Here is a 55983-nt window from a genome sequence, read left to right on the forward strand (position 1 = left end):
GTCCCTTTTGTAGGCAGTTCACAGACCCTAGCGGGGTGCGCAGCAGGTCAGGGTGTGGCAATACACACACCCGAGCCCCGGTCTCCTGTCCGGTTCCTCCTTGGCTGGAGGTGGTGCCGTAAGCGAGGATCATCTTTTATGGACCTGCTGAACACGCTGGTGGACAAGGGGCTGCGGCGCGAACTGCCGACCCGCGAAGAAGCGCTCGCCGTGCTGGCGACCTCCGACGACGACCTGCTCGACGTGGTGGCCGCCGCCGGGAAGGTACGCGGCCAGTGGTTCGGGCGACGCGTCAAACTCAACTACCTGGTCAACCTGAAGTCGGGGCTCTGCCCCGAGGACTGCTCCTACTGTTCGCAGCGGCTGGGCTCCAAGGCCGGGATCCTCAAGTACACCTGGCTGAAGCCGGACGAGGCGTCCAAGGCGGCCGCCGCCGGGGTGGCGGGCGGGGCCAAGCGGGTCTGTCTGGTGGCGAGCGGGCGCGGGCCGACGGACCGGGACGTCGACCGGGTCACCAAGACCATCGAGGCGATCAAGGAACAGAACGAGGGCGTGGAGGTCTGCGCCTGCCTCGGTCTGCTCTCCGACGGACAGGCCGACCGGCTGCGCGAGGCGGGCGCCGACGCGTACAACCACAACCTCAACACGTCCGAGGAGACGTACGGGGCGATCACGACCACCCATACGTACGCGGACCGGGTGGAGACCGTGCAGCAGGCCCAGGCGGCCGGGCTCTCGGCGTGCTCCGGGCTGATCGCCGGGATGGGCGAGAGCGACAAGGACCTGGTCGACGTCGTCTTCGCCCTGCGCGACCTGGACCCGGACTCGGTGCCGGTGAACTTCCTGATCCCCTTCGAGGGCACTCCGCTGGCCAAGGAGTGGAACCTCACCCCCCAGCGCTGCCTGCGCATCCTCGCCATGGTCCGCTTCGTCTGCCCCGACGTGGAGGTCCGGCTCGCGGGCGGGCGCGAGGTGCATCTGCGCTCGATGCAGCCGCTGGCACTGCACCTGGTGAACTCGATCTTCCTGGGCGACTACCTGACCAGCGAGGGCCAGGCGGGCCAGGCCGACCTGGATATGATCGCCGACGCCGGTTTCGAGGTGGAGGGCGCGGGCACGACGACGCTGCCCCGCCACCGGGCCGACGCGCTGGTCGGGGGCGGTTGCGGTTCGCAGGCGTCCGCACCGGAGAAGGCGGCGGGCTGTGGCTCGCACGGCTCGTCCGAGGCCCCGGGCTGCGGATCGCACGGGGGCGGCGGTGGCTGCGGACCCTGCGGTGGCCATGGCGCGCCGGAGCCCGTAGCCGTGGATGCCCGTACGGGTGCCGGCGCCGGCGCCGAGTCCCCTGCCGGGGAGAGCGTTCCGGCCGGGCGTACGGACACGGCCGGTGCCGCGCGTACGGATCTGGTGGCGGTCCGCCGCCGGGGTGCGGGGACGGATCTCGCGCCCAATGCCTGAGCCGTACGTCCCCGAACTCCCCCTGGCCGCCGCCCCGAAGCCGTACTCCCCCGACGAACTGCGGGCGCTGGACCGCGCGCACGTCTGGCACCCCTACGGTCCGATGCCGGGCCGACAGGAGCCGCTGATCGTGGAGTCGGCCTCCGGTGTACGGCTCCGGCTCGCCGAACCCGTCGAGGGGCAGCGGGAGTTGGTGGACGGCATGTCGTCCTGGTGGTCGGCGGTGCACGGCTACAACCATCCGGTCCTCAACGAGGCCGCGCGCGGCCAGCTGGACCGGATGAGCCATGTGATGTTCGGCGGGCTCACCCATGAGCCCGCCGTCCGGCTGGCGACCCGGCTGGTGGAGATCACTCCGGAGCCGCTGCGACACGTCTTCCTGGCCGACTCGGGGTCCGTATCGGTCGAGGTCGCGGTCAAGATGTGCCTGCAGTACTGGCGTTCGGCCGGGCGCCCGGAGAAGCGGCGGCTGCTGACCTGGCGCGGCGGCTACCACGGCGACACCTGGCAGCCGATGTCGGTGTGCGACCCGGACGGCGGGATGCACGAGCTGTGGTCGGGGGCGCTGCCCCGGCAGGTCTTCGCCGACGCGCCCCCGGACGGCTTCGATGCCGAGCCGGACCCCGCCTACGTGGCGCATCTGCGGGAGCTGATCGCCGCGCACGCCGACGAGTTGGCGGCCGTGATCGTGGAGCCGGTGGTGCAGGGGGCGGGCGGGATGCGGTTCCACTCCCCCGCCTATCTGCGGGTGCTGCGCGAGGCGTGCGACGAGCTGGACGTGCTGCTGGTGTTCGACGAGATCGCGACCGGTTTCGGGCGTACGGGGAAGCTGTTCGCCGCCGCTCACGCCGGGATCTCGCCGGACGTCATGTGTCTCGGCAAGGCGCTGACCGGCGGGTATCTCACGATGGCGGCGACCCTGTGCACCTCGCGGGTGGCCGAGGGGATCTCGCGCGGCGAGGTGCCGGTGCTGGCGCACGGCCCGACGTTCATGGGCAACCCGCTGGCCGCCTCGGTCGCCTCGGCCTCGGTGGACCTGCTGCTCGGGCAGGACTGGGAGGGCGAGGTGGCCCGGATCGGCGCGGGCCTGCGCTCCGGGCTGGCGGAGGCGTCGGATCTCCCGGGGGTCGTGGACGTACGCGTCCTGGGGGCGATCGGGGTCGTCCAGCTCGACCACGAGGTGGACATGGCGGCGGCGACCCGGGCGGCGGTGCGCGAGGGCGTGTGGCTGCGGCCGTTCCGCGATCTGGTGTACACGATGCCGCCGTACGTCACCGGGGACGACGACGTACGACGGATCTGCCGGGCCGTGTGCGCGGCGGCGCGGGAGGGCTGACATGGCTGTTGTTCTCGTGGTGCCGGGTCGGGGAGAGGTGACATGACCATTCTGGTGGTGTCCGGTACGGGCACGGAGATCGGCAAGACGGTGGTGACCGCCGCCGTGGCGGCCGCCGCGCGGGGCCGCCGGGTCGCGGTGCTCAAGCCCGCGCAGACCGGGCTCGCGCCCGGGGAGCCGGGTGACGCGGCGGAGGTGGCGCGGCTGGCGGGTGACCATGTGACCGCGGTCGAACTGGCCCGGTTCCCCGAGCCGTTGGCCCCGGCCACGGCGGCCCGGCGGGCGGGGCTCGCCCCGGTGCGGCCGTACGAGGTGGCCGAGGCGGCCCAGAAGCTGGCCACCGAGCACGATCTGGTGCTGGTGGAGGGGGCGGGCGGGCTGCTCGTCCGGTTCGACGACGAGGGCGCCACGCTCGCGGACGCCGCCCGGCTGCTGTCCGCACCGGTCCTGGTGGTGGCCCCGGCGGGTCTGGGCACGCTCAACGCCACCGCGCTCACGGCCGAGGCACTGCGGGCGCGCGGGCTGGAGTGCCGGGGCGTCGTGGTGGGCAGCATGCCGGACCGGCCGGACCTGGCCGCCCGGTGCAACATCGAGGATCTGCCGGTGGCGGCGGGCGCCCCGCTCCTGGGGGCTGTACCGGCCGGTGCGGGGGCCCTGCCGGGCGCCGACTTCGCCGCGCGGGCGGCCGGTTGGCTGGCCCCGGAGCTCGGCGGCACCTGGACCGTGCCGTCCGTATGACATCCGTACGGCATCCGTACAGCACAGGGTCCCGGTCGGCCCTGTGACGAACGGACATGCCTGTACCGGTCCGTACGGGGAAGAATCGGAGAGGAGAGCCGTACGCCCGCTCCTCTCCGGAGGTCCGTCATGCAGCTGCGCAGCAGGAAGCTTCCGCGCGACGCCGTGCACCACCCGGTCTTCGCCCGCGTCTACGCCCGGCTGAGCGTGACGGCCGACCTCAGGGGCGGCATCGCCGCGTACCGGCAGGAGCTGCTGGCGGGGCTCTCCGGCCGGGTCATCGAGATCGGTGCGGGCAACGGGCTGAACTTCGCCCACTACCCGGGGGCGGTCTCGGAGGTCGTGGCGCTGGAGCCGGAGCGCTCGCTGCGGCAGCTCGCCGTCCGTTCCGGGCTGCGCGCCGAGGTGCCGGTGGATGTGGTGCCGGGGGCGGCGGAGGCCCTGCCGGTCAAGAGCGAGGCGTTCGACGCGGCGGTGGCCTCACTGGTCCTGTGCACGGTACGGGATCTGCCGAAGGCGCTCGCCGAGATCAGGCGCGTCCTGCGGCCGGGCGGCGAACTGCGCTTCTTCGAACACGGACTGGCCCCGGGCCGGGCTCTGGCGGCGGCCCAGCGCACAGCGGACCGGACGGTGTGGCCCCTCCTCTTCGGCGGCTGTCACACGGCACGGAACCCGCTGGCCGCGATCGAGGCGGCGGGCTTCGAGCTGGGGACGTACCGCAGGCTGCGCATCCCGGAGAGAGGCGTGCAGTTCCCGACCTCACCCTGCGTCCTGGGCGTGGCCCGTAAGCCGTTCGCCCCGGACCGACCGGACTGAACGCGCAAGCCGTTCACCCCGGACCGAGCGTGCTCGTGCCTCACACGCTCCACTGGCGGAGCTCGTCCGCGATGGCCCGCACGTCCGCCTTGCCCTGCTTGACCAGGAGGGCCAGATCGCGCACCTGCTCGGGCGAGGTGATGACCTTCAGCCCGGAGGCGACCAGATAGCCGTACGCGACGGCCGAGGCGAACATCGCGTTGGAGCGTTCGAGGGCGGGCACATGGAGCAGGAGCTGGAGCAGGGCGGCGGCCCGTGTGTGCGGGTCGCTGTAGACGGCGCTGCCGAAGATCTCCGCCTCGTGGCGGGCGACCGCCGCGACGAGCGCGCCCCAGTCCACGACCTGCGGGTCACCGGGGGTCTTGTGCTCGGCGACCATGAGCAGCCAGGAGAGGTCGATCCGCAGGTTCAACGGGTGCCTTCGCGCCGGGGACCTTCGCGCTCCGGGCCGAACTCCTCGGCGAAGACCGACTCGTACTGCTTCATGAAGTCGGCGGCGGCCTCGACGAAGGTGTGTCCCACCTCGCCCGCGTCCTGCTTGACGAGCTCCTCTATATAGCGGTTCACGCTCATCCCCCTCTGGAGCGCGCGCTGCCGCGCGGCCTCGGCGGTGGCCTCGTCCACTCGAACGTTCAGCTGAGTCTTGGGCACCCTTACAAGCTAGCGCGGTCGCGCTAGCACCGGCAAGAGGAGGAGGACGGTACCCCGGAAAGCGGTCGACTCCCGGAGCGGGCGGGTGGTGGGATGGCCGCCATGAACGATCTTTCGATACGGTCCGCGACGGCGGCCGATCTGGACGAGGTGCTCGCGTTCTGGAAGGTGGCCGCCGAGGGCACCAGCATCAGCGACGACGGCGACGGGGTCGCACGCCTGGTGGAACGTGACCCGGATGCCTTGATCCTCGCGGAGCGGGACGGGGCGCTGGTGGGCACCGTGATCGCGGGGTTCGACGGCTGGCGCTGCCATCTCTACCGGCTGGCCGTCCATCCGGAGCAGCGCCGCCGGGGCGTGGGCGGCGCCCTGCTCGCGGCGGCGGAGGACCGCTTCACCGCTCTGGGCGGGCGGCGCGCCGACGCGATGGTGCTGGACCGCAACGACCTGGCCCAGCACGCGTGGCGGGCGGCGGGTTACGGGCCGGAACCGCGGTGGAGCCGCTGGGTGAAGCACCTCGGGGCCTGAGGCGGTACGCGGTCCGATGCGGTACGCGGTACGCGGTCCGATGCGGTACGCGGTACGCGGTCCGACGCGGTACGCGGTCCGACGCGGTACGCGGGTGACGGCTGGGCAGACGCTCTACGGTGAGCCTCTTTCCGTCTCCCCTTTCCGTCCCCCCTCCCCTCCCCCTCTTCCGTCCCCCGCCCGCCGCTGCCGGAAGGGGTGAGCGTCCGTCCCTGGACGAGCCTCCCCGTGGCCGACGGCGCGCGATCCCTCCGGCCCTGCCCGATCATGGGGCGGAGGTGAACCGATGACCGAAGTGCTTCTGCTGTTCGTCGCCCTGCTGCTCTGTGTCGCCTGCGGTGCCTTCGTCGCGGCGGAGTTCTCGCTGACCACGGTGGAGCGCGGGGAGCTGGAGCGGGCCGTCGAGCGGGGTGACCGGGGTGCCGCGAGCGCCCTGAAGGCCGTACGCAGCCTGACCTTCCAGCTCTCGGGCGCCCAGCTCGGCATCACCGTCACCAATCTGGTGATCGGCATGCTCGCCGAGCCGTCGATCGCCAAGCTCATCCGCGGCCCGGTCGAGGCGGCGGGGCTGCCGCCCGCCGCCGCGTCGACGCTGGCCCTCGTCATCGGTACGGCCCTGTCCACGGTGGTGCTGATGGTGGTCGGCGAGCTGGTGCCGAAGAACTGGGCGATCTCCTCACCGCTGGCCGTGGCCAGGACGGTCGCCACCCCGCAGCGGGTGTTCACCGCCGTGTTCCGCCCCTTCATCAGCCACCTCAACAACACGGCGAACCGGATCCTGCGCCGCGTCGGCCTGGAGCCGACCGAGGAGCTGGCCTCCGCGCGCAGCCCGCAGGAGCTGGTCGCACTGGCCCGGCACTCCGCGAAGGCGGGGGCGCTGGAGGCGGACACCGCCGAACTCTTCGTACGCACCCTGAATCTGGCGGAGCTGACCGCGGAGAACGTGATGACCCCTCGGGTCCAGGTGACGGCGCTGGAGGTACGGGCGACGGCCGAGGACGTGGCCAACGCGACCCGGGCCACCGGTCTCTCCCGCTTCCCCGTCTACCGGGGCAGCCTGGACACCGTGGTCGGCGTGGCCCACATCAAGGACGTACTGGCGGTCCCGGCCGACGAGCGCCCCCGTACCCGCGTCTCGGAGATGCTGCGCGAGCCGCTGCTCGTACCGGAGACGCTGACCGTGGACCGGCTGCTGGACCAGTTGTCCGGCAAGCTCGCGATGGCCGTGGTGATCGACGAGTACGGCGGTACGGCGGGTGTCGTGACCTTGGAGGACATCGTGGAGGAGGTCGTCGGCGAGGTCCGCGACGAGCACGATCCGCATGAGACGCCCGACCTCGCGGCCGCCGGTGAGGACGCCGACGGCCGCACCCTGTGGTCGGCCGACGGCGCGGCCCGCACCGACCAGCTGCGCAGGATCGGGCTGCGGGTGCCCGAGGGGCCGTACGAGACGCTCGCGGGGCTGATCGCCGCCGAGCTCGGCCGGATCCCGGCGGTGGGCGACACCGTCGAGCTGGCGGGCTGGCGGATCGATGTGGTGGACGCCACCGGACGCCGGGCCGCGCGGGCGCTGCTGCACGCGCCGCCGCCCGGTGCCGGGGAGCGGGCGGAGGAGGGCCGGTGATCATCCTTCAGCTCTTCATCGGTCTGCTGACCCTGGTGGTCAACGCCTTCTTCGTGGGTGCCGAGTTCGCCCTGATCTCCGTCCGCCGGAGCCAGATCGAGCCGGAGGCGGAGGCCGGGAACCGGCGGGCCCGCAGTGTCATCTGGGGGCTGGAGCACGTCTCCGCGCTGCTGGCCGCCGCCCAGCTCGGGATCACGCTCTGCACCCTGGTGCTGGGCATCGTGGCGGAACCCGCCATCGCCCATCTGCTGGAGCCGGTCTTCGACGCGGTGGGGGTGCCGCACCCGCTGGTGCATCCGATCTCGTTCGTGATCGCGCTGGGCGTGGCGACCTATCTGCACATGCTGCTGGGCGAGATGGTGCCGAAGAACATCGCGCTCGCCGAACCGGCCCGCAGCGCGCTGCTCCTCGGTCCGCCGCTGGTCGCGGTGGCCCGTGCGCTGCGTCCGGTGATCTTCACGGTCAACGCCTTCGCCAATGCCCTGCTCAGGCTTCTGCGGGTGGAGACGAAGGACGAGGTCGCCGCGACCTTCTCGGACGACGAACTGGCGCGGCTGGTCAAGGACGCGGGCGACGCCGGGCTGGTCGACGACCGCTCGGCGGAGCGGCTGCACCACGCCCTGGAGCTGGGCCGCCGTCCGGTACGGGATGTGGTCCTGCCGGTGGAACGGGTGCTGTACACCCGGGTCGGCACCACCCCCGAGGAGCTGGAGCGGCTCTCGCACGAGTCCGGTTTCTCCCGGTTCCCGGTGATGGACGGCGAGGGGCGCATCCTGGGCTACCTCCATGTGAAGGACGCCCTGGACGCCACGCCCCGGGACGCGCCCTTCCCGGTGACGGCGCTGCGCCCGATCGCCCGGGTGCGGGCGGCGACGCCGCTCGACGACGTACTCACCGCGCTGCGGCGCAGCCGGACCCACCTCGCGGCGGTCCTGGACGAGGACGACCGGCTGGTCGGCATGGTCACGATGGAGGACGTCCTGCGCGAACTGGTCGGCCGGGCGCAGTCGCGCTGAGCGTGCACTGCCCCAGGGGCTCCCATACCGGCTGGACGGTACGGGAGCCCGTCACGGTAGAATCGGCGGGTCATGGAATTGAATGCCTCATACACCAGCCTGGTCGCGGTCGGCGACTCGTTCACCGAGGGCATGTCGGATCTGCTGCCCGACGGCACCTACCGGGGCTGGGCCGATGTCCTGGCCTCCCGGCTCGCGGACCGGTCCCCCGGGTTCCGCTACGCCAACCTCGCTGTACGCGGAAAGCTCGTCGGCCAGATCGTCGACGAGCAGGTGGACGCGGCGGCCGCGATGCAGGCCGATGTGGTGACCCTGGTCGGCGGGCTGAACGACACACTCCGCCCGAAGTGCGACATGGGCATGGTCAGGGGGCGGCTCGAAGAGGCCGTGGAGCGTCTCGCCCCGTCCTGCAAGAAGCTGGTACTGATGCGCAGCCCCGGGCGCAACGGCCCGGTGTTCGACCGGTTTCGTCCTCGGATGGAGGCGCTGTTCGCCCTGATCGACGATCTGGCCGAACGGCACGGCGCCTCGGTGGTCGACCTGTACTCCGCGCCCTCGCTCAGCGACCCACGCATGTGGGACGCCGACCGGCTGCACCTCGCCGCCGAGGGGCACCGGCGGGTGGCGGAGGCGGTCTGGCAGACGCTGGGCCTTCCGCCCGAGCTCGACTGGCAGGCACCGGTCCCCGCCTCCCGGCCGCCGCGCTGGGCGGACCGGCGCGTCGACGACATCCGCTTCGCCCGCCGCCACCTGGGGCCCTGGATCGGCCGCCGGCTGACCGGCCGGTCGTCCGGCGACGGCCGGGTGGGCGCCCAGTTCGACGCGGAGACGGCCTCGGCCTTCTGGATCACCCCCACGGACACGGCGGCCCCCGGCCCGGTGACGGGGTGGCGCCGGGTCTCTCCCTAGGCCCCTGCCGCCACCGTTCGTAGCAAGCCACAAACCGGCCCGCGGCGCTGGCCTGCAGAAACCGACAGTAGAATCTGTCCACGTGACTGCTGTGTCTGCGAAGCCTCGCATCCCCAATGTCCTGGCCGGCCGCTACGCCTCCACGGAGCTGGCCGTCCTCTGGTCCCCCGAGCAGAAGGTGAAGCTGGAGCGTCAGCTGTGGCTGGCGGTGCTGCGCGCTCAGAAGGACCTCGGGATCGAGGTGCCCGACGAAGCGCTGGCCGATTACGAGCGCGTGCTCGACCAGGTCGACCTGGCGTCGATCGCCGAGCGCGAGAAGATCACCCGGCATGACGTCAAGGCCCGGATCGAGGAGTTCAACGCTCTCGCGGGCCATGAGCAGGTCCACAAGGGCATGACCTCCCGGGATCTGACGGAGAACGTCGAGCAGCTGCAGATCCGCCTCTCGCTGGAGCTGATGCGCGACCGCAGCGTGGCCGTGCTGGCCCGGCTCGGCAAGCTCGCGGCGGAGTACCGCGAGCTCGTGATCGCCGGGCGCTCGCACAATGTCGCCGCGCAGGCGACGACGCTCGGCAAGCGCTTCGCGACGGCGGCCGACGAGCTGCTGGTGGCCTACGGACGGCTGGAGGACCTCCTCTCCCGTTATCCGCTGCGCGGGATCAAGGGCCCGGTCGGTACGGCGCAGGACATGCTGGACCTGCTGGGCGGCGACGCGGACAAGCTCGCCGACCTGGAGCGGCGCATCGCCGGACACCTCGGGTTCGCCGAGGCGTTCACCTCGGTCGGCCAGGTCTACCCCCGCTCCCTCGACTACGACGTGGTGACCGCTCTGGTGCAGCTCGCCGCGGCGCCCTCGTCGGTGGCGAAGACCATCCGGCTGATGGCCGGGCACGAGCTGGTCACCGAGGGCTTCAAGCCGGGCCAGGTCGGCTCGTCCGCGATGCCGCACAAGATGAACACGCGCTCCTGCGAGCGGGTCAACGGCCTGATGGTGATCCTGCGGGGCTACGCCTCGATGACGGGCGAGCTGGCGGGCGACCAGTGGAACGAGGGCGATGTGTCCTGTTCCGTGGTCCGCCGGGTGGCGCTGCCGGACGCGTTCTTCGCGTTCGACGGTCTGCTGGAGACCTTCCTGACGGTGCTGGACGAGTTCGGCGCCTTCCCCGCCGTCGTGGCGCGCGAGCTGGACCGCTACCTCCCCTTCCTGGCGACCACCAAGGTCCTCATGGGTGCCGTACGGGCCGGGGTCGGCCGCGAGGTGGCCCACGAGGCGATCAAGGAGAACGCGGTCGCCTCCGCGCTGGCGATGCGCGAGCAGGGTGCCGAGCGCAACGAGCTGCTCGACAAGCTGGCCGCCGACGAGCGCATCCCGCTGGACCGGGCGCAGCTGGACGCGCTGATGGCCGACAAGCTGTCGTTCACGGGCGCGGCGGGCGACCAGGTGGCGGCGCTGGTCTCCCGGATCGAGGAGATCACCAAGCAGCACCCCCAGGCCGCGGCCTACGCCCCCGGCTCGATCCTCTGACCGGCGGCCCTTTCACCGCATGACGCCCGAGGAGCTGAACGCCGCCCGCGACCGCATCGTCCCCGATGTGGCCGCGGGCGGTCTGCGGGTGCTCTTCTGTGGCATCAACCCGAGCCTGATGACGGCGGCCACGGGCCACCACTTCGCCCACCCCGGCAACCGCTTCTGGCCGGTCCTCCACCGCTCGGGCTTCACGCCCCGGCGGCTGCTGCCCTCGGAACAGGCCGAGTTGCTGCCCCTCGGCCTCGGCATCACCAATGTGGTGGCCCGGGCCACGGCTCGGGCGGACGAGCTCGGCGCGGAGGAGTTCCGGGAGGGCGGGGCGGCCCTCACCGCGAGGGTCGAGCGGCTCGCGCCGGCGTGGCTCGCGGTCGTCGGTATCACCGCGTACCGCACGGCCTTCGGCGAGCCCCGCGCCCGGATCGGCCGGCAGGAACGCACGATCGGCGGTGCCCGAGTGTGGGCCCTGCCCAACCCCAGCGGCCTCAACGCCCATTGGACGGTCGACACGATGGCCGAGGAGTACGCCCGCCTCCGGGAGGCCGTCCAGGCGTCGGGCCCTTCCGGCTGACCCGCCCGGCCCACCCGGTCCGATTGATCCCGCTGACCGCCCGCCGACAGCCTGACTGCCAGGCAGCCGGGACCGTACGCAGGCGGTCGCCGCGGTTTCCGCTTCCGGTTGCGCGGCTCCGGGCCGGCGCAGGTTGCGGCTCGGTACCGGCTTGCGGTGCTGCTCGCAGGCGCCCGTGAGCAGCGAGTACGATCCGGCAGACATGTGCACGAGCTGGGAGGACACACCGTGAGCCGGCTGACCGGGGGAGATCCGTCGCTGCTGCGGCGGATCAATTCAGCGGTGGTACTGCACGCCCTGCGAGGGGCCGGCTCGCCGACGCTGACGGACCTGACCCGGATCACGGGTCTCTCCCGGCCGACGGTGGAGGGCGTGGTCGAGGGGCTGTTCGAGGCCGGTCTCGTGGTCGAGGCCCTGCCCGACGAGACCGAGGCCCGGCGCCAGGGGCGGCCTGCCCGCCGGTTCCGCTTCCGGGCCGAGGCGGGGCATCTGCTGGGCGTCGAGATCGGCCCGCACCGGGTTTCGGCACTGCTGTCGGGGCTCGACGGCCGGGTGACCGGGGCGGGTTCCCGTACGGTGTCGGAGACGGCGGGGGCGGACGACCGGCTGGACCAGGTGAGGGCCGTGATCGCGGACCTGCTGCGCCGCACGGGAGTGGCCCGGAGCAGTCTGCGCGCCGTCGGTGTCGGCAGCCCCGGCATCGTGGAGGCCGACGGGACCGTACGGCTGGGCACGGCGCTGCCGGAGTGGACGGGCCTCGCGCTCGGGGAGCGGCTGCGGCGGTCGTTCCGCTGCCCGGTCCTCGTGGAGAACGACGCCAACGCCGCGGCGGTCGCCGAGCACTGGAAGGGCGCGGCCACCGAGTCCGACGACATCGTCTTCGTACTGGCCGGGCTCTCCCCGGGGGCCGGTTCGCTGATCGGCGGACGTCTGCACCGGGGGTTCGGCGGTGCGGCCGGGGAGATCGGCGCTCTGCATCTGCTGGGCCGGGACGTGACACCGGAGCACCTGCTCTCGACGACGGGCACCCCGCTGGAGCCGCTGGACGAGCAGGCGGTGGCCGCGGTCTTCGCCAAAGCGCGGCAGGGAGACACGGAGGCGCAGGCGGCCGTGGAACGGTTCCTCCAGCGGCTCGTGCACGATGTGGCGGCCCTGGTGCTGGCCCTCGACCCGGAGCTGGTCGTCGTCGGTGGCTGGGCCGCAGGCCTGGACGGTGTACTGGGGCCCCTGCGCGAGGAGCTGGCCCGCTACTGTCTGCGCCCGCCCCGGGTGACGTTGTCGCTGCTGGGTGAGGCGGCGGTCGCGACGGGAGCCCTGCGGCTGGCACTGGACCACGTCGAGGAGCAGTTGTTCGCCGTCGACGGAGCGGTGACGGCCCGCCGCTGACCGGGCGGCGGGAGAGCCATGTGGCGTACGAAGGGCGCCCCGGCCGGTCGGCCGGGGCGCCCTCACGTCGTACATCCCGTTGAGGACCGGAGCCCGTAGGCCCCTCACCTCGTGCGGGCTCGCGGGGCAGGCGTCAGGACGCCTTCCGCTCCTGCTCCTGGTCGTGGCTGATCTCCAGTGCGCCGGAGTCGCCGAAGGTGAGCCGGCAGGTGTCCGCCCGGTAGGTGGCGACGGACACGGCCGCCGTGCCGCCCGAGGCGAAGTACCGGGTGGTGACGACGAGGACGGGTGCGCCGGGGAGCCTGTCGAGCTCCTTGGCGTCGTCCGCGCGCGCCGATCCGAGCTCCACGGTGCGGTCCTGGCCCTCCAGGCCCAGGCGGTGCAGTTCGCGCATGACGCTGCGGGCACGCACCGGTCCGGACGGTGCGTCGATCGCGGAGAGGTCGGGCACCGAGGCGGCGGGGACGTAGAGGAGTTCGGCGGCCACGGCCTGGCCGTGGGTGTCCCGGATCCGGCGCACCACGTGCACGGGCTCCGCACCGGTCCTGAGCATCGCCGCCACGGCGGCCGGGGCCGCCTCGCTGACGCAGTCGACCGGCTGCCAGGCCTCGCCGGACACGCCACCCGTCCACTCGTGCTGGGCGGTGGAGACGGCGACGCCCACGCGCGGCGGGGCGACGGTCGTGCCGACGCCGCGGCGGCGCTGCAGTCGGCCTTCGAGTTCGAGCTGCTCCAGAGCCTGCCGGAGCGTGGCACGTGCGACTCCGAACCGTGCCGCGAGGTCTCGCTCGTTGGGCAGGATCTCGCCCACCGCAAAGTCCGAGTCGAGTGCCTCACTGAGCACGGTCCTGAGGTGCCAGTACTTCGGCTCCTGTACCGATTCCAGCTGCGTGGTCCCCACCCTGTCCTCCGCAATCGCCCAGCGGCTTTTCCGCGACGTTATTTATTAAAGGTTCCTGTCTTAAGTCGGAACCCTAGGACGGCGCTCCCCCTTGGTCAAGACCAATCCTTATTCCGTAACGGAACGAAACGGGACTTTGGCGCAGAGCGTTCACAAGACGTTCGCGGTGCCGTGAGATGCGCGCAGCACGCAGCCCCACCACCGGACGATGGCAGGGCTGCGGCCGGGGCCGCCACAGGGCGGGCCTCGGCCGCTTTTCTCTTGGCCTGAAGTATGCGGCCGCCGGGCGACAGGGAAGCGGACCGGCTTGTCCGGATTGCGAACGGTATAGGGGCATCGAATCACCACGACCCGGACATCGACCTGAAAGGAGTTATCAGAGTTTTCCCTGATGAAGCAGGTGATGGCAGGTCTGCCGCTGACGTCGGCGATGCGCATGCCCATGGTCCGGGCCCCTTGAACTCCCGGCTACCGAACGGTAAGTGTTGTTGACGCGATGTCTACCCACTTCAGGGAGCGGCTCCATGACCACCACGGTCTCCTTCACCGTCGATGCGGCGCACGGCCCCCGTCCGGTCTCGGTGGAGTATGAACGGACCGGTGCGGGCGAGCCGTTGGTCCTCCTCCACGGCATCGGCCACCACCACCAGGCCTGGGACCCGGTGGTGCGGATCCTCGCCACCGAGCGGGAGGTGATAGCCGTCGACCTGCCCGGCTTCGGTGTATCTCCCGCGCTGCCGGACGGAGTTCCGTACGGCCTGGAGGCGGTCTCCTCGATCTACGGGCCGCTCTTCGCGGCCCTGGGCCTCGATCGCCCGCATGTGGCCGGAAACTCCCTCGGGGGCCTGATCGCCCTGGAGCTGGGGCGTACGGAACTGGCCCGCTCGGTGACCGCCCTGTCGCCCGCCGGCTTCTGGAACGAGCCGGAGCGCCGCTACGCCTTCACCACCCTGCGGGCGATGCGCCGCGCCGCGCTGGCCCTCCCGGTGCCGGCCATCGAGCGGCTCTCCCGCAGCGCGGCCGGTCGTGCGGTGCTGACCAGCACCATCTACGCCCGGCCCGGCAGGCGTTCACCCGAGGCGGTCGTCGCGGAGACCCTGGCCCTGCGGGGAGCGACCGGATTCCACCAGACGCTGGCCACCGGTGGCGGCACCTCCTTCACCGACGATGTGAAGGGCATCCCCGTCACCGTCGCCTGGGGCACCCGTGACCGCATCCTGCTGCGGAGGCAGGGGATCCGCGCCAAGCACGTGATCCCGGAGGCCAGGCTCGTACGGCTGCCCGGCTGCGGGCACGTCCCGATGAACGACGACCCGGCCCTGGTCGCCCGCGTCATCCTCGACACCAGCCGCTGACGGAGCCGGGCGCGGGGTCGCCTCCGGCGCGGTGGACTCCGTACCGGCGGCGGCGCGGCGCCCCAGGACGCCCGAGCCGAGCGCCACCCCGGCACCGACCAGGAAGCTCCCCGCGCCCTGCGCCATGCCGTACGTCCCGGCTCCGACGAGCGGGGCGGTCAGCGCGGCGGAGACCGGGATCAGGCCGGAGAAGAGGGTGGCGCGTTCGGCCCCGATGCGCTGCAGGCCGATGTACCAGCAGACGAACCCGATCACGGTCACGACGGCGGCCTGCCAGAGCAGGGCCGTGGCCTCCACGGAGGTCGGGACCCGCAGGAACGCGCCGCCGTCCAGCAGCAGGCCGAGCAGTGCGGACTGTACGGCGGCGATGGCGCAGACCGTCGCGGCGAGCAGCTTCGGGCCGAGCGGCCGCAGCACCGGTACGGCCAGGACCGCGAAGCCGACCTCGCCCGCGAGCGCCCCCACCGACCAGCAGATGCCCGCCAGATCCGTGCGGCCCCACCCCTGGACGGTGAACGCTCCGGCGGCTACGAGCCCGGCAGCGTACAGCGTCACGCGGGAGGGGCGGCGGCTCTCCAGGAGGGGGACCAGAACCCCGACGACGATGGGCGCGCACCCCACGAAGACGCCCGGAACGGCTGGTTCCGCACTCCGTTCCGCGGCCAGGACCGCCAGGTTGAAGCCGACCATCCCGACCGCGGCGAGCACGCCGAGCCGCAGCCACTCGCGCCGGGAGAGCGACCGCAGCGGGGCGGCCACGGGGGCCGGGCCCCGCCGCAGCAGCGCCGCGAGGAGCAGTGCGGCCAGACCGTAGCGGAGCGCCTGGCCACCCGCGTACGGGTAGTCGCCGAGCACGCTGTTGGCGGTGAAGGAGGCCCCCACCAGCACACAGGCGAAGGCCGCCAGGAGGGCTCCGCGCAGAGAGTTCGCGTTCATGACGGTGACGCTAGGTTCGGCACCGGACCGGTTTAAGGTCCACTTCCATGACATCTTCGGGGACCAATTCAACCGGTACGGAGGGGCGCGACGGGCCCGGCGGCCTCGATTCCACCTCGCCTGCCTGGGAGTTGCTGCTTCCCGCCGCTGCCGCCCCGGTGCGCGGGCGCGGGCGGGCGCTCCAGTCCGCGCTGCGGGAGGCCGTCCGCTCGGGCCGTCTCGTCGCGGACACGCGGCTGCCGTCCAGCCGTGAACTCGCCGCCGATCTCGGGGTGTCGCGCGGGCTGGTCACGGAGGCGTACGAGCAGCTGACCGCCGAGAGCTATCTGCGCAGCGGGCGGGGCGCGGGAACCTGGGTGAGTGGTGGAGTACGCGCGGCGGCGCACTCCGTACGGGATCTGGCTCCGCGCGCGCCGGGCGTGCGGGTGGACTTCCGGCCGGGCGTCCCCGACCTCTCCCTCTTCCCACGCACCGCGTGGGCCGCCACCCAGCGGACGGTCCTCGGACGGCTGCCGCACAGCTCGTTGGGGTACCCCGATCCGCGCGGGCTGCCGGAGCTCCGGGAGGCGCTGGCCGGTCTGCTGGCCCGGCGGCGCGGGGTGGTGGCGGATCCGGAGCGGCTGGTGGTCTGCTCGGGGGTGGCCCAGGCGACGACGCTGCTCGGCTTCGTGCTCCGGGAGGAGGGCCTGGCCTCGGTCGGCGTGGAGGACCCGGGGAGCCCGGAGCACGCGTCGCTCTTCGCCTCGACGGGGCTGGCCGCCGTCCCGCTGCCGCTCGACGCGGAGGGGCTGGCGCTCGGACCACTGCGGCGCTCCGGCGTGCGCGCCGTGGTGACCACGCCGGCGCACCAGTTCCCCACCGGAATCGCCTACTCCGCGGAGCGCCGCCGCCATCTGCTCGACTGGGCGCGCGATGTGGACGGCGTGATTCTGGAGGACGACTACGACGGGGACTTCCGGTACGACCGGGCTCCGGTGGGGGCGTTGCAGGGGCTCGACCCGGAGCGTGTCGTGTACACCGGGTCGGTGAGCAAGTCGCTGGCTCCGGGCCTGCGGCTGGGCTGGCTGATCGCCCCCGCCTCGCTCACCGGCCGCATCGTCGCCCGCAAACGGACCATGGATCTGGGTAACCCCGCCATCGACCAGGCGGTGCTGGCCGACTTCGTCACGCGCGGCGCCTACGACCGGCAGCTCCGCCGCTGCCAGCGCGCCTACCGGGAGCGCCGCGACGCCATGGTGGCCGCGCTCGGAGAGCACTTCCCTGGTACGACGGTCAGCGGCATCGCGGCAGGTCTGCACATCATCGCGCGCCTGCCCGGGCGGTACGGCCCCGAGGGCGCGTTCCTGGGCCGCGCGGCCGGGGCCGGCCTCGCGCTGCGGCCGCTGGGCGACCGCGGGGACGCCGGACCCGAGGACGGAACGGTGGCGCTCGTGCTCGGCTACGCCCACCTGACGCCGGGTGAGATCGCCCGGGGAATCGGGATGCTCGCGGCGGCGCAGGGGTGAACCGGGGCCTTGTCCCCGGCCGACCGGCCCCGTTCACCTGAGGTTGGGGCAGTGGCCTTCACCGGCCACTAGGCATGGGGGCGGAGACCGGTTCCGTCCCGACGGAGCGCTCCGGCCGCCCCGGCCCGGTGTCCGTCCGTTCCACAGCCCCGGACCGGTCCGCCGGTCCGTCCCGCCCACTCCGGCCCGGTGTCCGCCCGGCCGTTCCGCGCGTACCTCCGGACCGGTCCCGGCCCGGTGTCCGTCCGTTCCGCCCACCCCGGACCGGTCCCGCCCGTCCGTTCCGCCCACCGCCCTGGAGGCGCCTCGATGCCGCACCGTCCGCGTATCCTCTCGCCCGGCCGCCGTACCGTTCTGCGCGGCTCGCTGCTCGTCCCCGCCGCGGCCCTGCCCACGGCCTCGGCGGCGGCTCCCGCCCTGGCGCTGGCTGGGCGGCCGGAGGCGGCGTGGGGGGTGCAGGTGGGGAGCGTCACCGCCTCCTCGGCGCTGGTGTGGGTGCGCTCCGACCGGCCCGCGCGGATGCTGGTGGAGACCTCGGCGACCGAGTCCTTCCGCCGGTCCCGGAGCTGGTACGGACCGTTGACCGGGCCGGGTACGGACTTCACCGGCACCACTCCCCTGTACGGCCTTCCGGCGGGCGAGCAGGTGCACTACCGGGTCACGCTCGCCGACCCGCACGACCCCCGTCGTACGGGGAAACCGGTGTACGGAACCTTCCGCACCGCTCCGGCCCGGCGGCGGGACGGGGTGCGCTTCCTGTGGTCCGGGGACATCGCGGGGCAGGGCTGGGGCATCAACCCGGACATCGGCGGCTACCGGGTGTACGAGGAGATGCGCCGCCTGGACCCGGACTTCTTCCTGTGCAGCGGGGACACCGTCTACGCGGACGGGCCGCTCCAGCCCGGTGTGCCCCTCCCCGACGGCAGGATCTGGCGCAACGTCATGACCGAGGAGAAGGCCAAGGTCGCCGAGACGCTGGACGAGTACCGGGGCAACTTCCGCTACAACCTGCTCGACCGCAACGTCCGGCGCTTCAACGCGCAGGTCCCCTCCGTCGTCCAGTGGGACGACCACGAGGTGCGCAACAACTGGTACCCGGGCCAGATTCTCGACGACCCGCGCTACACGGAGAAGAACGTCGACATCCTCGCGGCCCGTTCCGCGCGCGCCTTCCACGAGTACTTCCCCGTCTCGACGCCGCACGGTTCGTACGGCTCCTCCGCTCGGCGCTCGCGCATGTACCGCACCGTCCACCACGGGCCGCTGCTGGACGTCTTCGTCCTCGACATGCGCTCGCACCGCAACCGCAACTCCCCCAACCGGCAGGCCGACGACACGACCGGCATCCTCGGTGCCGAGCAGCTCCGTTGGCTCAAACGCGCCCTCACGGAATCCCGCGCGGTGTGGAAGGTGATCGCGGCCGACATGCCGCTCGGCCTGGTGGTCCCGGACGGGGCGACGGACTACGAGGCGGTGGCCCAGGGCGATCCGGGCGCTCCGCTCGGGCGGGAGCTCCAGATCGCGGAGCTGCTGCGGTTCATCAAGCACCGCAGGATCACCGGCACGCTGTGGCTGACGGCCGATGTGCACTACACCTCGGCGCAGCACTACGCCCCCGAGCGGGCGGCGTTCAAGGACTTCGCGCCGTTCTGGGAGTTCGTCTCGGGCCCGCTGGCCGCAGGGGGTTTTCCGGCCAACGCGCTGGACGGCACGTTCGGGCCGGACCGGGTCTTCGTCCGGGCGCCGGACCGGGCCAATGTGTCGCCGATGGAGTCGCCACAGTTCTTCGGGGAGGTCGAGATCGACGGCGACAGCGCGGATCTGACGGTGCGTCTGCGGGCGGAGGGCGGTGCGGTGCTGTTCACCAAGGTGCTGCGGCCGGGGCGTGTGGGTCAGTGAGGGCGCGCCGTCGGCCTGGGCCCGTGGAGAGCCCCGAGGTACGCCTCTGACCTGCACAAACGGCTGTGCCAGGGCCCGTTGTCAGTGGTGGGTCCTACCGTTTTCCTCATGACCCGATCCGTTCAGGCCCTGGCCTACGCACGACCGTCCGCCCTGGAGTCCTCGCAGGTGGGGGCCTCCCTCGGTCTGGAGACCGCGGGCGGTCTCACCCCGCGCGGGGCCGAGGCGCACCCGCGGTTCTTCGCCGGTTTCCTCTCCGCTCCCCGCATCGCCGCCCGCGGGCTGCTGGCGGTGGCCGACGTGGCTTCCGCGCGCTACTACCAGCGCACCCTGCCCGCCTCCCTCGACCCGGTGGTGACGGGGAACGGGGACCGGCTGCGCTTCGAGTCGTTCTCCGGCTGCTGCGGGGTGTACGCACGCCTGGACGTGCTCCAGGAGGGGCTGGACGGGGAGCGGACGGGGCACGGTACGACCAATGTGGACGTCAACAATCCGCTGCGGGACGCCCTTTCCCGGATAACGGCGGACGACCCGCTGCATCTGCGGGTGGGCCCGGAGGAGCTGGCGGTCACCACGCTGGACGGCCCGGTGGTGGAGAAGAAGGTGCCGCTGCCGGACCGGTGGCTGCGGGGGTTCGCCGAGGCGCAGGTGGCCTCGGCCGGGTTCGATCTGCGGGCCGAGCTGACGGCGGCGCGGGCGGTGGCGTTCCTGCGCTCCCTGCCGCGCGGCACGGGCAGCGCGGCGCGGGGCGCGCAGTGGGTGGTGGCCTCCGGCTCCGGTCTGCGGCCGACGACCCGGCCGGTGCCGGGCGCGGTGTGCCTGCCGGGGCCCGAGCGGCTGGTGGCCCTCCAGCGGGTGCTGCGCCACGCGACGGCGCTGCGCGTGTACGGGCCTCCGGTGGCGGACGGCGGAGCGGCGGCGAGCGCCTGGGAGGTGGTTCTGCCGGGGATGCGGCTCACCCTGACGCTGTCGCCCGACTCCTCGCGCGGGTTCTCGGGCGAGGGCGGCGTGCTGGAGGCGCTGGCCACCGATGACGCGGCGGCCGATGCCGAGCTGGTCTCCGTCCTGCTCGCCTGGGAGCCCAGGATCGAACCGGCCTCGCTGGCCGAGCAGTCGGGGCTGAGCGTCGAGCGGGTCCGGGCCGCGCTCACCCGGCTGGGCACGGCGGGCCGGGTCGGGTACGACCTGGCGGACGCGGCCTACTTCCACCGCGAGCTGCCGTACGACGCGGACCGGGCGGAGCGGCACAACCCGCGCCTGGTGGCGGCCCGCGAGCTGGCCGGTGCGGGGGCGGTGACTCTGGACGGCGCGCTGGCGTCCGTGGCCTCCGGCGACCGGCGCTACCAGGTGCGCGAGAGCGGCGGGAGGCTCGCCTGCACCTGCCAGTGGTGGGCGGACTACCGGGGGAAGCGGGGCCCGTGCAAACACGCCCTGGCCGTGACGATGGTCCGGCGCGGCGCGACGGTCACCGGAGGCGTGCGATGAACGACCGGATGAACGACGAGACGAACGACCGGATGAACGGCGAGACGATCGACGAACTGGTCACCGCTGTGCGCAAGGGACACAACCGCGCCGTTCCGCCGCTGGTGCGCAAGCTGGACCGGGCCGGGCGCAGGGCGGTGCTGGCCGAGCTGAAGGAGCTGCGCAAGGAGGTCCGGGGCTGGGAGTGGCGGCGGCAGGACAAGGTCCGCAAGGCGCTTCTGGTGGCCGGGGCTGCCTGTCACACCGGGGCGGCGGGCTGCGCCACCTGGATCGGCGGCCGTGACCTGCGCAGCTGGTCCCGTTCCCCGTATCCGCTGCTCCTCGTGGCGCTGGGAGACCGCGATCCGGCCTGGCTCGGCGATCTCGCCCACCGGCTGGCGGCGAAGTCGCTGAGCTCCGAGGCGGATTACACGTTCATCAGCGAGCTGGTACGGATGGCCGGGCGCCCGATCCCCACGACGGACAGCCTGGTCCAGGGCTGGACGGAGCGGATCGGTGCGGCGGGGTGGCACGGTGGATCCGGCCGGGTGCCGCTGGCCGGTGTCCTGCGCTCCGACCCGCACGTCGCCGTGCTCGTACCCCGGCTCTTCGAGATGCCGGAGCTGCCGTCCCAGGTCGGCTGGTACGACACCCCGGGATCGCCCGACCACTGGCCGGCCGCGCTCCGCGTACTGGCGGAGGAGGGGGTGCTCGACCGGTCGCAGCTGGTGGAGCGGTGTGTGACCCGTCTGGTGCGCGGCGGCAAGCCGGGTGACCAGCGGTTCTTCCTGGTCCTGCTCCAGCAGCTGGGCCTCACGGAGGACGAGGAGAGCGGCCACCTCCGCGACTGGACGGTGCTGGCGGCGGACGGCATCTCGGTGGTGGCCTCCCATGCGCAGGACGTGCTGGCGCGGCTGGACGCACGGGGCGAGCTCTCCACCGCGGAGCTCGCGGAGGTGTCGGGTTCGGTGCTCTTCCGGCCGGAGAAGAAGCTGGTACGCGCCCAGTTGATGCTGCTGGGGAAGGTGCTGGGCCGGGACGCGACGACGGCGGGTGAGCTGCTTCCGGTGGTCGCGGAGGTGTTCGGGAACGAGGACATCGCCCTCCAGGAGCGGGCACTCAAGCTGATCGCACGCCATCTTCCGGCCGCCGACGAGGCGCTGCGGGAGGAGCTGTCCTTCTCGGCCGCGCAGTTGGGGCCCCTGCACCGGGAGACGGTCACCGCCCTGTTCGGGACGGTGACCGAGGAGGCTCCGGCGGACGGCCCGTACGAGGAGCTGCTGCCGCCCGTCCCCGCCCTGTTCCGGCTCGACCCGGCGCCGCAGACCGTGGCGGAGCTGGTCGAGGAGGTGGCGGCCCAGCTCAAGTCCCGTTCCTGGCAGCCCTCCACTCCGGGAGCCTCGGCCGCCGCGTCCGGGATCTCCGGTTTCGAGCGCGCCCTGGACGGGCTCGTCCGCCTCGCCCGCACCGACCGGGCCGAGCTGACAGAGGCCCTTCAAGAGGCCCTGGCCGGGGTGTGGTTCGTCGAGCACGGCATCGAGCGGCAGCCCGAACCGGCGTACATGACCACGGGGCACGCCCTCGCCCTGGTGGTGGGCTCGCTGCTGGGCCGGGTCCCCTACGAAGCCGTCATCCAGGGGAAGAACCGCTGGACCGGCACCGGGACCTGTGCCCACGCCGCGCTGAACGGGGTGCTCCTCGCCCGTGCGTGGGAGGCGGCCGGTGACGTGCGGACCGACCGGGTGCCGTTCCTGCTCGCCACGCCCACCTGGCACACCGGTTCGCTGGACCCGGCGGAGCTGGTCGAGCGGCTGCGGACGTATCAGCGCCTCGGAGCAGCCCCGGGCCCCGCCGATTTCGCCCAGGCCCTGCTGCGTGTACGCCGGAGCGGTGAGGAGGAGGCCGCCGACGCCGCGGCGGCCCTCGGGACGCCCACGGGGGACCGGCTGGCCGCCTGGATACGGGCCGGTGAGCCGGTCGCCTCCGTCCTGCGGCACGGCCTGACCAGCGATCGGCCCTCGGCGGGCGACTGGTGGCAGCGTTCGGCGTCCGGAGCCCGGAAGGTGCTCCTCGCCACCAGGGAACGGCCGCTGATCCAGGAGGAGTTCCCGCGCTCCTTCCACTGGCTGGGCCGCCCGCACCTGCCCGACGCCCGGGGCTGCTACCACTGGGGCGCCGAGCAGTGCCCGCACTGGACCGCCACGCTGCCCGAGGACGGGGAGACCCTGGCCGCCTGGCTGATGCCGGATCTCCTGCGCACCGCCGACGAGGGCCCCCGGGGCGGGGCCTGGCTGCTGCCGCCGCTGATGGAGACCGGCGGGGAGGCCGGTGTCGCGGTACATCTCGCGCTCGCCTACGGGCTGGGCGCCCGGCACCCCGAGGACCGGATATCCGCCGTGGACGCGCTGCTCGTCCTGGCCGCGCAGGGCCGCCTGGACGCCACACTGCTCGGGCGGGAGCTGGCGGTGCTCGTCGACCACGACCTGGTGAAGGTCAGCCGACTGGCCGACGCCGCCCGGACGGCCGCCGCCACCGGGGCGTACCGGACGGTGCTGGGCGTGCTGGCCGTGGCGCTGCCCACCCTGCTGGCGTACGAGAAGGCGCCCCGGGGGCTCGGGGATCTGCTGGCCGTGGCGGCCGAGTGCGCCGAGCGCTGCGGTACGGAGGGGATCGAGCCGGTCGCGGGGCTGGCCGGAACGGCCGGGCGCAAGGGGTCCTCGCAGACCGTCCGACAGGCCGCCCGCCTGCTGGCCGTGTTCCCGCCCGCCCAGGAGATGACGTAGAGGGAGGCTGAGGAGGCGTAGAGCAGGCCTGGAGGAGGCGTAGAACAGGCTGAGAGGCCAGAAAATACGGCCGAAAAACGACGATAGGCGATCAGATCCACACTTAACCCATCAGTCACAAAGTGTTCGTGATCAGGCAACACCATGCGTTCACAGTAAGGATATGACTGATGTGACGTCTTCGAAGACCGCCCGCCGCCCGCACCACTGGCGGCGGGACCTGATCGAGCTGGCCGCGCTGTTCACCGCGGTCGCCGTGGCCGACGCGATCGCCAACCTGATCGGGCACCAGCCCGACGGGCCCTACCTGCTCATGGCGTCAGCCGTGGCCCTGGTGGCCACGGCGGCGTTCCACACCTGGTGGGCGCGGCGCCACAGCAACGCTCCCCCGCCGGAGGATCCCGGCGCGTCCGGCCCGGCGCCGGACGCGGTCACCGAATCGGCCGCCGGGGCCGGGGAGACGGTTCTGTGGCGGATGCGGACGACGGTGCGCGACGCCCCGGGCAGCCTGGCCGCCCTGTGCCTGGTGCTCGCCCGCTTCCGGATCGACATCCTGACGCTCCAGACCCACCCGCTGGCCGAGGGGACGGTCGACGAGTTCCTGCTGCGGGCGCCCGCCTCGCTCCCGGCGCAGGAGCTCACCCGGGAGATCGCGGCCTCGGGCGGGACCTCCACCTGGATCGAGCGGGCGGACGCCCACGATCTGGTCGACACCCCGACCCGGGTGCTCTCGCTGGCCACCCGCACGGCGCTCGACGCCGCCGAACTCCCGCTCGCGCTGCGTCAGTTGCTCGGCCGGTGCACGATCCACTCGCTGCCCGCCGTCTCCATCACCGGCCGCCCGACCGGGGAGAGCGCCCCGGTCGAAGGCGTGCTGGAGGAGACGGTGATGCGCCTGCGCGACCCGTCGGGCGGGGTCATCTCCGTCGAACGCCCCTATCTGCCGTTCACCCCGACCGAGTTCGCCCGGGCCCGCGCCCTGGTGGAGCTGGACGCCCGGCTCGGCCCGCGGGTGCCCCGCAGCACGGACATCCTCACGCTGCCCGAGGGCAACGAGATCACCGTGCGCCGCGCGGACCGCAGCGACCTCGCCGCCGCCCGCGCCATGCACGACCGCTGCTCCCCGGACACCCTGGGCCTGCGCTACCACGGCCCCGTCGGGGACGCGGACCGCTATCTGGACCACCTGCTGAGCCCGCGCTTCGGCCGCACCCTGGCCGTCCAGACGGCCTCCGGCAAGCTGGTGGCGCTGGGCCACCTCCTGTGGGACGGCGACGAGACCGAGGTGGCCCTCCTCGTGGAGGACGACTGGCAGCGCCGGGGCATCGGCTCGGAGCTGCTCGGCCGCCTGGTGCAGCTCGCCCGGGAGGCAGGCTGCGACAGCGTGTACGCCGTCACCCAGGCCCGTAACACCGGCATGGTCGCCGCGATGCGGGCGCTGGAGCTGCCCCTGGACTACCAGATCGAGGAGGGCACCCTCGTCATCACCGCGCGGCTGACGACTGCTCCGGAGCCGGCGCGTGCGACGGAGGAGCGGACCGCCCGGCCGGACCAGCGGACCGCTCGCCCGTCCGGCTCCGCGGAAGGGGCCCGGCGCTGAGCGCCTGACAGAGATCGGCCCAGAGGTCCTCGACGTCCTCCAGCCCGACCGACATGCGCAGCAGCCGGTCACCGACGCCGGACGCCTGCCGGTCTCCCTCGTCCACGATGCGGTGGCTGATGGAGGCCGGATGCTGGATCAGCGAGTCCACGCTGCCCAGGCTGACGGCGGGCGTGATGAGCCGTACACCGGCGATCACCGCGTGCGGGTCCCCGTACACCTCGAAGGAAACCATCGCCCCGCCGATCGCCGGGTAGTGCACCCGGGCGATCCGCGGGTCGGCGGTCAGCCTGCGGGAGAGCTCGGCGGCGCTCGCCGAGGCGGCGCGTACGCGGACCGGAAGGGTGGACAGCCCCCGCAGCAGCAGGTAACCGGCCAGGGGGTGCAGCACCCCGCCGGTGGCGAACCGCACCTGGCGCAGAGTGGCCGCGAACTCCTCGTCGCAGGCCACGACCCCGCCCATCACATCGCCGTGCCCGCCGAGGTACTTGGTGGCGCTGTGCAGGACGATCCGGGCGCCGTGCTCCACGGGGCGCTGGAGGACGGGGGTGGCGAAGGTGTTGTCGACCAGCAGCGGCACGGAGCCGCAGGAGTGGGCGACGGCCCGGATGTCGATCTCGGCGAGGGTGGGGTTGGCCGGGGTCTCGACCATGACCAGGCCGGTGTCCGGGCGGATCGCGTCGGCGATGCCCGCCGGATCGGTCCAGGTCACCTCGGTGCCCAGCAGTCCGGCGCCCAGCAGGTGGTCGCTGCATCCGTAGAGGGGGCGGACCGCGACGACATGGCGCAGTCCCATGCTCGCGCGGGCCAGCAGGACGGCGGTGAGGGCGGCCATGCCGCTGGCGAACGCGACGGCGCTGTCGGTCCCCTCCAGCCGGGCGAGCGCCGTCTCGAAACGGCCGGTGGTCGGGTTGTCCAGCCGCGCGTAGACGGGCGGGCCGTCCGGCCGGGCGCCCGTGGTGGCGAAGGCGTCGATCCGCTCGGCCTCGGCGCGCGAGTCGTAGGAGGGGTAGGTGGTGGACAGGTCGAGCGGAGGGGCGTGCAGACCGAGGGAGGCGAGGTCGTCGCGTCCGGCGTGCACGGCTTCGGTGGCCAGCGCCCTGGCGGGGGTGGGGGCAGGGGGCGTCATCGAGACTTCGTTGTCCATGACAACAGCCTGAACAGTTACCGGCTCGTAGCGGCGGAAGGCCGTGTTACGTTCGCCGCATGGCCGATTCTGTCGCTCTGGACCCGGTGGATCTGCATATTCTGCGGCTGTTGCAGAACGACGCACGGACCACCTACCGCGAGCTCGCCGCCGAGGTGGGGGTGGCCGCCTCGACCTGCCTGGACCGGGTGGCCCGGCTGCGTCGCTCCGGGGTGATCCTCGGCGATCAGCTGCGGCTGGATCCGGCGAAGCTGGGCCGGGGTCTTCAGGCGCTGCTCCTGGTGCAGGTCCGGCCGCATCGGCGGGAACTCATCGGCCCGTTCGTCGACCGGGTCAGGGCCCTGCCGGAGTCCCGCGCGCTCTTCCACCTCACCGGCCCCGACGACTATCTGGTCCAGGTGGCGGTGGCCGACACGGCGGATCTGCAACGGCTGGTGCTGGACGAGTTCACTTCGCGCCGCGAGGTGGCCCGGGTCGAGACCCGGCTGATCTTCCAGCAGTGGGAGTGCGGTCCGCTGCTGCCACCCGGCGAGCCGGTCCGCCCCTGATCGCCTGCGCACCGGTCCGCTCCCGATCGCTGGCGAGGCGGTCCGCTCCTGAGCCCCGGCGAGCCGGTCGGCGCGTGATCGTCTTTCGGACGTACGCCTTTCAACGGTGGTGACGGAGAGGGGCCCGACGTTGGAGTATGTCTCCATGTCAGTCACTTCGAGCAGCGCGCTGCCCCGTCAGGTCGCCGACGCCTACGTCGACGCATTCATCGAACTCGACCCCATCACGGGCACCTACCTGGGTGACCCCGAAAGCTCGCGCCGCCTGCCCGATTTCTCACCGGCCGGACAGGAGGCGGCCGCCGCCCTGATCCGCGCCACCCTGCTGAAGCTGGATGACGCGGAGCGGCTGCCGGGTGCCGACAGCGATGCCGAACGCCGCTGCGGGCGGCTCCTGCGGGAGCGGCTGACGGCGGAACTCGCCGTGCACGAGGCGGAGGAGGGGCTGCGGACCGTCTCCAACCTGCACTCGCCCGCCCACAGCATCATCCAGGTGTTCACGATCACGCCCACCACGACGCGGGAGGAGTGGGCCGCGGTCGCGGAACGGCTGCGCGCCGTACCGGCCGCGTTCGAGGGGTACCGCGCCTCGCTCGGGCTCGGCCTGGAGCGCAAGCTGTACGGTGGCCCGCGCGCGGCCGCCACCTTCATCGGTCAGCTGACGGAGTGGGGCGGCGAGAGCGACAGCCCGGCGTTCTTCCAGGACTTCGTCACGGCCGGTCCCGACGCGCTGCGGGCGGAGCTGGACGAGGCCGCCCGGGAGGCCACGGCTTCGGTGCTGGCCCTGCGGGACTGGATGCGTGACGTCTACGCCCCGGCGATCGAGGGCGCCCCGGACACGGTGGGCCGCGAGCGGTACGCCCGTTGGTCGCGCCAGTTCAACGGGACCGACCTGGATCTGGACGAGGCGTACGCGTACGGCTGGTCCGAATACCACCGCCTGCTCACGGAGATGAAGACCGAGGCGGCGAAGATCCTCCCGGGGGCGAGCCCGTGGGAGGCGCTCGCCCACCTCGATGTGCACGGCAAGCACATCGAGGGCGTGGACGAGGTACGGGAGTGGCTCCAGGGCCTGATGGACGAGGCCATCGAGGCGCTGGACGGCACGCACTTCGACCTGGCCGAGCGGGTGCGGAAGGTGGAGTCGCACATCGCCCCGCCCGGCGGCGCGGCCGCCCCGTACTACACGGGCCCCTCCGAGGACTTCTCCCGCCCCGGGCGGACCTGGCTGCCCACGATGGGCGAGACCCGGTTCCCGGTGTACGACCTGGTCTCCACCTGGTACCACGAGGGCGTTCCGGGCCACCACCTGCAGATCGCGCAGTGGACGCATGTCGCCGACAGCCTCTCCCGCTACCAGGCGTCGGTCGGCCAGGTCAGCGCCAACGCCGAGGGCTGGGCGCTGTACGCGGAGCGGCTGATGGACGAGCTGGGCTTCCTGCCCGACGCGGAGCGGCGCCTGGGGTATCTGGACGCGCAGATGATGCGGGCCTGCCGGGTGATCGTGGACATCGGCATGCACCTGGAGCTGGAGATCCCGGCGGACTCGCCGTTCCACCCCGGTGAGCGCTGGACGCCCGCCCTGGCGCAGGAGTTCTTCGGCAACCACAGCGGCCGCCCGGCCGACTTCGTGGAGAGCGAGCTGACCCGCTACCTCTCGATGCCGGGCCAGGCCATCGGCTACAAACTGGGCGAGCGCGCCTGGCTGCTCGGCCGGGAGAACGCGCGCGCGGCCCACGGAGACGCCTTCGACCTCAAGGCCTGGCACATGGCCGCGCTCTCGCAGGGGCCGCTGGGCCTGGACGACCTGGTCGAGGAGCTGTCCCGGCTCTGACCCGCCCCGTCCCGTTCCAGCCAGGACCGGCCCCCGTCCACCATCCACCGGACGGGGGCCCGCCCGCCGCACGGAAGCGCGGAAGTCCGCCTCTCAGCAGCCGCAGTCGGCGTCGTCGACCGGCGCGGTCAGCGGGTCGGCAGCGCGCCGCTCGCCGCCCTCCCAGGTCTCGAAGGCGAAGCCCTCGCGCGCCCAGTACTCGAAGCCGCCGAGCATCTCCTTGACCTGGTAACCGAGTTGGGCGAGCGCCAGGGCCGCGCGGGTGGCACCGTTGCACCCCGGCCCCCAGCAGTACGTGACGACCGGTACGGCCGGGTCCAGCAGCGCGGCCGCCTGCTCGGGGATCAGGGCCGTGGGCAGATGCACCGCGCCGGGCACGTGCCCCTGGTCCCAGGAGGCGGTGGAGCGGGAGTCCACGAGGACGAACCCGGGGTCCCCCTCGGCGGCGAGCGCGGAGGCGACGTCGGAGACATCGGCGTGGAAGGTGAGCGAGGCGCCGAAGTAGGCGGCCGCCGCGGCCGGGGAGGCGGGCGGGACGCGCAGCACGGAGTTGACGGCCGTGGCCGTGGTCTGGGAGGTCATGACCATGAATCTATGGCCGCCGGCCGGAACCAGGAAGGCGGTTTCCCCGGCACTTCTCTTGATCCGCCGGGGATTTCCGTGTTGTCTCTGCGGGGTGACCGACTATTCCCCGGACGCCACCGACTGGCGCATTCTCGATGTCCTCCAGCGCGACGGCCGCGCCACCTTCGCCGAGCTGGCCCGCGCCGTCGCGATGTCCCCGAGCGCCGTCACGGAACGGGTGCGGCGCCTGGAGGAGGCCGGGGTGATCAGCGGTTACGCCGCCGTGGTCGACGCCGAGCGGATCGGGCTGCCGGTCCTCGCCTTCGTACGGCTGCGCTATCCGCATGGGAACTACAAGCCGTTCCACGACCTCCTGGAGACCACCCCGGAGATCGCGGAGGCCCATCACGTCACTGGTGACGACTGCTTCGTCCTCAAGGTGACGGCGCGCTCGATGCGGCACCTGGAGGAGATCACCGGCCGGATCGCCGCGCTCGGTTCGGTCACCACCAGCGTCGTCTACTCCTCACCGCTCCCCCGGCGCGCGATCAGCCGTTGACGATCTCCCCTCCGTGAAGGGACGCCAGGCGGTGTCGTAGCGTGCACTTTTTGGCCTCTCCCCAACTTAGGCGGGTACATGAGACAGAGAATGAGCCGCTTCGCGGTGCTGTGTTCCGTTCTGTTCACGGTGATGGCGCTGTCCACCGTGCCGTCGCATGCGGCGGACGCGCGCCCGGTGCCCGTCACGGCCGGCGACAAGTACGCGCTCAGGTCCGTGGGCAACGGCCTCTACGTGTCGGTGGAAGTCAACACCGGCGGCGCCCGGCAGGCCATGCTCCGGGCCCGCTCGGCCGCCCCGTCCCACCGGGACCTGGGCTCCTGGGAGAAGTTCACGCTGCACACCGGCGACAAGGGGTGGACCACCACGCTGCGTTCGGAGGCGAACGGGAACTACGTCACGACCGAGCGGAACTACACCGGCAGCCACGAGAATCTGCTCCGGGCCCGCGGAGCGGTCCTCGGCGAGTGGGAAAAGCTCCAGCTGGAGAAGCAGACGGACAACACGTACGCCCTCAAGGCCTGGACGGACAAGGGCTACAGGTATGTGACCGCCGAGGTGCAGGACCCCGGAACCGACAACGGGCTGCTGCGCGCGCGGGCGGAGGCGGTGGGGTCCTGGCAGAAGTTCGAACTCGTCTTCCTGGGCGAGGAGAACGCGAGCGACGAGGGCGGACGCCCCGCTCCCGCGTCCCCCGCCCCGGCGGCGGACTTCCGTGTGATGTCGTGGAACGTCTGCGCCAACAACAACAGCGGCTGCGGGAACCACCGGGTGGAAGGCCCCACCCTGGGTGCCCAGGTCACCGCCCGGATGGGCAATGAGGCGGCGCAGTACCGTGCCGTGTTCCTCCAGGAGCTGTGCGAGTCGCACGCCAAGGACATCGAGAGGGCGCTGGAGACCATCACGGGCACCGGATGGGACGTGCGCTTCGCCCCCATCAAGTACACCGTCGACGGATCCTCCGTGAAGGCCGCCAAGACGTGCGACAGGGCCGGATCGGCCGCGTCCGGCTGGAAGGACCGGGGCGCCTACGGCATCGCCCTGGCCGTGCCCGACTCCAATGTCTGGTACACCTCGTACGACCTGCCCTCGCCGCAGAACCGGACCATCAACAACACCTGGGTGCGCATGGAACAGCGGACCGCCCTGTGCGCCGTTCTCCCGGCCCAGGCCCTGCAGTTCTGCACGTCCCACTTCAGCGCCGGCATCACCGCGGACGACCCCGACCCCGGCACGAAGCGCATGGAACAGGCCGCGAAGCTCCAGGAGATCGTCCACTCGTACACCCCGGCCGGCTACCGGACCGTGTACGGCGGCGACTTCAACGCCGTCCCCCCGGACTCCGCCTCGAAGGACGACTCCAAGGACGTCCTGACGGCCGCCTACGCGGCGGACACGGAGTGCGACGAGGGACGGTGGAGCGCGCGGCCGCATGACGGCCGGGCCACGAAGCCGTTGGGCAACCGCAACATCAAGATCGACTACCTGTTCGCGCCGTCCTCCGCGACCGTCGTGTCGTGCGACGTGCCGGCCGATGCGGGACGGTCGGACCACTATCCGATCAAGGGGCGCTTCCGCCTCTGAGCCCACCAGGGCCGGGCCCGGGCCGCCGTGACAACGGCCCGGGCCCGGCCCGTTCGTTCACAGGCTCTGGCGCACCGTCGATCCGCTCCGGCCCTTGACCACTTCGAGCCGGGCCGGGATGCGGCGGCGCAGGTCGGCCACATGGCTGACGATGCCGACGCTGCGGTCCCGTTCCCGCAGCGAGTCCAGCACGTCCAGCACCTCGTCCAGGGTCTGGTCGTCCAGGCTGCCGAAGCCCTCGTCGATGAAGAGGGTGTCCAGGCGTACGCCCCCGGCCTCCTCGGTGACGACGTCGGCGAGGCCGAGTGCCAGGGCCAGGGAGGCGAAGAACGTCTCGCCGCCGGAGAGCGTGGAGGTGTCCCGTTCGCTGCCGGTCCAGGCGTCCACGACATGGAGCCCGAGCCCGGCCCGGCGTCCGCCCGTGCGGGCGTCGGAGTGGACGAGGGTGTAGCGGCCGGAGGACATCCGCTGCAACCGGGCGGTGGCCGCCGCCGCCACCTGTTCGAGGCGGGCGGCGAGAACGTACGCCTCCAGGCGCATCTTGCGTTCGTTGTCGGCGGAGGTCCCCGCCGTCAGCCCCGCGAGCCGGGCGACCCGCTCGTACTCCCGGCGCACCGGCCCCAGCCGCCGTACCTCCTCGGCCGCCCGTCCCGAGAGCCGGTCGAGTTCGGCGCACCGGTCGCGGGCCGCCGCGAGGCCCGAGGCGGCCTCGCGCAGCAGCCATTCCGCCGTGGTGTGGGCGCTCTCGGCCGCCTCGGGCCTCGCCTGGGGGCGCTCGGCGGCCTCGCGGGCGTCCCGTTCGGCGCGCCGGTCCGCGACCGCCGCCGCCTCGGCCTGCCAGGCGTCGACGCGGTGCTGGAGGTCGCGCTGCGCGGCGGCGCCGAGGAGCGTCGCGGCAGCGGCCTGCGGGGTGTCGAACCCGGCCCTGAAGGCCGCGTCGGAGAGCCGGTCGTCGGCCTCCTTGCGGCGCTGGGCCGCGTCCTGTTCGGTGCGGACGGCCTCGGCGGCGGCGGCGAGGAGCGCGACCCAGCGGGTCAGCTCCTCCGCGCGCGCGGCGACGGACGCCGCTTCGCCCCGGGCGGCGGTGATCTGGTCCTCCAGCTCGGCCTGTGCGCGGTCGAGCGCCTCGCGCTCGGAGGTACGGGCGGAGGCCCTGATGCCCGCCTCCTGCCGCTGTTCCACCCGCTCGGCGTGCTCGCGCTCGGCGGCGGCGAGGGCTTCGCGCGCCGCGTGAGTCCCGGAGGCGAGCCGGTGGGCCTCGGTGTGCTCGGTGGTCAACCGGTCGACGAGGGTACGGAGTTCGTCCACGGTGGGCGGTGCGGAACCGTCCCCCTGGGCCTCCGCCTGCGCTGTCGCGTGGCGTTCGCGTACGAGGCCGAGCTGCTGTTCCGTACGGGCGCGGGCCGCATCGGCCGACCGGTGGGCGGCGAGGGCCTTCTCCTCCGCGGCCCGGTCCACATGGCCGTCGCCGGGGCGGGCGGGGGCCGGGTGTTCGGCGGAGCCGCAGACCGTGCAGGGCTCACCCTCGACAAGGGCGGCGGCCAGCTCCGCCGCGATGCCGCGCAGTCGGCGCTCCTTCAGGTCGAGCCAGAACTCGTGTGCTTCCAGGGCCTGTTCACGTACGGCGGCGAGCGCTGCCCTGGCCTCCTGTACGTCGGTGGCGAGCCCGTCGCGGCGGCGGGCCGCCTCCAGTCGGCGGCGGGCCGGGGCCAGTTGTCCGGCAAGCTGTTCGGCGCGGGTGGCGGCCTCCTGCGAGGCGTCGATCCGCTCCTTGAGGGCCGTGCGGGTGGCGTCCCAGTCGGCCAGCCACGCGTCCGCTTCCCGGATCGTCTCGTCGTCGGCCCGGGCCTCCCGGTTGAGCCGGGCGCGTTCCTCGTCGATCCGCGCGCTGCGCGCCTCGGCCTTGCGGGCGGCTTCGAGTCCGCCGAGCTCCTGCCGGAACCGGCCTTCCAGCTCGGCGAGTTGATCGGCGCCCGCGTCGGCCGGGACGGTGGACAGCCGCTCCCGGGTCCGGCCGAGAGCGGACAGCCGCTCCCTGGCCCGGCCGAGGGCGTCGCTCGCCGACCGGTACGCCCGCTCGGCCTCCTCCCGCAGCTCCAGCGCCGGGGCGACCCGGTCCGCCTTGCGGGCGCGCTCCAACTGCTCCTGGCAGCGGTCGTGTTCGGGGCGCCGCTCGGCCAGCTCCTCGGTGCGCCGCCGGGTCTCCGCGTACCGCTGCTGGAGGCGGGCCAGTTCGCGTTCGGCGTCCAGGGCACGGCGGGCGGTCAGTTGGCGGTTCTCCGCCTCCGCCACCACCGCGTGCGCGATGTCGAGGTGTTCCCGGGCGGCGCTGCGGGCGAGGGCGGCCCACTCCAGGACCGCTTCGGCCAGGCCCGGTTCGCCCGCCCGTACGGTGGGCGGGGCGGCCTCGGTGGCGGCCGGGCCGCCCGCCTGGGCGATGCGCTGGGCGAGGGCGAGGATCTGTTCGTCCCCCGCCTTCACCCGGGCCTCGGCGCCCCGGCGCAGCTCGGCGAGCCGCTCCTCGACGGCGGCGAACCGGCGGGTGTCGAAGAGCCGGCCGAGGAGTTTGCCGCGCGCTTCGGCGTCGGCGCGCAGGAAGCGGGCGAAGTCGCCCTGGGGCAACAGCACGACCTGGCAGAACTGGTCCCGGCTCATGCCGATCAGCTGGGCCAGCTCCTCGCCGATCTCCTGGTGCGACTTGCTGAGCGCCTTCCAGCCGCCCTCGGGGTCGCGCTCGCGCAGCCGACTCTGGGCCTTCTCCTGGGTGAAGCCGTCGCCCCGCTTCTTGGGGCGCGGCTGGGCGGGGCTGCGGGTGACTTCGAGCCGTCGGCCGCCGACGGTCAGCTCCAGCATGACCTCGGTGGGCAGGTCGGCGGGCGCGTGGTCGCTGCGGAGGGTGGCGCCGGGGCTCTGCCGGGCGCCGGGGACGGCTCCGTACAGGGCGAAACAGACGGCGTCCAGGACGGAGGTCTTCCCGGCGCCGGTCGGGCCGTGGAGGAGGAACAGCCCGGCGGAGGAGAGCGCGTCGAAGTCGACCGCCTGGGTGGCGCCGAAGGGTCCGAAGGCGGTGAGGGTGAGGCGGTGCAGTCTCAACGGGACACCTCGCGCACGCTCTCGTCCACCCGTACGTCGTCGAACGCGGCCCGCAGCACGGCGCGTTCGGGGTCGCTGGGTCCGTCGCCGCCGCGCACGTGGGCCACGAAGTCCTCCGCGATCTGCTGGTCGTCGCGGCCCTTGAGGCGCTGGGCGTACGAGGCGAGGGGGTCCTCGGGGGGCCGCTCGGGGTCGAAGACGAGGCTGATGGTGTGCGGGAAGCGGGTGCCGAGGCGGGCCATGGGTTCGGCGGGGCGGACCGGGTCGGTGAGGGTGGCCTCCACCCAGGCGTGCTCGTGGCGGTCCAGGGCCGGGTCCTCCAGGAGGGTGTCCAGGCGGCCCCGGAGCCGGGCGAGGGGCCGTTCGGCCGGGCAGTCGATCCGCTCCTCGGCGGCGATGGCGCCGCTGCCGTCGAGCTCGATCAGCCACATGGTCTTGCGGTGGTCGGCCTCGGAGAAGGAGTAGGCGAGCGGGGAGCCGGAGTAGCGGACGCGGCTCGTGACCCGCTGGGAGCCGTGGAGGTGGCCGAGGGCCACGTAGTCGACGCCGTCGAAGACCCCGGCCGGGACGGCGGCGACCCCGCCCACGGTGATGTCGCGTTCGCTGTCGCTGGGTTCGCCGCCCGCCACGAAGGCGTGCGCGAGGACGACGGACCGGGTTCCGGCGGGGCGGGTGGCGAGGTCGGCGCGGACCCGGTCCATGGCGGCGGTGAGGACGGCCTCGTGTCCGGCCCTGGGGGCGCGGAGGGTGTCCTTGACGAGGGCGGGTTCCAGGTAGGGCAGGCCGTAGAGGGCGACATCGCCGTGGGCGTCGGGGAGGAGGACGGGGGTGGCGCAGCTCGCGGGATCGGTCCGCAGATGGATACCGGCCCGGTCGAAGAGCCCGGCGCCGACACCGAGCCGACGGGCCGAGTCGTGGTTCCCCGAGATCATGACGGTGGGCACGCCGATGTCGGCGAGCCGGTGCAGCGCCCGGTCGAACAGCTCGACGGCGGCGAGCGGCGGCACGGCCCGGTCGTAGACGTCGCCGGAGACGAGGACCACGTCCACCTCCCGCTCCCGGACGGTGGCCACCAGGTGGTCGAGGAACGCGGCCTGGGCGTCGAGCAGGGACACCCGGTGGAAGGACCGGCCCAGGTGCCAGTCCGAGGTGTGCAGCATCCTCACGCGATCGCTCCGCCGGTTGTGCGCTGCATGTACGTCGTCCTCCACCCGTGGGCCACCGCCGGAGCGGCCCGTGATCCCGCCGCCGACTCGACCACGCTATCCCCGCCGGGCCGCCGATCCCGCATGGATCAAGGATTTGCCCGGGGTGGGATTGCCCTCATACCGGGCGGCGCGTGGCTCACACGCCCCCGCCCTCTCCTGTGCGGACCGCTCACACGTCCCCGTACGCCTCGCCGCCCAGCTCCAGCGTGGCCGAACCGGCGGTCGCGTCGGCCAGCCAGGCGGTGAAGGCGGCGACATCGGCGTCCGGGAGCCCGATCTCGATGGTCACGCCCTCCGCGTACCGCACCTCGCGCACATTCCGCCCGGTGGCCCGCAGATCGTTCTCCAGCTTGCCCGCCCGCTGGTGGTCGACGCGGATCGTCGCGAGCCGGAAGCGCTGCCGGGTGAGGGTGCCGAGTGCGTCGAGGGCTTCGCCGACCACTCCCCCGTACGCCCGGATCAGTCCGCCCGCCCCGAGCTTGACCCCGCCGTAGTAGCGGGTGACGACCGCCGCGACGTACCGCACCTCCCGGCGCATCAGCATCTGGAGCATCGGGACGCCCGCGGTGCCGCCGGGCTCGCCGTCGTCGCTGGCCTTCTGTACGGAGGCGTCGGCGCCGATCACGTACGCGAAGCAGTTGTGGGTGGCGGTGGGGTGCTCCTTGCGGACGCGTGCGACGAAGTCCTGGGCCTCCTGTTCGGTGGCGGCGGGGGCGAGGGAGCACAGGAAGCGCGATCGGTTGATCTCGCTCTCGTGCACACCCGCGCGGGCGACGGTCCGGTACTGCTCCTGCATCCGCCCACCCTATGCGCCGCCGCACCGGTGCCTTCGGGCGGGAATGGCGGGGCCGGGGCCGTCGGTTGTCCCGGCATGGACACAGAGGCAGAGACCATCCGGCGGATTCTTCAGGACTCGGGCGACACCTGGGCGGTGGTGGGGCTCTCCAACAACCGCTCCCGGGCCGCCTTCGGGGTGGCGCACATCCTCCAGCGCTTCGGCAAGCGGGTGGTGCCGGTGCATCCGAAGGCCGAGACAGTGCACGGGGAGCAGGGGTACGCCTCGCTGGCGGAGATCCCGTTCCCGGTGGACGTGGTGGACGTGTTCGTCAACAGCGAGCTGGCGGGCGGGGTGGCCGACGAGGCGGTGGCGGTGGGGGCGAAGGCGGTGTGGTTCCAGCTGGATGTGGTGGACGCGCAGGCGTACGAGCGGACGCGGGCGGCGGGGCTGGACATGGTGATGGACCGGTGCCCCGCCATCGAGATCCCGGGGCTGCCGCCCCGGGCCTGAGACCGGGGGTGTGGAGGGCGGCCCGGGGTGGGCAGGCTCCTCGCCGTGAGCGATCCTCTCGACGGCGGGCGGCCGGGCCCGCAGGGCGACGACGGGCAGGCCGACCCGCCGTCGGCCCGGCAGAACGACGGCGGGCGGTCGGCTACCGCGCCACGGCCCGCGCGGAACGCCGGTGAGCGGTTGGCCGCCGCTCTCTCGGGCCTCGGGGTGCGGCCCGGCGACGTCCTGCTGGTGCATGCCTCCCTTCGGGCCTTGGGGCCGGGCGTCGGCGGGCCCGTAGCCGTCCTGACGGCCCTGCGCCGGGCGGTGGGACGGGAGGGGACCCTGGTGGTCCCCTCGTTCACCCCGGAGAACTCGGACACCTCACCGCACTACCGCGCCCGCGTACGGGGCCTGGACGCCGAGGCGCGCGAGGCGGTCCGCTCGACCATGCCGCCGTTCGACCCGGCGCTCACCCCCGCACCCTCCATGGGGGCTCTCGCCGAGACCGTACGGACGGCGGCGGGGGCGCGGCGCAGCGGCCATCCGCAGACCTCCTTCGCCGCCCTGGGCCCCGCCGCCGGAAAGCTGCTCGCCGGGCACCGGCCCGACTGCCACCTCGGCGAGGACTCACCGCTCGCCCGGCTGTACGAGGCCGACGCCCGGGTCCTCCTGCTCGGCACCGGCTTCGCCACCTGCACCGCCTTCCACCTGGGCGAGTACCGCAGACCCGGCCCTCCGCGCCGCCGCTACCGCTGTGTGGTGGCAGTGCGGGGCGTGCGGCAGTGGTGGGAGTACGAGGATGTCGCCCTGGACGACAGCGACTTCGCGGCCCTGGGCGCCGCGTTCGAGGCGGCCGCCGGGCCCGGTGACGTACGGAAGGCCCTGATCGGGTCAGCCCCGTGCAGGCTGCTCCGGCTGCGGGCGGCCGTCGGCTTCGCCGCCGAGTGGCTCACGGACCACCGCTGACGGCACACCGCTCGCGGACCGCCGACAGGCCCCCTCAGACCCCCAGCCCCTCCACGACCACCGCGCCCGGGAGGGCGGCGAGCGCCTTGCCCGGCACGATGAGCTTGCCCCGGCGGCTGCCGCTGCCGATCAGGACCCACTCCTCGTCCACGACGGCGGGGTCCAGCAGGAGGGGCCAGTCGGCGGGCAGGCCGATCGGGGTGATGCCGCCGTACTCCATGCCGGTCGCGCCGACGGCCGTGTCCATCGCCGCGAAGGACGCCTTGCGGGCGCCGAGGTGCCTGCGTACCGCGCCGTTGACGTCGACCCGAGTGCGGGAGAGCACCACACAGGCGGCGAGGGTGACCTCTCCGCCGCGCTTGCCTGCCACGACGACACAGTTGGCAGAGGTGTCCAGCAGGTCCGCCCCGTGGTGCTCGACGAAGACGGCGGTGTCGGCCACGGCCGGGTCCGTGTCGACGTGGATGATCCGGTCGGCGGTGATGTCGCCCCACCCGGCGGCGAGGGCCGTCGCGACGGGGGCGGGGAGCAGGTCGAGCCGTTCGGAGGCGGGAGAGGCGTCCTCGAAGGTGCCGATGGGTGCGCGCATGCGGCCCACCCTAACGGCGCCCGGTGCAGGGGCTCTTGGCCCAGAGGCCGGCCGAAACACGTTCGGTCGGCAGTCGTCACGGAGCGTCCGGCGCCCGGTCCAGTTCGGCGAGGGCGAGCAGTTGCTCGGGCGTGACGCCCTTCGGAATCGGCACGGGGGCCGGTGTGCGGAGGGGTGGCTGCCAGCCCTTGTCCGGGTCCCAGCTCCGTACGACACGGGCCGGGGCCCCCGCGACCACCGCATGGTCGGGAACCTCACCGCGCACGACCGCCCCCGCCGCGACCACCACGTTCCGGCCGAGCCGGGCGCCGGGCAGGATCACCGCGCCGGTGCCGATCCAGCAGCCGGGGCCGATCGCCACCGGTTCCATCCGGGGCCACTGCCTGCCCACGGGCTCGTGCGGGTCGTCGTAGCTGTGGTTGGTCGAGGTGATGTAGACGTACGGACCGCAGTACGTGTCCGGGCCGACGCTCACCGTCGTGTCCGCGATCACATGGCTGCCGCGCCCCAGCACCACCCCGTCGCCCAGGGTGAGGATCGGATCGGGCCCCAGGTCCAGGTCCGGCATCATCCCCGCCGTCAGGGTCACCTGCTCCCCGATGACGCAGTGCGCGCCGAGCTCGATCCACGGCTCCCCGAAGACCGTGCCCTGCGGAAAGGCGAGCCGGGTCCCCTCCCCGATCGCGCCGAAGCGCAGCCGCCCGGGGTGCTCGGCGGTGACGGCTCCGGCCTCCTGCGCCCACGCCCAGCCGCGGTGGACCAGCCAGGAGGCGGCGCGGCGGCGTCGGCGGGCGAGGAAGGAGAACGTGTTGCGGTTTTTCGGCACGGGGTCACGGTAGTCGGCACGGTGGGCGGCGATCCGTGCGGTGACCTGTGATGTTCACCCCACCCCCCGGCGCACGCGGGGAGCCGTCGCCTACCGTGTGAGGCGGCCCGATCCCGATCGCAGGCCCCACGCGCAGCACACCGGACCACCGAGGAGCAGGCCATGGCGGAACAGGCGTTGATCACGGGCATGGGCGGCAAGGAGCCGGACATCGACGCGGACGCGTTCGTGGCACCGACCTCCGTGGTGATCGGAGAGGTGACGCTGGCCCCCGGTTCCAGCGTCTGGTACCAGGCCGTGCTGCGCGCCGACTGCGGCCCGATCACGATCGGCCCGGACAGCAACGTCCAGGACAACTGCAGCGTCCACACCGACCCGGGCTTCCCGCTCACCGTGGGCGCGCGCGTCTCGGTCGGCCACAACGCGGTACTGCACGGCTGCACCGTCGAGGACGACGTCCTGGTGGGGATGGGCGCCACGGTGCTCAACGGGGCGCACATCGGCGCCGGGTCCCTGGTCGCGGCGCAGGCGCTGGTACCGCAGGGGATGCGGGTCCCGCCGGGCTCGCTGGTCGCGGGGGTGCCCGCCAAGGTCAAGCGGCCCCTGACGGCGGAGGAGCTGGAGGGCATCCGCTTCAACGCGGCGGGGTACGTGGAGCTGGCCAAGGCCCACCGCGCGGCACACGAGGGCTGAGGGCTCCGGGGCCCGGCGGCTCGGTCCCGTACGCCGCACGGCACCCACCGACCCGTACGCCGTTCGCGCCCACCAGTCCCGTACGCCGTACGCGCTCACCGGTCCCGTACACATGCCGAAGCCGCCGCCCCCTCCCCGACCGGAGGGTGCGGCGGCCCCGGGAACACGGGCCCGCGGGCGTCAGCCGTTGGGGCGCAGGGTCCAGACGACGGTCATCTCGCCCGTGACCGCCCCGTCCGCCCGCTGGATCTCGATGGCGACGGGGAACTCGGGGCGCTCCCCCGCGTCGAGCTGGGCGACGACGTCGGCGATCGGGCGGCCGAGGGTGGCGGTCGCGGTGACCTCGCCCATGGCCAGCTTCTTGTAGCCGATCTCGGCCTTCACGGCGAGCGGCACGGCTCGCGACATCTGGTCGCCGAAGGCGGCGATGACGATGGCACCGCTGGCGGACTCGGCGAGCGTGAACATCGCTCCGGCGTGCGGGCCGCCGACGTGGTTGTGGTACTCCGCCTGGTCCGGCAGCCGGACGACGGCCCGCTCGGGGGTCGTCTCCAGGAATTCGAGGTTGAGGGTCCGGGCCATCGGGACCGTCGCGACGAGCATCTCGCCGACGGTCATCTGTTCAGCGCTCATGGACCGAAGGTTACTCATGAGTAGCCAGGTTTGACCATCCCCCCGCCGCCCCCCTGTTACGGCACCGGGACAGCATCGGGACAGGGGCGGGCGTGGCAGTGCACACGCCACCCATCTATGGTTACTGGCCATGTGGCCAGGACAGCAGCCGCCCGGGGGCGAGCAGAACCCGCAGGACCCGAATCAGAACCCGTACCAGCAGCCGGGGTACCAGCAGCCGAATCCCTATCAGCAGCCGGGATATCCGCAGCAGGGGCAGCCGGGTCAGCCCGGCGCGCCCGGATACCCGCCGGGCCAGCCCGGACAACAGCCCGGTCAGCCGGGGTACGGACAGCCCGGGTACGGGCAGCAGCCGGGTTACGGCCAGCCCAACCCGTACCAGCAGCCGACCGTCCCGCAGTACGCGGTCCCGGGGCCGCCCGGCGGGCCGAAGCCCGGCGACGGCAAGAAGAAGACGACCGTCATCGCCGTCGTGGCGGCGACCGCCGTCGTCGTGGCCGCCACCGTCACCGGCATCATCCTGATGAACAACAAGGACGACAACGGCGGCTCGACCGTGGCCGACGACAAGAAGTCCGCCTCACCGAGCGCGAAGCCGAGCGCTTCGGAGGACGCGAGCTCCGCCCCGGTGGAGAACCCGCGCGGCTCCGACAGCGACCCCAAGCCCCTCGTCCCTGGCTGGAAGGTCGTCAGCAACCCGAAGTGGGGCACGCAGTTCGACGTCCCCGGTGACTGGGAGGTCTCCAGCTCGGGTATGTTCGCGGGCTTCGAGGACGCCAAGAACCCCGAGAACGCGCCGGTCGCCGGATTCACCGCGCCCGCCTTCTACAAGAGCAAGTGGTGCGTCGAGGACTCCGACAAGGACGGCCGCGACGAGGAGACCGAGCTGGCCGGCGTCGGGACGAAGGGCGCGCGCGGGGCGAAGAGCACCGACGAGGCCGCGCGGAGCGAGGCCGGCACCTGGGTGTGGGCGGCCTACGGCCAGTCCGACCCCAAGGAGAAGGTCAAGATCGCTCCGGCCAAGCCGTTCACCACGCAGTCGGGCCTCTCCGGCAGCGTGGTGACCGCCACCGCGAACGGCCTGGCCAAGAAGGAGAAGTGCGACACCGACGGCAAGTCGATCGCCTTCTCCTTCAAGAACTCCAGTGGCGAGTTCTCGACCTGGGTCCTCTACGCCGTCGCGGGCGTCGACGACGAACTCCCGGACGCCACCATCCAGAAGATCCTGAGCACGGTCCGGCTCTCCGGCGAACCGACCGGCTGACCGGCTGACCGGCTGACCGGCACGGGAGGCCCCGGCCCGGGCACGCTGTCCCCCGGGCCGGGGCCTCCCGTGCTCAGCGCTCAGCTTCAACCGCTCAGCCGATGGTGAAGGCGCCGTCCGGCGGTTCGGGCGAGGCGACGGCGTCCGCGTCCCGCACCGGGCGGGCCCCGCCGATGAGCCGGACCAGCGCCTCCCCGTGCGTGACCCTGGCCGGAAAGGCGTCGGCGGCGCAGCGGCGGGTGAGGGGCGCCGGGTCGATCGGGGTGTGCGAGGCGAGCAGGACGACGTTGCCGAAGCGCCTGCCGCGCAGCACCGCCGGTTCGCCGATCAGCGCAAGCTCCTCGAAGGCCGCCGCGAAGTTGGCGAGTTGGGAGCGGAGGAACGCGAACGGCGCGCTGTCCGCCAGGTTGGCCGCGTAGATCCCGTCCCGCCGCAGCACCCGCCCGGCGACCCGCGCGTACTCCACCGAGGTCAGGTGGGCCGGGACCCGGGAGCCGCCGAAGACGTCCGCGACGATGAGATCGGCGGACTCGGGCGGCGCCTCCTCCAGCCGGGCCCGGGCGTCGGCGGCGTGCACGGTGATACCGCTGTCACCGGCCGGCGGCAGATGTTCCCGCACCATCCGCAGCAGCTCCCGGTCCGCCTCGACGACGTCCTGCCGCGAGCCGGGGCGGACGGCCGCGACGTACCGGGGCAGGGTGAGCGCCCCGCCGCCGAGGTGCAGGACGTCCAGCGGGGTGCCCTCGGGCGCCGCGCAGTCCACGACGTGCGCGAGGCGCCGTACGTACTCGAACTCCAGGTACGTCGGGTCGTCGAGGTCCACGTAGGACTGGGGCGCGTCGTCGACCGTGAGCAGCCAGGCGCGGTCGCGGTCCACATCGGGCAGCAGCCGGGCGGTGCCGTAGTCGACCTCGCGGATGACGGGTATGGGCTCGTTCACCCCTCCATTGTCGCGCGGCCCCGCTGCCCGCCACCCCCGGTGTGCGGGTGACGGGCGGCGGTGGCCCTCAGAGCAGGCCGGTGACCGTGCCCGCGCCGACCGTACGGCCGCCCTCGCGGATCGCGAAGCCGAGACCGGCCTCCAGCGGGACGTCACGGCCCAGCTCGACGGTCATGGTGACCGTGTCGCCGGGGCGCGCGACCGCCGCATCGCCGAGGTCGACGTCTCCGACCACGTCCGCCGTACGGATGTAGAACTGCGGCCGGTAGCCGGTGGCGACCGGGGTGGACCGGCCGCCCTCCTTCGCCGACAGGACGTACACCTGCGCGGTGAAACGGCGGCTGGGCACCACACTGCCGGGCGCGGCCACGACATGACCCCGGCGGACCCGGTCGCGCTCCACGCCGCGCAGGAGCAGCGCCACGTTGTCCCCGGCCTCGGCGGACTCCATCGGCTTGCCGAAGGTCTCCAGACCGGTGACGACCGTCTCGATCTCCGCGCCCAGCACCTGGACCCGGTCCCCGACGCGGACGGTGCCGCGCTCGACGGCGCCGGTGACGACCGTGCCCCGGCCGGTGATGGTCAGGACGTTCTCGACGGAGAGCAGGAACGGCGCGTCGGTGTAGCGCACCGGCATCGGCACGTACGTGTCGACGGCGTCCAGCAGCCCTTCGATCGCCGCCGTCCACCGTGGGTCGCCCTCCAGCGCCCTGAGCCCGGAGACCCGGACCACGGGGACGGTGTCACCGCCGTACCCGTGCGCGGAGAGCAGCTCACGGACCTCCAGCTCGACCAGGTCGGTCAGCTCGGGGTCGCCCGCGTCGGCCTTGTTGAGGGCGACGACGATGTGGTCGACGCCCACTTGACGGGCCAGCAGGACGTGCTCGGCGGTCTGCGGCATGATCCCGTCGAGCGCGGAGACAACGAGGATCGCCCCGTCGAGCTGCGCCGCTCCCGTCACCATGTTCTTGATGTAGTCGGCGTGGCCGGGCATGTCGACGTGCGCGTAGTGGCGGGTGTCGGTCTCGTACTCGACGTGCGCGATGTTGATGGTGATCCCGCGCTGGGCCTCCTCGGGGGCCCGGTCGATGCGGTCGAACGCCACGTAGGAGGTGGTGCTGCCGCCCCGCTCGCTGAGGACCTTGGTGATGGCGGCGGTGAGGGTGGTCTTGCCGTGGTCGACGTGGCCCATGGTGCCGATGTTGAGGTGCGGCTTGGTGCGTACGTAAGCCGTCTTGGACATGGCTCGTTCCTTTGAGAACTCGAAGCTGAGAAAGATGAAGACCCCAGGGCCCCGCCGACCCTCCCCTTGCGGGGTCCGCCGGACTGTCGGGGGAGGGTCAGCTTCGGGCGCCGCCGATGGGCGCTGCGGCAGCGACGAAGGCTGCGGTGGTGGCTGCGACCACGGCGTTCACGGCAGCCTTCGGCGCGTCCGCGACTGCGGACGGCGCTGCGAGGAAGGCGTACCGGAACATGTCCCTGATCATGGCCTGGCACGGCGGTCGCGTCGAATGGTTTTCCGTACGGCTCTCAGAGGTTCTTGAGCGCCTCGCGCACCGACAGCGGTGACAACCGGTCCCGGGCCCCCTCGACGAAGTCGCGTACGGCGGTGGGGTCGGTCTTCGCGTACTCCCGCAGCGCCCAGCCGATCGCCTTGCGGATGAAGAAGTCCGGGTGGTCCGCGCGGCGCAGGCAGTAGCCGAAGAGCCGGTCGGTGTCGGTGGTCCCCTTGTAGCGGAGCTGGTGCAGCAGGGCGGTGCGGGCGACCCACAGGTTCTCGTCGTCGATCCACCGGTCCATCGCGCGGGCGAGCGCCGGGTCGGCGGCGACCAGCGGCCCCGCGACATGCGCGGCGAGCAGATCGACCGTGTCCCACCAGGCGTCGGCGGTGACGAGGTGGTGCAGGACGGGCAGGAATCCGGACGAGCAGGAGGCCACGTACCGGCGGAGGTAGTCGACGGCGAAGTACTGGTACTCGCGCTCGGGCAGCTCCCAGCAGCGCAGCGCGATCGCCGTGCAGTCCCGCTCGTCCGGCCGCCCGGTGCCCGCGAGCACGGCCTTCGACAGGGCCCGGCGGCGCGGGGTGGGGATCCCGAGGAAGGGAGCAATGTGCTTCATGTACGCGGCGGCGCCCTCGGCCCGTACGGGATCGGCGGCCGGGGCGTACAGCTCGGTCAGCCGCGCGAGGACGGTGTCGGCGAGCGAGCTGTCCGGGGCGGCGGGGTCGGGGGCTGCTGCGGGGTCCACGCGACGTACGTTACGGCGATCACCCACCGTTTTCGGTTAGTCTCCCCGAATGTTCGACCCCGTCCCCACCACCCGCCCCACCAACGGTGCGGCTCTTCGCTTTTCGAAGGCGCTGCTCTCCCCCTGGTCCCGGTTCTCGCTGCTCGTCGCGGTGCTGCTGGCCGCCGCGTCGACGATGCTGCTGTTCGAACCGCAGCGGCTGCTGGCTTCGGGCTGGCCGGAGCAGCTGACCGGCGGCGGTGCGGCGATGCTGTTCGGGCTCGCGTACGGGGCGCTGACCGTGGCGTTCGTGCCGCGCCCGCTCCTCAACCTCGCGGCGGGGGCGCTCTTCGGTACGCAGACGGGTCTGGTGGCGGCCCTCGCGGGTACGGTGCTGGGCGCGGGCGTCTCGTTCATGCTGGGCCGGGTGCTGGGTCAGGACGCCCTGCGCTCCCTGCTGCGGGGGAAGCTGCTCACCGCCGCCGACGGGGTGCTGAGCCGGCACGGCTTCCGTTCGGTGCTGGCGCTCCGGCTCTTCCCCGGCATCCCGTTCGCCGCCGCCAACTACTGTGCGGCCACCTCCCGCATGGGCTATCCGCCCTTCCTCCTGGCCACCGGGATCGGCTCCATCCCCAACACGGCGGCATACGTGATAGCGGGCAGCGAGGCCGCATCGCCGACCTCGCCGCTGTTCCTGGCCGCGACGGGGTTCATCGTGCTCTCCGGCCTCGGCGGCGCGCTGGTGGCCTGGCGCAAGCGGCACCGGCTCGGCCGGGACACGCCGAAGGACTGACCGGGACGCGCCGAAAGGCCCGCGAATTGCGGCACCTGAAGGACCGGTGCGGTCAGCCTGGCGTTCACTTTCAGGCGATACGCTGCCCGCGACCTCGATGTCCTTGACGTCGCTCCGCACTCCGCACGCAGCCGACGGGCCCGCCGCCCGTGGCCGATGCACGATCACCTCCGGGATGGCTTAAGCCCCATGAGCTGGTTCGAATCATTCGTCCTGGGACTCGTTCAGGGACTGACCGAGTTCCTGCCGATCTCCTCCAGCGCCCATCTGCGGCTGACCGCCGCGTTCGCCGGCTGGCAGGACCCCGGGGCGGCCTTCACCGCCATCAGCCAGATCGGCACGGAGGCGGCGGTGCTGATCTACTTCCGCAAGGACATCGCACGGATCCTTTCGGCGTGGTTCCGCTCGCTGACGGACAAGGCGATGCGCGCCGACCACGACGCCCAGGTGGGATGGCTGGTCATCGTGGGCTCGCTCCCCATCGGGGTGCTGGGCGTCACGCTCAAGGACCAGATCGAGGGCCCGTTCCGCGATCTGCGGCTGATCGCGACGACGCTCATCGTCATGGGCATCGTCCTCGGCATCGCCGACCGGCTGGCCGCACGGGACGAGACGGGTGGCAAGCACCGCGCGGTGAAGGAGCGCAAGACGCTCAAGGACCTCGGCATCCGGGACGGTCTGATCTACGGCTTCTGCCAGGCGATGGCGCTGATCCCCGGCGTCTCGCGCTCGGGCGCCACGATCAGCGGTGGTCTGCTGATGGGCTACACACGCGAGTCGGCCGCCCGCTACTCGTTCCTGCTGGCCATCCCCGCGGTGCTCGCCTCGGGCGTGTACGAGCTCAAGGACGTGGGCGAGGGCCATGTCTCCTGGGGGCCGACGATCTTCGCGACCATCGTGGCGTTCTTTGTCGGATATGCCGTTATCGCGTGGTTCATGAAGTTCATCACCACCAAGAGCTTCATGCCGTTCGTCATCTACCGGGTGGCCCTCGGCATCCTCATCTTCATCCTCGTCTCGGCCGGTGTGCTGAGCCCGCACGCGGGCGAGTCCGCGGGCTGACACCTGGGTTGTGCGGCCCTGCCCGGGAGCAGACCGGGCAGGGCCGATCCAGCAGCGCAGCAGCCAGCAGCGCGGATAGATGTCACCACCGTAGAGCGGGGGTCTGACAACGCCGGTTCAGTGGGCCGTGAGCCCCGTTGCCGCGAGGACCGCGTCCACGGTCTCCTCCACCGTCAGCTCGGCGTTGTCGATCCAGACGCCCTCGCCGGTCAGTTCGGACCGCATCGCCGTGTCCAGGAACGACCAGTCCGTCGTCAGGGTCTTGTCCCGGGCGAGGTTGCGTTCCCCCGCCTTCGCCGCGCCCGGGGCGAGCACGACGAAGTGGAGCGGTCCGACGGCGACCTGCCGCCGGTAGAAGTCGAGGTGGGCCCGGCGGACGACCACGTCGTCCATGACCGGCAGAAATCCCGCCGCGACGAAGCTGTCCGCGAGCAGACAGGCGTTGCGGGCCCGGAGGAAGATCTGCCGGTCCGCCTCCTCGTCCCGCTCCGGCGAGGGCCACCGCCCGCCCCGCACGATGAGCCCCTGGAGCGCGTCCACCTCGATATGGGCCGAGGCGGCGAACCGGGCGGCCAGCGCGTCGGCCACCGTGGACTTGCCGCTGCCCGGGATACCGCTCAACAGCACGGCTCCCGCCGCCGGTTCGGTGTCCACCGGCACTTCGGTCCAGGTCATCGTCTCCCGCTCCGTCCCCGGGCGGCCCCCGCCGCCCTCCTGGTGATCGTAGGACATCCGGCCACGGCGGACGGCGGCGGGAACTTCCCCGGCCGGGCGCCCGACTACTGGAGGACAGCCCAGCTACAGGTACGGCGGACGACACCGGGTACCGCGGCAGGACGGCCCCACGAGGGCCGGGAGGAGGCCGAGAGACATGCACTGGTACGAGGACGACGCACTCTGGTCCGACTTCGCCTCCACGATGTTCCCGCCCGCCCGGGCCGAGTCCGCCGCCTCGCTGGTCGGCTCCTCGCCCCTGCTGGACTTCCCACCGGGCTCACGGGTGCTGGACCTCTGCTGCGGACCCGGGCTGTTCGTGGTGCCGCTCGCGGCGCGCGGCTACGCGGTGACGGGCGTCGACCTGTCCCCGTCGATGCTGGAGCGGGCCCGGAACGTCTGCGAAGCGGCGGGGGCCGAAGTCCGCCTGGAGCGGGCCGACATGCTCACGTACGCGGAGCCCGGCGCCTTCGACGTCGTGCTGAACGTCTTCACCTCCTTCGGCTACTTCGAGGACGCCGAGGACAACCTCCAGGTGCTCCGCAACGCCCACAAGAGCCTCGCGCCCGGCGGGCAGCTCCTGGTGGACGTGATGGGCAAGGAGGTGCTGGCGGGCTGGATCGGACGGCCCAAGGTGGTGGACCTGCCCGACGGTTCGTACGTCGTCCAGCGCGACACCGTCCTCGACAGCTGGCGGCGGCTGCGCACCGACTGGACGCTGGTGCGCGGGGATTCGGCCCGTACCGCCGCCATCCACTCCTGGCTCTACTCCGCCGCCGAACTGCACGCCCTCTTCGAGGAGGCGGGCTTCACCGATGTGGAGTGCTTCGGCGGCTTCGACGGTTCGGGGTACGACCAGCACTCCGACCGGCTCATCGTCCGCGGACGGCGCAAGTGAGGTCCGGGGCGCGGCAGTCCGCCGCCACCGCGACCGTCCACGAGCACATCACCGACGCCGTGAAGACCCCGGACCTGATCCGGCTGGACGGTGACATGGTGCTCGCGCGGTTCGAGACGATGAAGGTGTACGCGGCGCTCGGCGCGGTCCGTTCGCTGCTGCGCCGGGGCCGGGTGGTGCCCGGACAGACGCTGGTCGACAGCTCCAGCGGCATCTACGCGGTGGCGCTGGCCATGGCCTGTCACCGCTACGGGCTGCGCTGCCACATCGTGGCGTCCACCACCGTCGACGCCACGATGCTCGCCCAGTTGGAGATCCTCGGCGCGACCGTCGACAAGATGCCGCCCTCCCAGAGCCTGCGCCTGGACCAGGAGCTGCGCGTCCGCCATGTCCGGCAACTCCTCGCGGAACGCCCGGACTTCCACTGGATGCGGCAGTACCACGACGCCGTGCACCACGAGGGGTACCGGGAGTTCGCCGAGCTGCTGACCGCCTCGCTGCCCGAGGGCCCGCTGACCGTGGTGGGCGCGGTCGGTACGGGCGCCTCGACCGGTGGACTGGCCCGTGCGCTACGGGAGTCGGGGCGGGCGGTCCGGCTGGTGGGGATCCAGCCGTTCGGCAGCGTCACCTTCGGCAGCGAGCAGTTCAGCGACCCGGAGGCGATCATCACGGGCATCGGCAGCTCGATCCCGTTCGGGAACGTCCACCACGAGCTGTACGACACCGTGCACTGGCTGGACTTCCGCCATGCGATGGCCGGTGCGGTCGGACTGCTGCGCCAGCACGCCGTGTTCGCGGGGCTGTCCACCGGGGCGGCCCACCTGGCCGCCTCCTGGGAGGCCGCGCGCGATCCGGGCCGACTGCATCTGGTGCTGGGCGCCGACACCGGACACCGTTACGCCGAGCGGGTGTTCGCCCGGCACGCCGAGGCGCTGGACCCGGCCGCGCTGTGCCCCCGGCCCATCGAGTCGCTGGACGCCCTGCGGCCGCCGTGGTCGGTGATGGAGTGGGGCCGGCGCGCCGCCCCCAAGGCCGCCCGGCTCACCGAACAGGGCTCCCCCACCCCCGTACCGACCGTGGAGATGCAGCCGTGACCATCGCCGCTCTGGAGTCCCTGTCCTTCGGACTCGGCAGGATGGCCGAGGCCGCCGCGTCCACCGGCCACCGCCTCTGCCTGCTGACCGGTGACCGCTCGGTGTACCGGCACGAGCTGGCCACCCTGCCGCCCGAGGCGCTGGATGTGGTGGACGTGGACACCGACGACCCGGCGGCGGTCCGCCGGGCGCTGGCCGCCCTCCCGTCACTGGCCGGGCTGATCAACACGACGGACACCTGGAGCGTACCGGCCGCCGAACTCGCCGCCGGGCTGGGGCTGCCGGGCCCGGACCCGGAAGCGGTCCGGCTGCTGCGGGACAAGCGCCTGGTCCGGGAGGCCCTGTACGGGCGGGGGCTGAGCCGGTCGGCCGCCGTGGCCGTACCGCCCGGGCCGGAGGGGGTGGATGCCGTCCTGCGTACGGTCGGGCTCCCCGCCGTCCTGAAGGACTCGGCGGGCACCTCCTCGCGCGGGGTGTGGATCGCGCACGACGAGGAGGCGCTGCACCGGGCGCTGGCGCAAGCTGCCCAACAGGCCCTGAAGGGAGACCTGTTCGCGGAGGCGTTCCTGGCAGGCCCGCTGTACAGCGCGGAGACCCTGAGCTGGGAGGGGACCACCCGGCTGCTCGGGGTGCTGAGCCGTCAGACGTCCCGGGGTGCGGTGGTACGGGAGGAGGTCGCGGCGTTCCCGGTGGCGCTGCCGGGCGATGAGCGGGCCACGATCGAGGCATGGGTGGGGCGCGTACTCGAAGTGGCGGGACACCGGCGGGGGTTCGCCCATGTGGAGTTCATCCTGACCGCCGAGGGGCCGGAGTTGGTGGAGGTCAACCGGCGGATCGGCGGTGCGCTGGTCGGCGAGGTGCTCTGCCGGACGCTGGGGACCAATGTGTACACGGCGATGATGGACGAGGCGCTGGGCCGCCGCCCCCGGCTGCTGGACGCCCCGCTCGACGACGGGCGGGGACCCGCGTACGGCTTCGTCCTCGTCTACGCCGACCGGCCCGGGGTGCTGAAGGGCTGGCACGGTCTCGGTGAACTCGCCGCCTTCCCCGGGTCCGTGGAGTGGTACCCCGTCCGCGAGCCCGGCGAGACCCTGGCCCATGTGGGCGACCAGCGCGGCTGTACGGGCATGGTGCTGGCCGAGGCCGCGACGGCGGAGCTGGCCCAGCATCGGGCGTGGAGCGCGGCGGTCCGGGTGCGCCCGGTGATCGCGGACTCGGCGTGAGAGCCGGGTGAGCACTGAACGGGCCCTGGGGAAAAGGCGGTTCACCGGTCCGCAGGGGTTCCTCCTGACGGGCTCGTTCCTCATCACGCTGGGCAGTTTCGCCGTACTGCCGTACATGTCGGTGCTGCTGCACCAGCGGCTCGGCCTCGGGCTGGGCACGGTCGGCGTAGTACTGGCGGTGGCCTCGCTGATCCAGTTCGCCGGGGGCGTGGTCGCGGGTCCGGTCGCCGCGCGGATCGGGCTGCGGCGGTCGATGCTGCTGGCCCTGGCGCTGCGGACGGCCGGATTCGCCGCGTTCGTACCGGGGTTGACCAGTCCCGTCCTGGCGATCGGCGCACTGCTGCTGGTGTCGGCGGGTGCGGCGCTCTACCTGCCCGCCAACAAGGCCTGTCTGGTGGACGGTTCACCCGCCGGGGACCGGCCCCGGCTGCTGTCGGCGAGCAGTTCGGCGTTCAACGCGGGGATGGCGCTCGGCCCTCCGGCGGCGGCCCCGCTGGTGATGGGCTCCCCCGGAGCGCTCTTCACGTGCGTCGCCGGGCTGTTCGCGCTGGTCGGGGTGGGTCATGCGTTCCTGCCGCGCGACGGGGCCCGCCCGGAGACGGTCACGTCCCAGGAGCCCCGGACCGGCGGACCGCGCTCCGGTCTCTCGCCGTTCCTGGTCACGGTGGTGAGCGTCTACACGTTCATGTTCTTCCAGCACTACCTGGCGCTGTACGCGGTCCCCCGGACGTCGGCGGGCTTCTACGGCGTGGTCCTGATGGGGTACGCGGCCCTCCTCGTCGTCGCCCAGCCGCTGCTGGCGGAGTGGATCGCCGCCCTGAGCTATCCGGCGGCGCTGCGGTGGGGGTTCGGGTCCATGGCGGCGGGGATGGCGGCGATCGCCGGGGGCGGGCACGCGGGGATCGCGGTGGGCGGGGCGCTGATCTGCCTGGGCGAGATCATGCTCTTCCTGAAGAACGACCTGGAGGCGCTGGCCCGTTCGTCCGCTCCCCCGGCCACCGTGTTCGGCCGTCAGCGGCTGGCGGCGGGCATCGGCGCGTTTGCCAGCGGGGTGGTGGGCGGTCAGCTCTACGCGGCGGCGGAGTCGGCCGGTTCGGCGCGGGCGTTCTGGGTGGCCGCCTGCCTCCAGTGCCTGCTGCTGCCGGTCCTGCTGCTGAGCCGCCGTACCGCCCGGGGCGAGCCGAAGCCCCGGGCGGAGACGTCCCGCTAGGAGAGGGCCGGGCCGGCGGCCGCCGTCACCCGCTCACCCGGTTCCGTACGCCACTGCCCGGCCAGCTCCCGGCGGGCGCGCGCCACGCGGGAGCGCACCGTACCGACGGGGCATCCGGCGGCGTCGGCCGCCTCCTCGTAGGAGAGCCCCACCACCTGTGTCAGCACGAAGGCCTGACGGCGTGCCGGATCCAGCCGGTGCAGGGCGTCGAAGACCGCGACCGACTCGTCGAACCCGGGGAGGTGGCGCGGCTGGACCCGCTCCGCCGCGCCCTGCCAGTCGGCGGTGTCGGCGGTCCTGGGGCGGACGGCGGCCGTGCGGTGGCGGTCGATGACGACGCGCCGCGCGATGGAGAGCAGCCAGGTGCGGGCGCAGGAGCGGCCGGCGAACCGGGCCAGTCCGCCCATCGCCCGCAAGTAGGTCTCCTGGGCGAGGTCGTCGGCGCCCGGGACATCGGCGCTGAGGTAGGCGACGAACCTGCGGACGTCCTCGTAGGTCGCCCGGACGAAGCGGTCGGCGGCCTCCCGGTCGCCGCCGCCCGCGGCCAGGGCCCAGTCGGTGATCTGTACGTCGTTCTGGCGGGTGGCGTACACCCGGCGCGGGGGCGCCGGGGTGACCGGCGGCCGGGTGGGGAGGGTGGGGGTGGCAGTAAGGGTCACAGCAGTCCTTCGTGTCCTGGCGGAGCCGTGGCGTGGTCGTCGCCCGGCTCCACGTGGCCGACCGCGCGGACACCCTGGGGGTCCGGCGGACCGGCATGCCTGTCACGGGTGTGCGCGCGGGGGCGCACACCCGTACCGCCACCGGGTCACACGGGACCGGGTGGACGGTCGGAGATCACAGGGAGGGGACGGGAAGCGGTGGACCGCGCCGGGAGATGGCGTGCAGGGCCAGGAGGTCCTGGGGTCGGCGGCCCGGTCTGCGGCGGGCGCGCCGCCGTACGGGCGGGACGCCGTCGAGCGGGGCCGCCGACCAGAGGAGCCAGGCCGTCCGCAGCGGGGCCCGGACGAAGAGGGCCAGGCAGCGGCCCAGCCGGGCGAGGGCCACCTCGCCGCGCCACAGCCACCAGCCGCAGATCAGACCGGCGACCGCGTGGGCGGCGGCCATGCCGCTGGTGAACACCGAACCGTCGAAGGCCGCCAGAAGCCCCATCGGGTGCCCGGCATCCCCGGCCGGTCCGGCATGAGCGGCGTGGATCATCGCCCCGTGCGCGTGGTGCGCACCCCCCGCGCTCCCCGTGCCGCCCGCCGCGGAGCCCGCCGCGCTGAAGTAGGCGTGCAGCCCCAACTGGCCCAGGACATGGGCCGAGACGGTGACCGGGGCACCGCATTCGCGGCCCGCGAGCCACCAGCCGGCCCCGGCGACCGGCGCGAGGACGGCCGCCAGGGGCAGGAGCGGCAGCGGCCCGTCCGACATCAGGGCATGGCCGAGTCCGGACACGGCGACGCACACGACCGCGAACATCACGGTGCGGGCGAGGCGGAGTGCGGTTCCGGCTCCCATGGCCGCCATGGTGCCAGCCGTACCCGCGTCGGCGAGAAGACCAGCAGATGCGGAAACAACGGGAGTTCACCTCGTTTGCCCCAGCCGCCACAGGTGTGATTCATGTCACATAACCCTCGGGGGAACTTTCCCCCGCGCCCCGCCGACTGCTCCAACGACGCGCCTGCACACGCCTCGTGGCCCGGGGCCGACGCATCCGCCCCGCCAGCCGACGCCCCCCAAAGAGGCCGCATGACGAACCAGCCCCCCGCACCCGAACCGGCAGCGGCCGCCGAAGCCCCCACCGAAGCCCCCGAGAACGCGTCGCCGGACACCCAGCTCCCCGGCCCCCGACAGCCCCGGACCCCGGCGCAGCGCACCACCCTCCGCTCCGACCTGCGCGCCTCCTGGCCCGACGGCCTGGTGGCGCTCCTGGTGACGGCGGCCGTCTTCGTCCTGCTCTACATCCGCATCCGCAACAAGACCTCCTCCACGGTCTCCGTGATGCCGTTCATGGCCGACGCGGGCGGCTTCTGGATGTACTTCCTCAGCCAGGCGTTCGGCTGGTCCGCGCTGCTCTGGGCCTGGATAACGGTCGTCCTCGGCCTCCTGCTCTCCGGCCCGCGCCCGGCCCGACTGCCGCTCTCGGGCCCCCGGCTGGAGCGCCTGCACCGCACCACGAGCCTCAACACCATCGCGCTGATCGTGGCCCACGCCCTGTTCTTCGGCGCGGAGCTGTTCCGGCACGACACCGCCGCCTGGAACTCGGCGCTGGGCACGGCCCTCGTCGAGACCTTCGTCCCGGGCGGCTACGCCTCGGGGACCGGGCAGATCGCCATCCCGATCGGCCAGGCGGCGCTGTACCTCGCGATCCCGCTCGGCCTGCTCTTCTACGTACGCCACCGGATCGGCCCGAAGACCTGGCGCGTCCTGCACCGGTTCGTGATCGTGGTCTACGTCCTGAGCATCTGGCACACCCTGCTGTACGGGACGAACGTCTGGTACGACGGCTGGTTCCGCACCAGCATCTGGCTGCTCCAACTCCCCATCGCCGCCCTGCTGCTCGTCCGGCTGCTGCGCCCGGCCCGCCGCTCCGAGAAGCTGCCCGCGCTGCCCGGCGCCACGGTCTCGCGGACCGGCTGGGCGCTGCGCCTGGGCGGCCGGCTCGCGGTGGTGGGGGTCATGGTGGCGCTGGTCGTGGTGGTGGTCAGCGGGAACGACGGCGGGCGGAGCGTACCGCCGGACGACACCTCCTCCACCCACAACCACGACTGACCGGCGCGCCCGCCCGGCGGCGTACGCTCGGCTCCATGACCACCAACGATCTTCCCGTCATCGCCGCCGTCGACGGCTCCACGCACAGCCGGCAGGCGCTCGACTGGGCCGCACAGGAGGCCGTGCGGCGCGGCCTGCCGCTGCTGATCGTCCACGTCATGCCCCTCACCCGGAACGTCGACGAGGAGACCCGGCAGCGCGAAGCGGACGAACTCCTCGCCGAAGCCGTACGCCGGAGCGAACTGCTCGCCCCGGCGCTGCGCCCCTCCACGCTGGCCCCGCTGGACTTCCCGGCGGCGGCCCTGGTCTCGCTCGGCCGGGACGCGTCGATGGTCGTGGTCGGCTCGCGGGGGCTCGGTGGCTTCCGGTCGCTGCTGATCGGCTCCAACAGCCTGGCCACCGCGTCGATGGCGAGCTGCCCGGTCGTGGTCGTGCAGGACGGCGGCCCGGACGAGGACGACCGGGAGGGGGACGCCGGACCCTTCTCCGACATCGTGGCGGGGGTGGCCGCCGACGAGAGCAGCGAGGCCGTCCTGGAGTTCGCCTTCGCCACCGCGGCCACCCGGCCCGGCGCCCGGCTGCGGATCGTGCACGGCTGGACGATGTTCTCCTCGATGCTCGCGGGCGGACCGGTCTTCGACCGGGAGACCGCGGCGGGCTCGGCCGCGCGCGGCCTGGCCGAGGTGACCTCCGGCTGGCAGGAGCGGTATCCGCAGGTGGAGGTCGTACGGGAGCCGGTCAACGGTTCCGCCTCACGCACCCTGGTGACGGCCTCCGCCACGGCGGCCCTGACGGTGATCGGCCGCCGCAGGGGCGGGGAGCCGCTCGGCCTCGGGCTCTCCCCGGTGGCACAGACGACGGTCACGCACGCGCTGGGCCCGGTCGCCGTCGTGCCCTGCTGACCGGCCGCCGTTTCGGCTTACGGGCGGCTTCCGGGCGGCTTCCCATCAGCTTTCCAGCGGCTTCCTGGCGGCTTTCCGGCGGCTTTCCGGTGGCGAAAGCTCCTTCGGTACGGTGTCGGCTTGTCGACTTCCCGACGGCGCAGGCCCCTTGGCGTGGCGGGCGGCTTGACCGAGACTTGACCGATGACACAGCGCGTGGCACTCGCGACCGTGATGGACCGGCTCGCCATCGATGACGTGATCACCGGGTACGCCGTGGCGGTGGACGACGGCGACTGGCCCGCGTACGAAGCCCTGTTCGTCCCGGACGGCCGCGCGGACTACACGGGGGCGGGCGGGGTGGCGGGCCCGGCGGGCGAGATCGCGCACTGGCTCGCCGAAACGATGC

52 protein-coding genes and 1 pseudogene (1 of these 53 cut by a window edge) are annotated in these 55983 nt (G+C 73.1%); 34 read left to right on the forward strand and 19 right to left on the reverse strand.

The window, feature by feature from the left end:
• Window positions 1-138 precede the first annotated feature (138 nt).
• From bioB to ACFW9Z_RS18020, 4 genes are all read left to right on the forward strand, one after another.
• Window positions 139-1458, forward strand: a complete 1320-nt coding sequence (bioB, locus tag ACFW9Z_RS18005) for a biotin synthase BioB (protein WP_384641377.1) — start codon at window positions 139-141, stop codon at window positions 1456-1458.
• Window positions 1451-2794 carry an adenosylmethionine--8-amino-7-oxononanoate transaminase gene (locus ACFW9Z_RS18010; protein ID WP_384641380.1) on the forward strand — a complete coding sequence of 448 codons (1344 nt, stop codon included), beginning with the start codon at window positions 1451-1453 and terminating at the stop codon, window positions 2792-2794. The genes bioB and ACFW9Z_RS18010 overlap by 8 nt, the downstream gene beginning before the upstream one ends.
• Window positions 2795-2836: 42 nt before the next feature.
• On the forward strand, window positions 2837-3532 hold the full coding sequence (bioD, locus tag ACFW9Z_RS18015) for a dethiobiotin synthase (RefSeq protein WP_384641383.1): 696 nt from the start codon (window positions 2837-2839) through the stop codon (window positions 3530-3532).
• A gap of 129 nt (window positions 3533-3661) precedes the next feature.
• Entirely contained in the window at window positions 3662-4348 is a 687-nt protein-coding gene (locus ACFW9Z_RS18020; protein WP_384641386.1) for a class I SAM-dependent methyltransferase, read from the forward strand.
• A gap of 40 nt (window positions 4349-4388) precedes the next feature.
• On the opposite strand, the gene ACFW9Z_RS18025 is transcribed toward ACFW9Z_RS18020, so the two are convergent.
• Together ACFW9Z_RS18025 and ACFW9Z_RS18030 are read right to left on the reverse strand one after the other, a co-directional pair.
• The gene (locus ACFW9Z_RS18025) at window positions 4389-4760 is read right to left on the reverse strand and encodes a hypothetical protein (RefSeq protein ID WP_018516085.1); all 372 of its coding nucleotides are present in this window, start codon (window positions 4758-4760) and stop codon (window positions 4389-4391) included.
• Entirely contained in the window at window positions 4757-4999 is a 243-nt protein-coding gene (locus ACFW9Z_RS18030; RefSeq protein ID WP_073881309.1) for an antitoxin, read from the reverse strand. The genes ACFW9Z_RS18025 and ACFW9Z_RS18030 overlap by 4 nt, the downstream gene beginning before the upstream one ends.
• A gap of 93 nt (window positions 5000-5092) precedes the next feature.
• Here ACFW9Z_RS18030 and ACFW9Z_RS18035 point away from each other — a divergent pair, with 93 nt between their 5' ends.
• The 7 genes from ACFW9Z_RS18035 to ACFW9Z_RS18065 all read left to right on the forward strand — a co-directional run bounded on the left by ACFW9Z_RS18035 (window position 5093) and on the right by ACFW9Z_RS18065 (window position 12558).
• Window positions 5093-5527 carry a GNAT family N-acetyltransferase gene (locus ACFW9Z_RS18035; RefSeq protein WP_384641390.1) on the forward strand — a complete coding sequence of 145 codons (435 nt, stop codon included), beginning with the start codon at window positions 5093-5095 and terminating at the stop codon, window positions 5525-5527.
• 286 nt (window positions 5528-5813) lie between these two features.
• Window positions 5814-7151: a hemolysin family protein gene (locus ACFW9Z_RS18040; RefSeq protein ID WP_384641392.1), complete on the forward strand. Its 1338-nt coding sequence runs from the start codon at window positions 5814-5816 to the stop codon at window positions 7149-7151.
• Window positions 7148-8167 carry a hemolysin family protein gene (locus ACFW9Z_RS18045; protein ID WP_384641395.1) on the forward strand — a complete coding sequence of 340 codons (1020 nt, stop codon included), beginning with the start codon at window positions 7148-7150 and terminating at the stop codon, window positions 8165-8167. Before ACFW9Z_RS18040 ends, ACFW9Z_RS18045 begins: the two co-directional genes overlap by 4 nt.
• Window positions 8168-8239: 72 nt before the next feature.
• The gene (locus ACFW9Z_RS18050; protein WP_384641398.1) at window positions 8240-9076 is read left to right on the forward strand and encodes an SGNH/GDSL hydrolase family protein; all 837 of its coding nucleotides are present in this window, start codon (window positions 8240-8242) and stop codon (window positions 9074-9076) included.
• Between the two features lie 82 nt (window positions 9077-9158).
• Window positions 9159-10601, forward strand: coding sequence for an adenylosuccinate lyase (gene purB / locus ACFW9Z_RS18055; RefSeq protein WP_384641402.1), 1443 nt, complete (start codon window positions 9159-9161; stop codon window positions 10599-10601).
• A 19-nt stretch (window positions 10602-10620) separates the two neighbouring features.
• Entirely contained in the window at window positions 10621-11172 is a 552-nt protein-coding gene (gene mug / locus ACFW9Z_RS18060; protein WP_384641405.1) for a G/U mismatch-specific DNA glycosylase, read from the forward strand.
• A gap of 228 nt (window positions 11173-11400) precedes the next feature.
• A complete protein-coding gene (locus ACFW9Z_RS18065) occupies window positions 11401-12558 on the forward strand; it encodes an ROK family transcriptional regulator (RefSeq protein ID WP_384641408.1) in 1158 nt (385 codons plus the stop codon).
• Window positions 12559-12691: 133 nt separating this feature from the next.
• Here the strand turns inward: ACFW9Z_RS18065 and ACFW9Z_RS18070 are convergent, their stop codons facing one another.
• Complete coding sequence (locus tag ACFW9Z_RS18070) at window positions 12692-13459, reverse strand: GntR family transcriptional regulator (protein ID WP_384641411.1); 768 nt, start codon at window positions 13457-13459, stop codon at window positions 12692-12694.
• Between the two features lie 150 nt (window positions 13460-13609).
• On the reverse strand, window positions 13610-13903 hold the full coding sequence (locus tag ACFW9Z_RS18075; protein ID WP_384641414.1) for a hypothetical protein: 294 nt from the start codon (window positions 13901-13903) through the stop codon (window positions 13610-13612).
• An 80-nt stretch (window positions 13904-13983) separates the two neighbouring features.
• On the opposite strand from ACFW9Z_RS18075, the gene ACFW9Z_RS18080 reads away from it, so the two are divergent.
• Complete coding sequence (locus ACFW9Z_RS18080; RefSeq protein WP_384641416.1) at window positions 13984-14814, forward strand: alpha/beta fold hydrolase; 831 nt, start codon at window positions 13984-13986, stop codon at window positions 14812-14814.
• 90 nt (window positions 14815-14904) lie between these two features.
• Here ACFW9Z_RS18080 and ACFW9Z_RS18085 read toward each other — a convergent pair.
• A pseudogene (locus tag ACFW9Z_RS18085) lies at window positions 14905-15804 on the reverse strand (DMT family transporter); the annotation flags it as partial.
• On the opposite strand from ACFW9Z_RS18085, the gene ACFW9Z_RS18090 reads away from it, so the two are divergent.
• The 5 genes from ACFW9Z_RS18090 to ACFW9Z_RS18110 all read left to right on the forward strand — a co-directional run bounded on the left by ACFW9Z_RS18090 (window position 15798) and on the right by ACFW9Z_RS18110 (window position 25001).
• Window positions 15798-17255: a PLP-dependent aminotransferase family protein gene (locus tag ACFW9Z_RS18090; RefSeq protein WP_384641419.1), complete on the forward strand. Its 1458-nt coding sequence runs from the start codon at window positions 15798-15800 to the stop codon at window positions 17253-17255. The pseudogene ACFW9Z_RS18085 and the gene ACFW9Z_RS18090 sit on opposite strands and share 7 nt — an antisense overlap.
• Window positions 17256-17564: 309 nt before the next feature.
• Window positions 17565-19154, forward strand: coding sequence for an alkaline phosphatase D family protein (locus ACFW9Z_RS18095; protein ID WP_384641422.1), 1590 nt, complete (start codon window positions 17565-17567; stop codon window positions 19152-19154).
• Window positions 19155-19262: 108 nt separating this feature from the next.
• Window positions 19263-20639 (forward strand): SWIM zinc finger family protein, encoded by a 1377-nt coding sequence (locus ACFW9Z_RS18100; RefSeq protein WP_384641425.1) that lies wholly within the window; start codon window positions 19263-19265, stop codon window positions 20637-20639.
• A gap of 47 nt (window positions 20640-20686) precedes the next feature.
• A complete protein-coding gene (locus ACFW9Z_RS18105) occupies window positions 20687-23401 on the forward strand; it encodes a DUF6493 family protein (RefSeq protein WP_384641646.1) in 2715 nt (904 codons plus the stop codon).
• A gap of 172 nt (window positions 23402-23573) precedes the next feature.
• Window positions 23574-25001: a GNAT family N-acetyltransferase gene (locus tag ACFW9Z_RS18110; RefSeq protein WP_384641428.1), complete on the forward strand. Its 1428-nt coding sequence runs from the start codon at window positions 23574-23576 to the stop codon at window positions 24999-25001.
• Here the strand turns inward: ACFW9Z_RS18110 and ACFW9Z_RS18115 are convergent.
• On the reverse strand, window positions 24886-26148 hold the full coding sequence (locus ACFW9Z_RS18115) for a trans-sulfuration enzyme family protein (RefSeq protein WP_384641430.1): 1263 nt from the start codon (window positions 26146-26148) through the stop codon (window positions 24886-24888). The two genes, ACFW9Z_RS18110 and ACFW9Z_RS18115, sit on opposite strands and share 116 nt — an antisense overlap.
• A gap of 59 nt (window positions 26149-26207) precedes the next feature.
• On the opposite strand from ACFW9Z_RS18115, the gene ACFW9Z_RS18120 reads away from it, so the two are divergent.
• Both ACFW9Z_RS18120 and ACFW9Z_RS18125 read left to right on the forward strand, forming a co-directional pair.
• Window positions 26208-26696, forward strand: coding sequence for an Lrp/AsnC family transcriptional regulator (locus ACFW9Z_RS18120; protein ID WP_384641434.1), 489 nt, complete (start codon window positions 26208-26210; stop codon window positions 26694-26696).
• A 145-nt stretch (window positions 26697-26841) separates the two neighbouring features.
• Window positions 26842-28530, forward strand: a complete 1689-nt coding sequence (locus ACFW9Z_RS18125; protein WP_384641437.1) for a DUF885 domain-containing protein — start codon at window positions 26842-26844, stop codon at window positions 28528-28530.
• A 93-nt stretch (window positions 28531-28623) separates the two neighbouring features.
• On the opposite strand, the gene ACFW9Z_RS18130 is transcribed toward ACFW9Z_RS18125, so the two are convergent.
• The gene (locus ACFW9Z_RS18130; RefSeq protein WP_384641440.1) at window positions 28624-29118 is read right to left on the reverse strand and encodes a rhodanese-like domain-containing protein; all 495 of its coding nucleotides are present in this window, start codon (window positions 29116-29118) and stop codon (window positions 28624-28626) included.
• An 88-nt stretch (window positions 29119-29206) separates the two neighbouring features.
• Here ACFW9Z_RS18130 and ACFW9Z_RS18135 point away from each other — a divergent pair, with 88 nt between their 5' ends.
• Window positions 29207-29653, forward strand: coding sequence for an Lrp/AsnC family transcriptional regulator (locus ACFW9Z_RS18135; RefSeq protein ID WP_384641442.1), 447 nt, complete (start codon window positions 29207-29209; stop codon window positions 29651-29653).
• Window positions 29654-29731: 78 nt separating this feature from the next.
• Window positions 29732-31237, forward strand: a complete 1506-nt coding sequence (locus tag ACFW9Z_RS18140) for an endonuclease/exonuclease/phosphatase family protein (RefSeq protein WP_384641445.1) — start codon at window positions 29732-29734, stop codon at window positions 31235-31237.
• Window positions 31238-31294: 57 nt separating this feature from the next.
• Here the strand turns inward: ACFW9Z_RS18140 and ACFW9Z_RS18145 are convergent, their stop codons facing one another.
• The 3 genes from ACFW9Z_RS18145 to ACFW9Z_RS18155 all read right to left on the reverse strand — a co-directional run bounded on the left by ACFW9Z_RS18145 (window position 31295) and on the right by ACFW9Z_RS18155 (window position 36334).
• Window positions 31295-34330 (reverse strand): AAA family ATPase, encoded by a 3036-nt coding sequence (locus ACFW9Z_RS18145; RefSeq protein WP_384641448.1) that lies wholly within the window; start codon window positions 34328-34330, stop codon window positions 31295-31297.
• The gene (locus tag ACFW9Z_RS18150; RefSeq protein WP_384641451.1) at window positions 34327-35496 is read right to left on the reverse strand and encodes an exonuclease SbcCD subunit D; all 1170 of its coding nucleotides are present in this window, start codon (window positions 35494-35496) and stop codon (window positions 34327-34329) included. The genes ACFW9Z_RS18145 and ACFW9Z_RS18150 overlap by 4 nt, the downstream gene beginning before the upstream one ends.
• A 211-nt stretch (window positions 35497-35707) precedes the next feature.
• The gene (locus ACFW9Z_RS18155) at window positions 35708-36334 is read right to left on the reverse strand and encodes a YigZ family protein (RefSeq protein WP_384641454.1); all 627 of its coding nucleotides are present in this window, start codon (window positions 36332-36334) and stop codon (window positions 35708-35710) included.
• A gap of 75 nt (window positions 36335-36409) precedes the next feature.
• On the opposite strand from ACFW9Z_RS18155, the gene ACFW9Z_RS18160 reads away from it, so the two are divergent.
• Complete coding sequence (locus tag ACFW9Z_RS18160; protein ID WP_384641457.1) at window positions 36410-36826, forward strand: CoA-binding protein; 417 nt, start codon at window positions 36410-36412, stop codon at window positions 36824-36826.
• A gap of 180 nt (window positions 36827-37006) precedes the next feature.
• Window positions 37007-37774 (forward strand): aminoglycoside N(3)-acetyltransferase, encoded by a 768-nt coding sequence (locus tag ACFW9Z_RS18165; RefSeq protein WP_384641649.1) that lies wholly within the window; start codon window positions 37007-37009, stop codon window positions 37772-37774.
• Between the two features lie 34 nt (window positions 37775-37808).
• On the opposite strand, the gene ACFW9Z_RS18170 is transcribed toward ACFW9Z_RS18165, so the two are convergent.
• On the reverse strand, window positions 37809-38363 hold the full coding sequence (locus ACFW9Z_RS18170; RefSeq protein WP_384641460.1) for a YbaK/EbsC family protein: 555 nt from the start codon (window positions 38361-38363) through the stop codon (window positions 37809-37811).
• Window positions 38364-38439: 76 nt separating this feature from the next.
• Window positions 38440-39189 (reverse strand): acyltransferase, encoded by a 750-nt coding sequence (locus ACFW9Z_RS18175; RefSeq protein WP_384641463.1) that lies wholly within the window; start codon window positions 39187-39189, stop codon window positions 38440-38442.
• Window positions 39190-39351: 162 nt separating this feature from the next.
• Between ACFW9Z_RS18175 and ACFW9Z_RS18180 the strand changes: the two genes are divergently transcribed.
• The gene (locus ACFW9Z_RS18180; protein ID WP_384641466.1) at window positions 39352-39882 is read left to right on the forward strand and encodes a gamma carbonic anhydrase family protein; all 531 of its coding nucleotides are present in this window, start codon (window positions 39352-39354) and stop codon (window positions 39880-39882) included.
• A gap of 180 nt (window positions 39883-40062) precedes the next feature.
• On the opposite strand, the gene ACFW9Z_RS18185 is transcribed toward ACFW9Z_RS18180, so the two are convergent.
• The gene (locus ACFW9Z_RS18185; protein WP_384641651.1) at window positions 40063-40500 is read right to left on the reverse strand and encodes a DUF4442 domain-containing protein; all 438 of its coding nucleotides are present in this window, start codon (window positions 40498-40500) and stop codon (window positions 40063-40065) included.
• A 145-nt stretch (window positions 40501-40645) separates the two neighbouring features.
• Between ACFW9Z_RS18185 and ACFW9Z_RS18190 the strand changes: the two genes are divergently transcribed.
• A complete protein-coding gene (locus tag ACFW9Z_RS18190) occupies window positions 40646-41779 on the forward strand; it encodes a hypothetical protein (RefSeq protein WP_384641469.1) in 1134 nt (377 codons plus the stop codon).
• Window positions 41780-41873: 94 nt separating this feature from the next.
• Here the strand turns inward: ACFW9Z_RS18190 and ACFW9Z_RS18195 are convergent, their stop codons facing one another.
• From ACFW9Z_RS18195 to ACFW9Z_RS18205, 3 genes are all read right to left on the reverse strand, one after another.
• Window positions 41874-42719 carry a spermidine synthase gene (locus ACFW9Z_RS18195; protein ID WP_384641471.1) on the reverse strand — a complete coding sequence of 282 codons (846 nt, stop codon included), beginning with the start codon at window positions 42717-42719 and terminating at the stop codon, window positions 41874-41876.
• Between the two features lie 67 nt (window positions 42720-42786).
• Window positions 42787-43962, reverse strand: coding sequence for an elongation factor Tu (gene tuf / locus ACFW9Z_RS18200; protein ID WP_384641474.1), 1176 nt, complete (start codon window positions 43960-43962; stop codon window positions 42787-42789).
• A 287-nt stretch (window positions 43963-44249) separates the two neighbouring features.
• Window positions 44250-44966, reverse strand: a complete 717-nt coding sequence (locus tag ACFW9Z_RS18205; RefSeq protein ID WP_384641477.1) for a DNA alkylation repair protein — start codon at window positions 44964-44966, stop codon at window positions 44250-44252.
• 49 nt (window positions 44967-45015) lie between these two features.
• Here ACFW9Z_RS18205 and ACFW9Z_RS18210 point away from each other — a divergent pair, with 49 nt between their 5' ends.
• Together ACFW9Z_RS18210 and ACFW9Z_RS18215 are read left to right on the forward strand one after the other, a co-directional pair.
• Window positions 45016-45738 (forward strand): TVP38/TMEM64 family protein, encoded by a 723-nt coding sequence (locus ACFW9Z_RS18210; RefSeq protein WP_384641480.1) that lies wholly within the window; start codon window positions 45016-45018, stop codon window positions 45736-45738.
• A 189-nt stretch (window positions 45739-45927) separates the two neighbouring features.
• A complete protein-coding gene (locus ACFW9Z_RS18215) occupies window positions 45928-46800 on the forward strand; it encodes an undecaprenyl-diphosphate phosphatase (protein WP_384641483.1) in 873 nt (290 codons plus the stop codon).
• 117 nt (window positions 46801-46917) lie between these two features.
• Here ACFW9Z_RS18215 and ACFW9Z_RS18220 read toward each other — a convergent pair whose 3' ends face one another.
• Window positions 46918-47475 carry an AAA family ATPase gene (locus ACFW9Z_RS18220; RefSeq protein WP_384641486.1) on the reverse strand — a complete coding sequence of 186 codons (558 nt, stop codon included), beginning with the start codon at window positions 47473-47475 and terminating at the stop codon, window positions 46918-46920.
• Window positions 47476-47671: 196 nt separating this feature from the next.
• Between ACFW9Z_RS18220 and ACFW9Z_RS18225 the strand changes: the two genes are divergently transcribed.
• The 4 genes from ACFW9Z_RS18225 to ACFW9Z_RS18240 are packed head-to-tail and all read left to right on the forward strand — an operon-like array spanning window position 47672 to window position 51939.
• Complete coding sequence (locus tag ACFW9Z_RS18225; RefSeq protein WP_384641489.1) at window positions 47672-48412, forward strand: class I SAM-dependent methyltransferase; 741 nt, start codon at window positions 47672-47674, stop codon at window positions 48410-48412.
• Window positions 48409-49506, forward strand: a complete 1098-nt coding sequence (locus ACFW9Z_RS18230; RefSeq protein ID WP_384641492.1) for a pyridoxal-phosphate dependent enzyme — start codon at window positions 48409-48411, stop codon at window positions 49504-49506. The genes ACFW9Z_RS18225 and ACFW9Z_RS18230 overlap by 4 nt, the downstream gene beginning before the upstream one ends.
• Window positions 49503-50729, forward strand: coding sequence for an ATP-grasp domain-containing protein (locus tag ACFW9Z_RS18235; protein WP_384641495.1), 1227 nt, complete (start codon window positions 49503-49505; stop codon window positions 50727-50729). The genes ACFW9Z_RS18230 and ACFW9Z_RS18235 overlap by 4 nt, the downstream gene beginning before the upstream one ends.
• A 7-nt stretch (window positions 50730-50736) precedes the next feature.
• Window positions 50737-51939, forward strand: coding sequence for an MFS transporter (locus ACFW9Z_RS18240; RefSeq protein ID WP_384641498.1), 1203 nt, complete (start codon window positions 50737-50739; stop codon window positions 51937-51939).
• Here ACFW9Z_RS18240 and ACFW9Z_RS18245 read toward each other — a convergent pair.
• Both ACFW9Z_RS18245 and ACFW9Z_RS18250 read right to left on the reverse strand, forming a co-directional pair.
• On the reverse strand, window positions 51936-52598 hold the full coding sequence (locus ACFW9Z_RS18245) for a sigma-70 family RNA polymerase sigma factor (protein WP_384641501.1): 663 nt from the start codon (window positions 52596-52598) through the stop codon (window positions 51936-51938). The two genes, ACFW9Z_RS18240 and ACFW9Z_RS18245, sit on opposite strands and share 4 nt — an antisense overlap.
• A 175-nt stretch (window positions 52599-52773) precedes the next feature.
• Window positions 52774-53439 carry a hypothetical protein gene (locus ACFW9Z_RS18250; RefSeq protein ID WP_384641504.1) on the reverse strand — a complete coding sequence of 222 codons (666 nt, stop codon included), beginning with the start codon at window positions 53437-53439 and terminating at the stop codon, window positions 52774-52776.
• Window positions 53440-53670: 231 nt separating this feature from the next.
• Here ACFW9Z_RS18250 and ACFW9Z_RS18255 point away from each other — a divergent pair, with 231 nt between their 5' ends.
• From ACFW9Z_RS18255 to ACFW9Z_RS18265, 3 genes are all read left to right on the forward strand, one after another.
• Entirely contained in the window at window positions 53671-54693 is a 1023-nt protein-coding gene (locus tag ACFW9Z_RS18255; protein ID WP_384641507.1) for a ferric reductase-like transmembrane domain-containing protein, read from the forward strand.
• A gap of 35 nt (window positions 54694-54728) precedes the next feature.
• Window positions 54729-55595: a universal stress protein gene (locus tag ACFW9Z_RS18260; RefSeq protein WP_384641509.1), complete on the forward strand. Its 867-nt coding sequence runs from the start codon at window positions 54729-54731 to the stop codon at window positions 55593-55595.
• 183 nt (window positions 55596-55778) lie between these two features.
• A protein-coding gene (locus ACFW9Z_RS18265; protein WP_384641512.1) for a nuclear transport factor 2 family protein crosses the window boundary here: on the forward strand, window positions 55779-55983 show its 5' end (the start). Its footprint extends 275 nt past the window's final position; only the first 205 of its 480 coding nucleotides appear in the window; the start codon lies at window positions 55779-55781; its stop codon lies beyond the right edge, outside the window.

It is taken from the genome of Streptomyces sp. NPDC059452 (assembly GCF_042750035.1).
Classification (GTDB): domain Bacteria; phylum Actinomycetota; class Actinomycetes; order Streptomycetales; family Streptomycetaceae; genus Streptomyces.

Excerpts from the sequence above, each read along its gene's own strand:
- bioB (WP_384641377.1), top strand. The coding sequence starts at position 139 with ATGGACCTGCTGAACACGCTGGTGGACAAGGGGCTGCGGCGCGAACTG.
- ACFW9Z_RS18140 (WP_384641445.1), top strand. The coding sequence starts at position 29,732 with ATGAGACAGAGAATGAGCCGCTTCGCGGTGCTGTGTTCCGTTCTGTTC.
- ACFW9Z_RS18035 (WP_384641390.1), top strand. The coding sequence starts at position 5,093 with ATGGCCGCCATGAACGATCTTTCGATACGGTCCGCGACGGCGGCCGAT.
- ACFW9Z_RS18040 (WP_384641392.1), top strand. The coding sequence starts at position 5,814 with ATGACCGAAGTGCTTCTGCTGTTCGTCGCCCTGCTGCTCTGTGTCGCC.
- ACFW9Z_RS18260 (WP_384641509.1), top strand. The coding sequence starts at position 54,729 with ATGACCACCAACGATCTTCCCGTCATCGCCGCCGTCGACGGCTCCACG.
- ACFW9Z_RS18090 (WP_384641419.1), top strand. The coding sequence starts at position 15,798 with ATGACATCTTCGGGGACCAATTCAACCGGTACGGAGGGGCGCGACGGG.
- ACFW9Z_RS18210 (WP_384641480.1), top strand. The coding sequence starts at position 45,016 with ATGTTCGACCCCGTCCCCACCACCCGCCCCACCAACGGTGCGGCTCTT.
- ACFW9Z_RS18225 (WP_384641489.1), top strand. The coding sequence starts at position 47,672 with ATGCACTGGTACGAGGACGACGCACTCTGGTCCGACTTCGCCTCCACG.
- ACFW9Z_RS18170 (WP_384641460.1), bottom strand. The coding sequence starts at position 38,363 with ATGCGCGCACCCATCGGCACCTTCGAGGACGCCTCTCCCGCCTCCGAA.
- ACFW9Z_RS18075 (WP_384641414.1), bottom strand. The coding sequence starts at position 13,903 with ATGGGCATGCGCATCGCCGACGTCAGCGGCAGACCTGCCATCACCTGC.
- ACFW9Z_RS18155 (WP_384641454.1), bottom strand. The coding sequence starts at position 36,334 with ATGCAGGAGCAGTACCGGACCGTCGCCCGCGCGGGTGTGCACGAGAGC.
- ACFW9Z_RS18255 (WP_384641507.1), top strand. The coding sequence starts at position 53,671 with ATGACGAACCAGCCCCCCGCACCCGAACCGGCAGCGGCCGCCGAAGCC.
- ACFW9Z_RS18050 (WP_384641398.1), top strand. The coding sequence starts at position 8,240 with ATGGAATTGAATGCCTCATACACCAGCCTGGTCGCGGTCGGCGACTCG.
- bioD (WP_384641383.1), top strand. The coding sequence starts at position 2,837 with ATGACCATTCTGGTGGTGTCCGGTACGGGCACGGAGATCGGCAAGACG.
- ACFW9Z_RS18220 (WP_384641486.1), bottom strand. The coding sequence starts at position 47,475 with ATGACCTGGACCGAAGTGCCGGTGGACACCGAACCGGCGGCGGGAGCC.
- ACFW9Z_RS18115 (WP_384641430.1), bottom strand. The coding sequence starts at position 26,148 with ATGGACAACGAAGTCTCGATGACGCCCCCTGCCCCCACCCCCGCCAGG.
- ACFW9Z_RS18120 (WP_384641434.1), top strand. The coding sequence starts at position 26,208 with ATGGCCGATTCTGTCGCTCTGGACCCGGTGGATCTGCATATTCTGCGG.
- ACFW9Z_RS18215 (WP_384641483.1), top strand. The coding sequence starts at position 45,928 with ATGAGCTGGTTCGAATCATTCGTCCTGGGACTCGTTCAGGGACTGACC.
- ACFW9Z_RS18160 (WP_384641457.1), top strand. The coding sequence starts at position 36,410 with ATGGACACAGAGGCAGAGACCATCCGGCGGATTCTTCAGGACTCGGGC.
- ACFW9Z_RS18080 (WP_384641416.1), top strand. The coding sequence starts at position 13,984 with ATGACCACCACGGTCTCCTTCACCGTCGATGCGGCGCACGGCCCCCGT.
- ACFW9Z_RS18020 (WP_384641386.1), top strand. The coding sequence starts at position 3,662 with ATGCAGCTGCGCAGCAGGAAGCTTCCGCGCGACGCCGTGCACCACCCG.
- ACFW9Z_RS18190 (WP_384641469.1), top strand. The coding sequence starts at position 40,646 with ATGTGGCCAGGACAGCAGCCGCCCGGGGGCGAGCAGAACCCGCAGGAC.
- ACFW9Z_RS18010 (WP_384641380.1), top strand. The coding sequence starts at position 1,451 with ATGCCTGAGCCGTACGTCCCCGAACTCCCCCTGGCCGCCGCCCCGAAG.
- ACFW9Z_RS18095 (WP_384641422.1), top strand. The coding sequence starts at position 17,565 with ATGCCGCACCGTCCGCGTATCCTCTCGCCCGGCCGCCGTACCGTTCTG.
- ACFW9Z_RS18185 (WP_384641651.1), bottom strand. The coding sequence starts at position 40,500 with ATGACCGTCGGCGAGATGCTCGTCGCGACGGTCCCGATGGCCCGGACC.
- ACFW9Z_RS18130 (WP_384641440.1), bottom strand. The coding sequence starts at position 29,118 with ATGGTCATGACCTCCCAGACCACGGCCACGGCCGTCAACTCCGTGCTG.
- ACFW9Z_RS18250 (WP_384641504.1), bottom strand. The coding sequence starts at position 53,439 with ATGGGAGCCGGAACCGCACTCCGCCTCGCCCGCACCGTGATGTTCGCG.
- ACFW9Z_RS18100 (WP_384641425.1), top strand. The coding sequence starts at position 19,263 with ATGACCCGATCCGTTCAGGCCCTGGCCTACGCACGACCGTCCGCCCTG.
- ACFW9Z_RS18125 (WP_384641437.1), top strand. The coding sequence starts at position 26,842 with ATGTCAGTCACTTCGAGCAGCGCGCTGCCCCGTCAGGTCGCCGACGCC.
- mug (WP_384641405.1), top strand. The coding sequence starts at position 10,621 with ATGACGCCCGAGGAGCTGAACGCCGCCCGCGACCGCATCGTCCCCGAT.
- tuf (WP_384641474.1), bottom strand. The coding sequence starts at position 43,962 with ATGTCCAAGACGGCTTACGTACGCACCAAGCCGCACCTCAACATCGGC.
- ACFW9Z_RS18180 (WP_384641466.1), top strand. The coding sequence starts at position 39,352 with ATGGCGGAACAGGCGTTGATCACGGGCATGGGCGGCAAGGAGCCGGAC.